Source organism: Pseudomonas sp. GL-R-19, from assembly GCF_019956375.1.
Lineage (GTDB): Bacteria > Pseudomonadota > Gammaproteobacteria > Pseudomonadales > Pseudomonadaceae > Aquipseudomonas.
This window is the reverse complement of record NZ_JAHBDJ010000011.1, coordinates 165,202-221,750: the sequence shown is the minus strand read 5'-3', so window position 1 is coordinate 221,750 and position 56,549 is coordinate 165,202. Positions and strand designations below refer to the sequence as shown.

Sequence of the window (56,549 nt, the reverse complement as noted above, 5' to 3'; positions counted from 1 at the left end):
ATGGTTGCAGGAGCTGCGTGGCGAACACGTGCCGGAAACCGAGGAATACGGTATCGCTTCCAGTGCTTACCGGGCTCGCCGGCCGTTCCATCCGCAGCGTTTCTTCAACTTCATCGACGGTCCTTGGGACAACGGCAAGCTGCTGCGCTCCAAGGGCTTTTTCTGGCTGGCGAGCAAGCACATGGACGCTGGCAGCTGGTCCCAGGCCGGTGGTTTGATGCGCTATGGTTTTGCCGGGCGCTGGTGGCGTTACGTACCGAAAAACCAATGGCCGCAAGACGAAGAAAGTACCGCCGGGATCATGAAAAACTGGACCGCCGACAGCGGGGACTGTCGCCAGGAGCTGGTATTTATCGGCCAGAACATCGACTTCTCGCAGCTCACGGCCGAGCTGGACGCCTGCCTGCTGACTGAAGAGGAAATGGCGCTGGGCGTAGAGGGCTGGAGTTTGCTGTCTGATCCATTCGGCCCTTGGTACGAAGAGGTTGCCTGATCCTCTACTGGCGCCTCAGGGCTTGAGCCAGGTGCCCTGGCTCTGGGCCTCGCAGTACGGCTGCAAATATGCCGCGTCGGTGGCAACGCCGTAATAGTGAATATCCTGGTGGTAGGGCATATTGGCGACTTGGGCGTTGCTGCAGATACCAAATGCGCCGCCGGGGCATTGATCGACATACTGCACTTCGACTTTCTGCCCCGCCAGGTTCGGCTGGCAGAAGCCATCGGCAAAGAGTTTTGGCGGGATGTTGCGGTTCTGCTGGCAAACCTTGACATCAAGCCGCTCGCCCTGGCTGTGAACCACACAAGCCTGGGCCAGCGCCTCGCCTGAAACGAGTGCCAGGAGCAACGACAAGCCAATCAACCGCATCCATCACCTCCTCAGAAATAATCGACCATGCTGCAGAATATCCCCACTCATGTCATTGCCGGTCCGTTGGGCGCCGGCAAGACCAGCCTGATCAAACACCTGCTGGCTCAGCGCCCGGCTGGCGAGCGGTGGGCGGTGTTGATCAATGAGTTTGGCCAGATCGGTCTCGACGCTGCGCTACTGACCCGGGACGCCGATGGTATCGCACTGGGCGAAGTGGCCGGGGGCTGCTTGTGTTGCGTCAACGGGGCGCCGTTTCAGATTGGTCTTGGGCGTTTGTTGCGCAAGGCGCAACCGGATCGCCTGTTTATCGAGCCCTCAGGGCTGGGGCATCCGGCGCAGTTGCTCAGGCAATTGAGCGAAGCGCCATGGCGAGGCGTGCTGGCTGTTCAGCCTTGTGTACTGGTACTGGACGCCCAGTCGCTTGCCGCAGGCAAACCGCTGCCGCAGGCGCAGCAGCAAGCGCTGAGCCATGCGGGATTGTTGCTGCTGAACAAATCTGAAGGTCTCGAAGAAGTAAGTCGCCAGCGAATCGCCGGGCAATTGCCGCCGACCCCTCTGTACTGGACGCAACAGGCGGTTCTACCCTTGAGCGAGTTACCGGGGCTGAATGCCAAGGCACTGGCAGGTGTGGATAACTTCGTCGTGCCCAAGGGATTGGCGCAGCTGCCGGCCGTCTGGAGCGATCCCGCATTGCCCATTTGCTTGAGTCAGGAGCAGGACGGTGGCTGGAGCATCGGATGGCGCTGGCATTCGAGCCAGGTGTTTGATGCCGCGCAGGTTGGCCGCTGGCTTGAAAGCCTTGGCTGGAAGCGGGCGAAGCTGGTTATCCACAGTGCTCAAGGGTGGGTATCGGTGAACGCGGTGGATAACTCGGTGCTGGACTGGCGGCCCAGTGAATGGCGGCAGGATTCGCGTATCGAGCTGATTTTCAGTGAGCCGAAGAATGCAGAGCTATTGCAGAAAGAACTGGCTGCGTGCCGATCCGAATCGGGTTAACGAATCAAGGTCGCCACTTGGTATGTTCCTGACGCCACTGGCTCAGCTCGATCACTTGCGCACGAGGTTTCGCCACGTCGATCACCGGTTCGGTTTCGTCGAACGGAACCGGGTAGGGTGCCAGCTCAATCTGTGCGCTGTGAGCGCCGAACTGGGTGATGGTGCCGTTGTGGCGGGTTTCGCCGGTCACGGTGAATTCGAAGTTATACACACGGGCCAGACGTCGCCGACCACTGGCATCCCTGATGAACGCGATTCTTTTCAAGGCTACGTTGCCGTCGAGCAATTCGATCCCGAGTTTGCCGCAATGCTGCTTGACCCGCTCCAGCGCGCGCTCGCGCAAGCCGTGGTTGTGCCATAGCCATGCGCCGGCAGTGGCGAACAGCATCAGCACGAATATATTTCCAAGGGTCAGCATCACAGGGTGCTCCAACAAGATAGTGTCAGCTTAACTGCGTCGCTGGTCTGTCGTACAGGCTGCGTTTAGTCGCATACTGCGCGGCTAGAATTTCAATCGTTTTACGGAAATCCACCGCATGAAACGTACTCCGCATTTGCTCGCTATCCAGTCCCACGTGGTATTCGGTCACGCCGGCAACAGTGCCGCGGTTTTCCCGATGCAACGGGTCGGGGTGAATGTCTGGCCGCTCAACACCGTGCAGTTCTCCAATCACACCCAGTACGGTCAGTGGGCCGGTGAAGTGCTGGCGCCGCACCAGATCCCCGACCTGGTCGAAGGTATCGCGGCGATTGGCGAGCTGGGCAACTGCGATGCGGTGCTCTCCGGTTACCTCGGCAGTGCGGCCCAGGGGCGGGCGATTTTGACGGGGGTGGCGCGGATCAAGTCGATGAATCCCAAAGCGCTGTACCTGTGTGACCCGGTCATGGGGCATCCGGAGAAGGGCTGCAGTGTTCCGGCGGAAGTCAGTGATTTCCTGTTGGAAGAGGCCGCCGCCGTGGCGGACTTCATGTGCCCGAACCAACTGGAGCTGGACAGCTTCTCGGGGCGCAATCCGCAATCGCTGTTCGATTGCCTGGCCATGGCGCGTGCATTGCTGGTGCGCGGCCCGAAAGCGGTGCTGGTCAAGCATCTGGACTACCCGGGCAAATCGGCAGAGACCTTCGAGATGCTGCTGGTGACGGCCGAAGGAAGCTGGCATTTGCAGCGCCCGTTGCTGGCGTTTCCGCGTCAGCCGGTGGGCGTGGGCGATCTGACGTCCGGGCTGTTCCTGGCGCGTGTGCTGTTGGGGGACAGCCTGGTGGCAGCTTTCGAGTTCACGGCGTCGGCGGTGCATGAAGTGCTGCTGGAAACCCAGGCGTGTGCCAGCTACGAGTTGGAACTGGTTCGGGCTCAGGACCGGATTGCCCATCCGCGGGTGAGGTTCGAGGCGACGTCGATCAGTTTTTAATCAGATTTGAGCAGAAAGATCGCAGCCTGCGGCAGCTCCTACAAGGGAATGTGACCTGGTTGTAGGAGCTGCCGCAGGCTGCGATCTTTAGCTTTAAGCGTCGCCCTTGATCTCCTGATAACGCTTTTCCAGCTCCTGGCGAATCTGCCGGCGCTGTTGGGCCTGCATATAGCGGCGCTTGTCTTCGCTGTTCTGCGGTTGCAGCGGTGGTACCGATGCAGGTTTACGCTGGTCATCCACCGCAACCATGGTGAAGAAGCAACTGTTGGTGTGACGCACCGAGCGCTCGCGGATGTTCTCGGTCACCACTTTGATACCCACCTCCATGGAGGTGTTGCCGGTGTAGTTGACGGAGGCGAGAAAGGTCACCAGTTCGCCGACATGGATCGGCTCACGGAAAATGACCTGGTCCACCGACAGCGTCACCACATAGCGACCGGCATAACGGCTGGCGCAGGCGTAGGCCACTTCGTCGAGGTATTTGAGCAGGGTGCCGCCGTGAACATTGCCAGAGAAGTTGGCCATGTCAGGGGTCATCAATACCGTCATCGACAGCTGGGCGTTTCCGGGTTCCATAGCATTCTCACGGGTCAAGGCCAGGTTTGAGGGATGCACCTCTGCGGGTGCCTCGGCGGTTTTTTCAAACCAACAGTTATCGGGACGCCGGGTGCGGAGTCGCCGTCACGCCGGATCGATCTGTTTCCATATATTGCACCGCCTTTCTGTCAGAAGTCGCGGTGTTACCCTGCAAAAAGCCCTGACTCAAGGGCATTTCCTACGTGCAGTTCCGATTTTTGTTTTTGCTCGATCAGACTTTTCCTGTGTTCGGGGATCGAGCAATGCCGTCCAGGGAGTCTCACGCCATGCATGCCATCAGTTTCATTCAGGATCTGGCAGTGATCATGTTGATCGCAGGTGTGGTAACCGTGCTCTTCCATCGGCTGAAACAACCGGTGGTGCTGGGCTACATCGTCGCCGGTTTCATCATTGGCCCGCACACCCCGCCATTCGGCCTGATCCACGACGAAGAAACCATCAAGACCCTGGCCGAACTCGGAGTGATATTCCTGATGTTCTGCCTGGGCCTGGAGTTCAGCCTGCGCAAGCTGTTCAAGGTCGGGGCCACGGCATTCATCGCGGCATTCCTGGAAATCGTGCTGATGATCTGGATCGGCTACGAAATTGGCCGCTGGTTTGACTGGAACACCATGGATTCACTGTTCCTCGGCGCGATCCTGGCGATTTCCTCGACCACCATCATTGTTAAGGCGCTCAACGACCTGAAGTTGAAAAACGAGCGGTTTGCCCAGTTGATATTCGGGGTGCTGATCGTTGAAGACATCCTGGGCATCGGCATCATCGCGCTACTTTCCAGCATCGCTGTCAGCGGTACGGTCAGCTCCGGCGAAGTGTTTTCTACAGTCGGCAAGCTGTCGCTGTTCATGATCGTTGCGTTGGTCATTGGCATTCTGATGGTGCCGCGGTTGCTGGCCTACGTGGCGAGATTCGACAGCAACGAAATGCTGCTGATTACTGTGCTGGGCCTGTGTTTCGGCTTCTGCCTGCTGGTGGTCAAGCTTGAATACAGCATGGTCCTCGGGGCGTTCCTGATCGGCGCGATCATGGCTGAATCCCGGCAATTGCTGAAAATTGAACGCTTGATTGAACCGGTTCGCGACCTGTTCAGCGCCATTTTCTTTGTGGCGATCGGGCTGATGCTCGACCCGAAGATCCTGCTGCAATACGCCTGGCCGATCGCCGTAATCACCGTAGCCGTGGTGCTCGGCAAGATGTTGTCTTGCGGCCTTGGTGCATTTATCGCCGGCAATGACGGACGCACCTCGCTACGGGTCGGGATGAGCCTTTCACAGATTGGCGAATTCTCTTTCATCATCGCGGCGCTAGGCATGACATTGCAGGTCACCAGTGACTTTCTGTACCCCGTCGCGGTGGCCGTTTCGGTAATCACGACCTTGCTGACGCCATATCTGATTCGCGCGGCCGATCCATTGTCGATCAAGCTCGCCGGTGTCATGCCAGAACGCCTGGGACGAGTGTTGGGGATGTACAGCGAATGGCTGCGCAGCATCCAGCCTCAGGGTGAGAGGGCGTTACTGGCATCCATGATTCGGCGGATCTTGCTGCAGGTAGGAGTCAATCTGGCGCTCGTGATCGCGATCTTCTTCTCGGGGGCGTACTTCGCCGAGCGTATGTCAGCTTACCTGCAAGGCTGGATCAACGATCCGAGCTGGCAAAAGGCGTTGATCTGGGGTGGGGCGCTGCTGTTATCGCTGCCGTTTTTGATTGCTGCGTACCGCAAGCTAAAGGCGCTGTCGATGTTGCTGGCGGAAATGGGCGTTAAGCCGGAAATGGCCGGGCGCCACACGCAGCGGGTGCGCCGGGTGATAGCCGAAGTGATCCCGATCCTGTCGCTGCTGGTGATCTTTTTGCTATTGGCAGCCTTGTCGGCCAGTATTCTGCCGACCAACAAGTTGCTGGTGCTGATCGCTGTGGTCGCGGCCGCCGTAGCGGCGCTGCTGTGGCGCTGGTTCATTCGTGTGCATACGCGGATGCAGGTGGCGTTGCTGGAAACCCTCGACAATCACAAGGAGTCGTCCGGGCATTGACCACCCTGCGGCGTTGACTGGGTCAGCTTTCCAGCCAGACGTCCCGTGCCCAGTGCCACACCGATTCCCAGGTTTCTTCGGCGATCAGCTCTTCTTCGGCTTGCCAAAGCACCACGGTGCCGTCTTCTTCGACGCAATAGTAGTCATCACCGTCCTGGCAAATCGGGATCAGGCTGCGATCGACGCCGGCGTCCCAGGCGTTGGCGGCAACGTCGGGCAGGTAGGTGTGGGATTGCGGGTCGGTCACGGTGACCGGTTCCAGACTGCCGTAGACCACGTCGCTGACAGTCAGCAGAAACTCTCTGAAGACGAACGGAATATCGATGAACAGTTGTTCTTCGATTTCGACCAGCAGGTCTTCGTCGGGCAATTCCAAGGGGACCGGTACCGGTTCGTTGGCTTCACGCAGTTGTTCGATGATTTCTTCCACGTCCGGGATCCTCTTGCTTGTATGGCGCGGTTTATATGGGGCGGTTTATACAGTAGCTTGCTATAGATGCAACCGCGAAATAGAAAACCCCGGCCTGAGCCGGGGTTTTGTTTACAGCAGGTGAAGTTCTGCGTGGTATCAGCCGTTCTGGCGGATACCGGCCACCAGCCAAGGCTGGTTTTCGCCTTGTGCACGTTCCATGTTCCAGCTTTCGCTGAAGACTTCGCCCTGGTCGAAACGCGAGGTTTTCGACACGCCAGTGAAGGTCAGGGTGGCAATGGTCTTGTCGGCGCGATCGTCCACGCCGTCCAGTTGTACATTGAGGTCATCAATGTAGGTGGACTGGAAACCGTCACCCAGGTCAGCACGCTCACGCTTGAGGAACTCCAGCATTTGCGGGGTCACGAACTCGGCGATCTTGTCCATTTCGTTGGCGTCCCAGTGCTGTTGCAGGGACTGGAAGTGATTGCGAGCCGCTTCGACGAAGTTTCTTTCGTTGAACCAGGCTGGAGCATTGATCACTGGGCGAGCGGCAACAGGCGCAGCCGAACCACCGAAGATCGAACCGCCGGCAGGCTTCTGCTCGAACGCTTCACGTTGCATTGGCGCATGACCGGCCGGAGCGTATTGCTCCTGCTGCTTGCGACGACGGGCGGCGATGAAGCGGAAGACCAGGAACGCGATAACCGCCATGATCAGGATGTCGAAGATCTGCATGCCCTGGAAGCCGTCACCCATGAACATGGAGGCCAGCAGGCCACCGGCCGCGATACCGGCCAGAGGGCCGAGCCAGCGCGAGGCGCCACCGGCCTTGGCGGCGGCGCCAGCGGCACCGGCAGCACCCGCGGTCGCCGCGGCGCCGCCCATGCCTGGAGAAGAAGGAGCCATCTGGCTGGTCTGGTGCGTCGGCGCAGCGCCGGCGCTTTTGCCACCACCGAAGCGCTTGGCGGCATTGGCGTCGAGACTCATCGTCAGGCCGATGCACAACGCCATGGCGATGCTAAGAAAACGTTTCATAAAGGGAATTCCCATTTGTGGAAGGCACGCGCGCCATGTTGCACAGCTGAAGTGTTACTGGCTAGCGGCAGAGTGTTTCGGGCTTTTGCCTGACAGGTCGTGTTCAGCTTCAGTCAGTGCAATAGGGCCTTTTGACTTTGATATGTCAGATGAGTGGACAGGGTTTGTAGGACGGTCGCCTAGCGTCGCAGGGCAAGCATGACAACCCCGGCCGTGATCAGGCCGATTCCGCCCCATTGGCGCAGGTCGAGTTTTTCACCCAGCAGGACAACGCCAAGAACAGCCACCAGTACCACGCTGAGTTTGTCCACTGGGGCAACCAGTGACGCCGGACCGACCTTGAGTGCGCGGAAATAGCAGATCCACGATGCACCGGTGGCAAGGCCCGACAACAGCAGGAACAGGTAGCTCTTTGCAGAGATCGATCCCAATGACTGATATTGGCCCGTGGCGTACAAAATCAAGGCCAGGCTGACCAACACCACTATCGTACGTAGCAGGGTGGCGAAGTCGGAATTGACGTTTTCGATGCCAACTTTCGCGAAAATGGCGGTCATTGCCGCGAATGCCGCCGATAACAGGGCCCAGAATGTCCAGGAAGAAAAGAAACCTGAGCCCATTTTTTAGCGCCTTTGGTCAGATCAACCTGTGGGAGCGAGCCTGCTCGCGATGAACGATGATGCGGTATTTCTGAAGTACCGAAGTGTTGCCATCGCGAGCAGGCTCGCTCCCACAGAAAAGCATCCAGTATGTCTTTAAACGGCTTCCAGCTTGGCGTAACCCAACATCAGCCACTTGCTGCCTTCGCTGAAGTTCACCTGCACCCGGGCCTGAGCCCCGGCACCTTCGAAGTTCAGGATCACGCCGTCACCGAAGATGGAGTGACGTACGGTCTGGCCAAGGCTGAAGCCGGTCTGCGGAATCTCGCTGCCGCTGAACAGGTTGCTGCCACTCATCGACTGGTTGCCACCAAACGGACGGCTGACGCTGTTGGACAGCCGCACTTCCTGAATCAGGCCTTTCGGAACCTCGCGTACGAAGCGCGACACTTTGTTGTAGGTCTCGCTGCCATAAAGGCGTCGGGTTTCGGCAAAGGTCATCACCAGATTCTGCATGGCCCGGGTGATGCCGACGTAGGCCAGGCGACGCTCTTCCTCAAGGCGGCCGGGTTCTTCCAGGCTCATCTTGTGCGGGAACAGGCCTTCTTCCATGCCCACCAGGAACACGTAAGGGAATTCCAGGCCCTTGGCGCTGTGCAGGGTCATCAGTTGAATGCTGTCTTCGTGCTCGTCGGCCTGGGTATCGCCAGCCTCCAGCGACGCGTGACCGAGGAACGCTGCCAATGGCGTCAGGTCTTCGTCTTCTTCGCTGTTTTCGAAGTTGCGCGCGGCGCTGACCAGTTCCTCAAGGTTTTCTACCCGGGCCTGGCCTTTCTCGCCTTTTTCCGCTTCGTGATAGGCGATCAGCCCCGACTGCTCGATGACGGTCTGGGTCATCAGGTGCAGCGGCATATCCATGCACTTGGCGGAGAGGTTCTCGATCAGCTCGATAAACGCGCCAAGGGCGCCGGCCGCGCGACCGGTCAGGCCTTTGTTGGCCACCAGTTGGCGCATCGCTTCCCACATCGACACGTCGCTGTGGCGCGCATGGTCGCGGATCGCTTCGACGGTTTTTTCGCCGATACCACGGGCCGGCACGTTGATGACCCGTTCCAGCGCGGCGTCGTTGCCCCGTCCTTCGAGCAACCGCAGGTAAGCCATGGCGTTCTTGATTTCGGCGCGTTCGAAGAAGCGTTGACCGCCATAGATACGGTATGGGATGCGCTCGCGCAGCAAAGCTTCTTCCAGAACCCGCGATTGGGCGTTGGAGCGATACAAAATCGCGATATCGCTGCGAGACAAGCCGGTTTTCAGCGCACTTTCGATGGTTTCGACAACGTAGCGGGCTTCGTCATGTTCGTTGAACGCGGCGTACAAATTGATCGCTTCGCCTTCGCCGCCATCGGTCCAGAGTTCTTTGCCCAGGCGCCCGGTGTTGTTGGCGATCAAGGCGTTGGCAGCCTTCAGGATACCCGCGGTGGAGCGATAGTTTTGCTCCAGGCGAATGGTTTCGGCGTCCGGGAAGTCTTCGGAATACTGGTAGATGTTCTCGATTTTCGCGCCGCGCCAGCCGTAGATCGACTGGTCATCGTCGCCCACCACCATCAGGCTGTCGCCGCCCTTGGCCAGCAGGCGCAACCAGGCGTATTGCACGGCGTTGGTATCCTGGAACTCGTCCACCAGAATGTGCCGGAAGCGCTTCTGATAGTGCGCCAGCAGCCCCGGATGATCGCGCCATAGGTCGAGAGCACGCAGCAGTAGTTCGGAGAAGTCGATAACGCCTGCGCGCAGGCAAGCGGCCTCGTAGGCTTCATAAATGCCGCGCATGGTCGCCAGGAACAGGTCGCCGCTGGCTTGAATGTGTTGCGGACGCAGGCCTTCGTCTTTCTGCCCGTTGATGAACCACTGGGCCTGACGGGCCGGCCAGCGCTGTTCGTCCAGACCTAGCTCGCGGATCACCCGCTTGACCAGCCGTTGCTGGTCGTCGCTGTCGAGAATCTGGAACGTCTGGCTTAAGCCCGCTTCCTGCCAGTGCGCCCGCAACAAGCGGTGCGCCAGGCCGTGGAAGGTGCCGACCCACATGCCGGCCGGGTTGATACCCATCAGCTGCTCGATGCGCTGGCGCATCTCGGCAGCGGCCTTGTTGGTGAAGGTCACCGACAGGATGGAGTGGGGCGAGGCGTTTTCGACCTGGATCAACCAGGCGATACGGTGCACCAGCACTCGGGTTTTACCGGAACCAGCACCGGCCAGGACCAACTGACGACCCACGGGGGCTGCTACAGCCTGGCGTTGGGCATCGTTGAGGGAGTTCAGCAGAAGGGAGAGATCATCGCGCATCAGGGCATTCTAGGGGGCGGCGACACACCGGGCAAACCCCGCTTCGCTTTAGCCGATGAAAGTTAAGTGAAGGACGACCGGTCGGTCATGGGCTGCAGGCGTTGGCGGGGCGTGTCCACAGCGTTTTCAGGGGTGTCGGCGGCTGAAAAAATTTGGCCATTTATTGATCGGCAGCAGTTTGGTCCGGGCCATTGCTTGTGTATGCTCCGAGCAGTTTCGGGCCCATGCTCATCATTATAAGAACAAGAACATTGCCTATGACCCTCAGCTTCGACCTGTCGGGCCCTATCGTGGAGCCCAGGGCCATCCGTAAGCAGTACGCCATGGAAATGGCGGTCGAACGCACGCGCCTGTTGTATCAGGGCTCGCTGCTGCCCACGTTGTTCATGCTGATCAATGGCCTGGTCTGTGCCGGTTTGCTCTGGAGCCCGCAGCGCTATTTCCTGGTCAGCGTATGGCTGGTGTGGTTGTTGTCTTTGGTGGCATTGCGAGTGATTCAGGTCGCAGCCTTCGATTCGGCCATTCCCAACCGTCAGGCCCATCCCATTTGGCGACGGATGTTTTTGCTGGGCTCCGGCCTCACGGGCCTGACCCTGGCGGGTGCCGGCATCGCCCTGGTTCCCGCCGATAACTTCATTCAGCAAGCCTGGGTCTTCGGCCTCATCGGTGCCGCAGCGCTCTCGGCCAGTGTTGCTTATGCGGTCAGTTTGCCGGCATTTCTGTCATTTACCTTGCCCTGCCTGTTGCCGGCCATCGCCTATATGTTTTGGGGGGCTGACGAACAGCAGCAAGGTTGGGGCTGGTTCGGGCTGATCCTGCTCGGTGCATTGAGCGTGGTTGCCTGGCAAGTCAATCGATTGATCGATCGGGGCTTGATGCGACGCTTTCAGAATCAGGCACTGATCGAGCATCTGCAGCAGGCACAAAGCTGCAGTGATCAGCTCAATCAGAAGTTGGCCAAGGAGATTGAACAGCGTCGGCGTGCCGAAACCGAATTGCGAGAAATCCAGATCGACCTGGAAAACCGTGTCGCTCAGCGCAGTCTGGAACTGGACGCCGCCAACCAGGCGCTGAGCAAGAGTGAGGCGCGTCTGGCGCTGGCATTGAAGGCCAGCGAGTTGGGGTTGTGGGACTGGAATCTGCAAACTGACGAAGTCCATCACACGCAGATTCAGGAATTGTTCGGCCTGGAGCCTGAACAGGTCACGGCAATACTGCGTCACCTCAAGCCGCGCCTTCATCCCGAGGATCTTCCTGCGCTGAAAAGGGCGCTGGTCGAGCATTTGAAGGGCCGCACCGAGGACTATCAAATCGAGTATCGCGTGCGGCATGGCGACGGCCACTGGGTCTGGATCGAGGACCGCGGGCGGGCGGTCGAGCGTGCCAAAAACGGCCGGGTGATTCGCATGGTCGGCACTCGCCGCGACATCAGCGTCAGCAAAGGCCTGGAAGAGCAGCTGCAACTGGCGGCGACCGTGTTCGAGGCGGCCAGCGAAGGGATCGTGATTTTCGATCCGAACTACGCCCTGATCGCGATCAATCAAGCCTTCAGTCGGGTGACCGGCTATGACATCGAGGACATGATCGGACGCAATGTCATTGAGCTGCCATGTAGTCGCGATGCGCGTCGGCATTACGCCGCAATACATCAGGCGCTGGAGCAGCAAGGCAACTGGCAGGGCGAATTGGTGGAAACCCGCAAGAACGGCGAGATGTATCCGCAATGGCTGCAACTGAATGCTGTGCGTGATACTCGGGGAAATGTCAGCCATATTGTGGGCTTTTTCGCCGATCTCTCAGCCCGTCGAGAATCCGAAGAGCGAATGCGCTATCTGACCCATTACGACGAACTTACCGGTCTGGCCAATCGTTCGATGTTCCGCGAGCGACTCAGTGAGGCTCATCAACGAGTGAGGCAGGGCGGTTATCGCAGCCTGGCATTGCTGCACATCAATCTCGATCGATTCAAGCAACTCAACGACAGCCTGGGGCATGAAGTCGCCGATCAGTTGCTGCAGAAAATATCCCGGCGGCTGGTGAATGCATTGCCTGAAGCAGACACCATCGCGCGCCTTTCCGGTGATGAGTTTGCCGTGCTGTTCAACTCTTACGGCAACCTTTCGAGCCTGGCCCGGGTGGCGACTCGCCTGGCGAGCAAGCTGCGTTTGCCGGTGACGATTGAGGGGCATGAACTGGTGGTCAGCGTGTCGATGGGCATCAGCTTGTTGCCGGACAGCGCCCGGGAAATTTCTGCATTGGTCAGTCAGTCGAACATGGCCATGCAGCACGCCAAACACCTGGGTGGTAATAATTTCCAGTTTTATACCGACAGTTTGCAAGCCAGCACGCTGGAGCGGTTACAGCTGGAAAACCATTTGCGCAAGGCCGTCGAAGAACAACAGTTGAAGGTCTTTTACCAACCCAAGCTGTGCCTTGCCACGGGCAAGCTCAATGCCGCCGAGGCGTTGGTGCGCTGGGATCATCCGACCATGGGCCGTGTGCCGCCGGGGGACTTCATCGGCCTGGCTGAAGAAACCGGATTGATCGGCCCGATCGGTGAGTTCGTGCTGCGTCAGGCCTGCTGGCAAGCCTGTGAGTGGCAGCGGGAGGGGCTTGAGGCGATTCGGGTGTCGGTCAACTTGTCAGTGCATCAATTGCGCCAGGGCAAATTGGTCAGCCTGGTGCGGCAGGTGCTGGAAGAAACCGGGCTGGCACCGCATCTCCTGGAGCTGGAGCTCACTGAAAGCCAGTTGCTGGACAGCGTCGAGCACATCATCGCCACCTTCCAGCAGTTGCGTGATCTCGGGGTGAAACTGGCCATTGATGATTTTGGCACTGGCTACTCCTCCCTGAGCTACCTCAAGCGTATCCCGGTGGATTACGTGAAGATCGACCAAGCCTTTATCCGCGGGTTGGGAGAGGGCACCGAGGATGCGGCGATCACCCGGGCGATCATTGCCATGGCTCACGGCCTGAAGCTGAAGGTCGTGGCGGAAGGGGTGGAGCGGGAAGAACAGCTTGAGTTCCTGAAAGCCGAGCGCTGCGATGAAGTGCAGGGCTATTTGATCAGCCGGCCCATCGAGTCGCAGGCGCTGGCGATCCTGTTGCGAGAGCAATGTTCGAATTGAATGGGCTGATTCCCGTCGGGTTTTGTGGGGCGACGTAAAGCCTTGCGACCAGGGCATCAGTGCTACATGAAGCGCGGGCACGTGAAATCGAGGGATTCGGTAACGCATTGAGCAGGCAAAAAGCCGATTCATGTAGTATAACTACAAGCGTGCTACATCCCCGGCACCTGCCAATAACAAAGAGTCCAGCCCCTTGAATCTGCTGCAACACATCGCCCAGTCTCGCCACCTGTTACGCAAGTCGGAGCTCAAGGTCGCCGACCACGTGCTGCTTGATCCTGCGGCCGTGATGCACAGCTCCATGGCCGACCTGGCCCACAGCGTGGGCATCAGCGAGCCGACCATCGTGCGCTTCTGCCGCGCCATCGGTTGTTCCGGGTTTCAGGACCTGAAACTCAAGCTGGCCCAGAGCCTGGCGGCAGGTGCGAGTTTCGGCCAGTTTGCGATCCATGAGGATGATTCGGTCGCCGACTACAGCCTGAAAATTTTCGACACCACCCTGCATACGCTGATGGAGGTTCGCGAGAAACTCGATCCGCTGGAGTTGCAGCGGGCAGTGACACTGATGTCCCAGGCCCAGCGTGTCGAGTTCTACGGCTTCGGCGCCTCGGGTGCGGTCGCGGCGGACGCCCAGCACAAGTTCTTCCGCTTGCTGCTCACCGCTGCGGCGTATTCCGACCCGCACATGCAGGCGATGTCGGCCGTAACGCTCAAGCCAACCGACGTGGCGATCTGCATTTCCCAATCCGGGCGCTCCAAGGACCTGTTGATCACCGCCAACCTGGTGCGTGAAAGCGGTGCCTCGTTGATCACCTTGTGCCCGAGCCAGACACCGTTGGCCGAGCTGTCTACGGTCAATCTGGCTATCGATGTGCATGAAGACACCGAAATCTATACGCCGCTGACTTCGCGTATCGCCCACCTGGTGGTGATCGACGTGCTGGCGATGGGCGTAGCCATGGCCCGTGGCCCGAGCCTGGTCAACCACCTCAAGAGCGTCAAGCGCAGCCTGCGCAGCTTGCGGTTGTCGCCCAAGTCGGTGAAAGCGCTGGACGACTGACGTCGTCGTAAGGTCGTTCCGACCTTAATCGCGAGCAGGCTCGCTCCCACCTTTGACCGCGATCTCCTGTGGGAGCGAGCCTGCTCGCGATGGCGTCCTCGAATACGACGCAATTTTCATCAGTCTGTAACCCCCGAGCCGCCAAACCGTCATCCCCCGCGCCTATCTTGAAACTCCCGTACTCGCCTTGGGAGACTCGAAATGGCCATGCCCTACGAAGAACGCAACAGCGCTGTCAGAACCCGTCGCCAGCAAGAAGATCAGCGCCGCATGGAATTCCGTCGCGCCATCGAAGATCGCTGCGAACGCCGTCAGCTTCTGGCCGAAATCGGCGATTTTCCGGAGTTGGAACTCAATTTCTGGCAGGCATCTGCCTCGACTTCCCGTCGAAACGCTCAGCCAGTGCGCTGATTTGAATCCGCTCACTACGGATAAACGCCAGGAAGGCGTGAGCCACCGGTGACAGGCGTTTCGCCTTGGCCTGCACCAGGCACCAACTGCGAAACAGTGGCAGCTCTTCGACCGGTAGCTCGATCAGCCCGCCGGTTGCCAGTTCAAGGCTCAGGGCGTGGCGCGTCAACAGCGCAACGCCCAGGCCTGCCAGTACACATTCGCGCTGAGCTTCGGCAGACGAGACTTCCTGAGTCTGGTTGAAGTGCACGCGCTTCTCTTTGAAGTATTCTTCGCACGCAAGCCGCGTCCCGGAGCCTGGCTCACGCAGCAGCAGTGTGTAGGGCTCGAGATCCTGCAAGCGCAGCGGCCCCATATGACACAGCGGGTGATCCGGTGGCGCCACGGCGACGATCGGGTTGTTCAGGAACGGCAGGAATTCCAGGCCCATGTCCTGCGGCACCATGGACATGATCACCAGGTCGTCGCGGTTGTCCGACAGGCGCCGGATCACCTGGCCGCGATTGACCACCGTCAGTTGCAGGTTCACTTCCGGGTGCTGGCGTTTGAATGCGGCAAACAAGTGCGGCACGAAATATTTGGCGCTGGACTCAATCGCCAGCTTCAATTGCCCCTGCAACGAGCCCTGCATGTCCGACAGCTGCATGTCGAGGTTTTCCAGGCGTCCGAAAATATCCCGGCTGGCCCGCTGTAACGCTTCAGCTGCCTCGGTCATGTAGAGTTTTTTGCCGACGTAATCGAACAAAGGCTGGCCAATCAGCTCTTCAAGTTGACGAATCTGCAGGCTGACGGCAGGTTGTGTGAGCGACATTTCGTCGGCTGCGCGGCTGTAGGAGCGCAAATCACAGACCTCGTTGAAGATCTGCAATTGCCGCAAAGTCATACGCATCAATGACTTACGCATTTTATCGTTGCTCTCGTCGCTGGCTGGTGCATCAACTATAAGTCTTTACTTATGCACGACCCAATTTTTATTCATTTTTGTTAATCCCTTGTGGGCGCTAGTGTGGACCTGCGACCAAATTGAAACATTTGGTCACTCGTCGGCCTGATCTAGCAGGTCGTGGGTACACCGGCTCAAGGGAACCTCCAAGTGATAACAAAGATCCTGATCGCCAACCGTGGTGAGATTGCCGTACGAATCGTACGTGCCTGCGCCGAGATGGGCATTCGTTCGGTCGCGATCTATTCCGACGCCGACCGCCATGCCTTGCATGTGAAGCGTGCGGACGAGGCCCATAGCATTGGTGCCGAGCCACTGGCCGGTTACCTGAACCCGCGCAAGCTGGTGAACCTGGCTGTAGAAACCGGTTGCGATGCACTGCACCCCGGCTATGGCTTCCTTTCGGAAAACGCCGAGCTGGCGGAAATCTGCGCCGAACGCGGGATCAAATTCATCGGCCCATCGGCTGAAGTCATTCGCCGCATGGGCGACAAGACCGAAGCTCGCCGCAGCATGATCAAGGCCGGCGTACCGGTGACCCCGGGCACTGAAGGCAACGTGTCGGGCATCGAAGAAGCCCTGACCGAAGGCGATCGCATCGGTTACCCGGTGATGCTCAAGGCCACGTCCGGTGGTGGCGGTCGCGGCATTCGTCGCTGCAACAGCCGCGAAGAACTCGAACAGGCTTTCCCACGGGTCATTTCCGAAGCCACCAAGGCGTTTGGTTCGGCGGAAGTGTTCCTGGAAAAATGCATCGTCAATCCGAAACACATCGAAGCGCAGATTCTTGGCGACAGCTTCGGCAACGTGGTGCACCTGTTCGAGCGTGACTGCTCGATCCAGCGCCGCAACCAGAAGCTGATCGAGATCGCCCCGAGCCCGCAACTGACCCCGGAACAGCGCGCCTACATCGGCGACCTGTCGGTGCGCGCAGCCAAGGCCGTGGGATACGAGAACGCCGGCACCGTGGAGTTCCTGCTCGCCGAGGGCGAGGTGTACTTCATGGAGATGAACACCCGGGTGCAGGTGGAACACACCATCACCGAAGAAATCACCGGTATCGACATTGTCCGTGAGCAGATTCGCATTGCCTCCGGCCTGCCGCTTTCGGTGAAACAGGAAGACATCCAGCACCGCGGTTTCGCCCTGCAATTCCGGATCAACGCCGAAGATCCGAAGAACAACTTCCTGCCGAGCTTCGGCAAGATCACCCGTTACTATGCTCCCGGCGGCCCTGGCGTGCGCACCGACACGGCGATCTACACCGGCTACACCATCCCGCCGTACTACGACTCGATGTGCCTGAAACTGGTGGTGTGGGCGCTGACCTGGGAAGAGGCGATGGACCGCGGCTTGCGCGCCCTGGACGACATGCGTCTGCAAGGGGTCAAGACCACCGCCGCGTACTACCAGGAAATCCTGCGTAACCCGGAATTCCGTAGCGGCCAGTTCAACACCAGCTTCGTTGAAAGCCACCCTGAACTGACCAACTACTCGATCAAGCGCAAACCCGAAGAGCTGGCCCTGGCCATCGCCGCCGCCATCGCCGCCCACGCAGGCCTGTGAGGAATAGAACAATGAGCAAGAAGATTCATGTAACCGACACCATCCTGCGCGACGCTCACCAATCGCTGCTGGCGACCCGCATGCGCACCGAAGACATGCTGCCGATCTGCGACAAGCTCGACAAAGTCGGCTACTGGTCGCTGGAATGCTGGGGTGGCGCGACGTTCGACGCCTGCGTACGTTTCCTGAAAGAAGACCCGTGGGAGCGTCTGCGCCAACTGCGCGCCGCGCTGCCTAACACTCGCCTGCAAATGCTGCTGCGCGGCCAGAACCTGCTGGGCTACCGCCACTACAGCGACGACGTGGTCAAGGCCTTCGTCGCCAAGGCCGCGGTCAACGGCATCGACGTGTTCCGCATCTTCGACGCCATGAACGATGTGCGTAACCTGCGCGTGGCCATCGAAGCGGTGAAAGCCGCCGGCAAACACGCCCAGGGCACCATCGCCTACACCACCAGCCCGGTGCACACCATCGAGGCCTTCGTGAACCAGGCCAAGCAAATGGAAGCCATGGGTTGCGACTCGGTGGCGATCAAGGACATGGCCGGCCTGCTGACCCCGTACGCCACCGGCGAACTGGTCCGGGCATTGAAAGCCGAGCAGTCGCTGCCAGTGTTCATTCACTCCCACGACACCGCTGGCCTGGCTGCGATGTGCCAGCTCAAGGCGATCGAAAACGGCGCCGACCACATCGACACCGCAATCTCCAGCTTCGCCTGGGGCACCAGCCACCCGGGCACCGAGTCGATGGTCGCAGCCCTTAAAGGCAGTGAGTTCGACACCGGCCTGAATCTGGAACTGCTGCAAGAAATCGGCCTGTACTTCTACGCCGTACGCAAGAAGTACCACCAGTTCGAAAGCGAATTCACCGCCGTCGACACCCGTGTTCAAGTCAACCAGGTACCGGGCGGGATGATTTCCAACCTGGCCAACCAGTTGAAAGAGCAGGGCGCACTCAATCGCATGAGTGAAGTGCTGGCCGAAATCCCGCGGGTTCGTGAAGACCTCGGCTTCCCGCCGCTGGTGACCCCGACTTCGCAGATCGTCGGCACCCAGGCGTTCTTCAACGTACTGGCCGGCGAGCGCTACAAGACCATCACCAACGAAGTGAAGCTGTACCTGCAAGGCGGCTACGGCAAGGCGCCGGGTACCGTGAACGAACAACTGCGTCGCCAGGCCATCGGCAGCGAAGAAGTGATCGACGTTCGCCCGGCCGATCTGCTCAAGCCGGAAATGGCCAAACTGCGTGCCGACATCGGCGCACTGGCCAAGTCTGAAGAAGACGTGCTGACCTTCGCCATGTTCCCGGACATCGGTCGCAAGTTCCTCGAAGAGCGTGCTGCGGGCACCCTGACACCGGAAGTGTTGCTGCCGATTCCTGAAGCCGGTGGCGTCGCCTCTGTTGGTGGGGAAGGCGTGCCAACCGAGTTCGTCATCGACGTTCACGGCGAAACCTACCGCGTCGACATCACCGGTGTTGGCGTCAAGTCTGAAGGCAAGCGTCACTTCTACCTGTCCATCGACGGCATGCCGGAAGAAGTGGTGTTCGAGCCGCTCAACGAATTCGTCGGTGGTGGTGGCAGCAAGCGCAAGCAAGCCTCTGCTCCGGGCCACGTCAGCACCACCATGCCGGGCAACATCGTCGACGTGCTGGTCAAGGAGGGCGACACCGTCAAGGCAGGCCAGGCCGTGTTGATCACCGAAGCGATGAAGATGGAAACCGAAGTCCAGGCGGCCATCGCCGGTAAAGTCACCGCCATTCATGTGGCCAAGGGCGACCGGGTGAACCCGGGCGAGATCCTGATCGAGATCGAAGGCTGAGTTAACAGCCGCGATAACAACGCTTTAAACCTCGGGGGGGCATGTGCTCCCCTTTTTTTTCGCGTTGTTAGCCGAGTCGTTTTTATGGCGTCACCACGCATCAAGTGAACTCATCGGTTATGCAAATACGCCTTCCCGTAGTGACGCTCCATCCTTGCCTGAACCAGCTCCAATCCAATCGACATCACCCAATAAATCACCGCTGCGGTCGTCAGCATCTCGATGTAGCGATAGCTCGAGCGCCCATACGATTGCGCCAGAAACATCACCTCCCAAACCCCCATCACCGAGATCAGCGACGAGTCTTTGAGCATCGAGATGAATTGGTTGGTGGTTGGCGGGATGATGGTGCGCATGGCCTGGGGCAAGGTGACTCGCCAGAAGATCACGGTTTCGCGCATGCCCAGGGCCAGGGATGCTTCGCGCTGGCCGTGGGGGACGCCGAGGATGCCGGCGCGGAAGATTTCGCTCAGGTACGCGCCGTAGTTCAGCGACAGGGCGATGATGCCGGCGGCGATGGCGCCCGGGACGATGCCGAGTTGTGGCAGGCCGAGGTAGATCAGCAGGATCTGGATCAGTAGCGGTGTGCCACGAAAGAACGAGGCATAGAAGCTCGCGATTCCGAAGGCCACGGCGCTTTTCGACAGCCGCGCCAGGGCGGTGATGAAGCCCAGCAGCGAGGAGGTCACGATCGAGCACAGGCACAAGAACAACGTCAGCGCCGCTCCCTGCAAAAAGCCGTTGGGTGCCAGGTGCAGACCGATCAGGTTCGGCAGTTTGTCGAGGATGATCGAGAACTTCAGGTCGAAGCTCAGGAAGAAGCTGGCGAATAACCCGAACATCGCTGCCCAGGTCAGGAACAGCCGCGTGCGGAAACCGAAGATCCGTTGCAACAGCGACTCAGCCACCGGTTGTGGCGGCTGAGGAGGTTTGGGGAAAGAAGTCATTTGCTGATGTCGGCGCCGATCCATTTCTGCGAAAGCTTGCTCAGAGTGCCGTCCTGTTTCAGCTGAGCGAAGACGTCACGCACTTTGGCGTCCCACTGGGCGTCGCCTTTTTCAATGGCCACCGAGTTCGGCTCCGAGTACAGCGGCTCGCCGGCGAGCTTGAAGCGCTTGTCTTCGGTCAGGCGCGGTTGGGCGGTGACAAGGTTGGTGAGGATCGCGTCCAGTCGCACGCCAGCGCCCAGGCCGAGGTCCTGGAACGCCACGTTGTCAGTGTCATACGGGGCGATCTGCACGTCCTCGAACGGGTACTGCAATTGGGTGTCTTCGGCGCCTTCGATCACCAGGTTTTTGTTCAGGTAGCTTTCATAGCTGGAGGCGCTGGTGAGGCCGACTTTCTTGCCGCTCAGGTCCTTGGCGCTGTGGATGCTGTCGTCCTTGGCGTTGACCACGATCACCGCTGGCGAGGCGTAGTACTCGACCGGGAAGTCGAAGACCTCGGCGCGGGCCTTGCTCGGGGTCATGGAGCAGATGCAGATGTCGTAGCGCCCACTCCAGCGGCCGGCAGCGATCACGTCCCAGGACGGGGTTTCGAGGCGCAGTTTGACGCCCAGTTTGTCTGCCACGGCCTTGGCCACGTCGACGTCGAAGCCATCGAGCTGGTTCTGATCATTGAGGAACGAGAAGGGTGGATAGCTTTCCATCAACACGCCCACCAGTTCTTTTTTTTGCTCGACGCGATCCAGCGTGGCGCCGCCAAAGGCTTGGGTGGAGGCAGCCAGAATCGTCAGGCCCAGGGCCAGGAGTGGTTGGAATTTCACAGTCGATTCCTGATAAAAAAGAGGTTGTCATTAACCGGATGGTGCGTATTAAATAGTTATAAGAACGACTCCGATAGTGAGTTATTTTCATAAGCTTATGAGTGAAAGGCATATGGGCGCAGCAAGCACAGTGATTCTGGATGGCGGCATGGGTCGTGAGTTACAGCGCCGAGGCGCGCCGTTCCGGCAGCCTGAGTGGTCGGCGCTGGCCTTGAGCGAAGCGCCGCAAGCGGTAGAGGCGGTGCACTCGGCTTATATCGAAAGCGGTGCGAACGTGATCACCAGCAACAGTTACGCGGTGGTGCCGTTTCACATTGGCGAAGAGCGTTTTGCAGCAGAAGGGCAGGCGCTCGCGGCGTTGGCCGGTGAGCTGGCTCGGCGCGCGGTAGAGGCTTCGGGCAAAGCGGTGCGTGTGGCCGGTTCATTGCCGCCGCTGTTTGGGTCCTATCGCCCGGACCTTTTTGATGCTGGTCGGGCGACTGAATTGTTGGCGCCGCTGGTGAAGGGGCTGGCACCTCATGTCGATCTGTGGCTGGCAGAAACCCAGAGTTCGATCGTTGAAGCGCGAGCGATCCACGCCGGTCTGCCAACGGACGGCAAGCCGTTCTGGCTGTCGTTTACCCTGAAGGATGAGGACACGGACGAAGTGCCGCGCTTGCGTTCGGGCGAGCCGGTGGCTGAAGCCGCCGCCGTGGCGGCTGAGTTGGGCGTCGAAACGTTGCTGTTCAACTGCAGCCAGCCGGAAGTAATCGGTGCTGCGATTGATGCCGCGCGGGAAACCTTCGAGCGTTTAGGGGTGAAGATTCACATCGGCGCTTATGCCAATGCCTTCCCGCCGCAACCGAAAGAGGCCACGGCCAATGACGGTCTGGACCCGTTGCGTGAAGACCTTGATCCGCCGGGTTACTTGCAGTGGGCGGCGGATTGGAAAGAACGCGGCGCCAGTCATTTGGGCGGTTGCTGCGGGATCGGGCCGGAGCATATTGCGGTGCTTGCCCAGAAACTCGCCTAAAAGCATCGCGGGGCAAGCCATGCTCCTACAGGTTTGGTGGCGTCCACAGATCGTGTGTCCGGCCCATATCCCGTAGGAGCAAAGCTTGCTCGCGATAGCGTCCGTCCAGGCGCTACCGAATCAGGTGCGGCACTCCGCCAACGTTTTCACCTGCCCCGAATCCGTCTGGTTCTCATCGGATAGCCACCGCTCAAACCCCGCCCCGATCGCTGGCCATTCCGAGTCCAGAATCGAATACCACGCCGTATCCCGGTTCTGCCCCTTGACCACCATGTGCTGGCGGAACACACCCTCAAAACTGAAGCCCAGTCGTTCGGCTGCGTATTTGGAGCGGGCGTTGGCGTTATTGCACTTCCACTCCAGGCGACGGTAACCCAGGGCAAAGGATTCCTTGGCCAGCAGGTAAACCGCCTCGGTGCTTTTCGGCGAGCGCTGCATCGGCGCGCCGAAGGTGACGTGGCCGATTTCGATGCGGCCCTGGGCCGGGACGATGGACATCAGGCTGAGGATGCCCTGGACCTCGCCGCTGGCGCGGTCGATCACACTGAAGAAATACGGGTCGCTGTTGGCCGCATGGTTGTTCAGCCAGTCGTTGAAGACGCTGCGCTCCGGGAAGGGGCCGTAAGGCAGGTAGTCCCACAGCTTCGGGTCGGCGCCGGGGCCTTGCAGGACTTTGTACAGGCCGTCGCCGTGGCGCGCCGGGTCGAGTTTTTCCAGGCGGATGTAACGCCCTTCGATCAGTTGAGCGGTGGGTGCCGGGACGCCTTTCCAGTCGGCGAGTGAAATCGACATGCTGTTCTCCTAGATGGCTTTGCGAAACTGGATGAAACCGGGGCGTTCGGCGATGCGCTCGTAGAGCTGGATCGCGGTGGCGTTGGTTTCGTGGGTCAGCCAGTGGACCTTGTTGCAGCCGTCGGCCTTGGCCGTGGTGTAGACGAATTCGATCAGTTGCCGGCCGACGCCGGTGCCGCGGGTTTCCGGGGCCACCAGCAAGTCTTGCAGGTAGCAGGCGTTTTCGATGGCCCAGTTCGAACGATGGTAGATGAAATGCACCATGCCCACCGCTTTGCCATCAGCCCAGGCGAGGGCGGCGTGGGTTGGCTCGTTCGTATCGAGCATGCGCTGCCAGGTGCTTTGAGTGACGGCCTCCGGCAATTCGGTGTTGTAGAAGCGCAAGTAGGCTTGCCACAGCGGCAACCAGGCCGCGTAATCACCGGCGGTGACCTGGCGAATGTCGATCTGACTCATGGTGATTTCCTTAGCGCATCAATTGGGCGAGGGTTTGGTCGTTGACGTCGGGGCTGGCGGCCAGGCCTTCGCGCACGCCGGCGATGTCGGCGGGGCTGCGGTTCTGGCTGAGCTTGCGCTTGCCTTCCAGGCGGTCGATGGGAATGGCGAAACCGACGATGGCCTTGAGCATGCCGTCGATGTAATCGGCGGGGGCATCGGCCACTGACCACGGTTGGGCGCGGCCAGCTTCATGACGATCGGTGAGGGTGCTGACGATGTCGAGCAGCCGCCCTCCATCGCTGAAGGTTTCGGCTCGGCCATAGGCGTGTACGGCGACGTAGTTCCAGGTTGGCACGACTTTGCCGTGTTCGGCCTTGCTCGGGTAGAAGCCAGGGCTGACGTAGGCGTCGGCACCGGCAAAAATCAGCAGGGCTTCGGCGCCGTCGCGCAGGTCTTTCCACTGTGGATTGGCTTTGGCCAGATGCCCGTACAACGTACCGTTCGAACCTTGTTCGCAATGCAGCAGCAGCGGTACATGGCTGGCTTGCAGGCCGCTTTCACCGTGGGTCACCAATATGGCGAGACGGGTGGCGAGGATCAGTTCATGCAGTTGGGACAACTCGTCGATGGCAAAAGCACGTGGCGTGTACATGGAGATATTTTCCTTGGCGAATGTCTGCATCCTAGGCAGGCTATTGGTCTGTTGTAAGAGCCATTAATGACCAATTTCATAGGTCCATTGTGATGACTAGCGAACCACTGTCCTTGACCTTCAACCCGGCAGGTATCGAGCTTGATCGTCGCCAGGGGCTGAGTCGGCAGCTCTATCAGGCATTACGGATGCGGGTGCTCGACGGGCGACTGGCCAGCGGCACGCGTCTGCCGGCCAGTCGGGATCTGGCTGCCGCGCTGGCGATTTCCCGCAACAGCGTCGTGCGCGCCTACGATCAGCTTTACGCTGAAGGGTTTATTGAGGGGCGGGTAGGCGACGGGACTTACGTCGCGCAATTACCCCAGGCAACCTTGCCGGCAAAAAAACTATCCACAAAAGTATCCACAGGGTTTTCAACAGGCTTACCCACAGCTTTATCCACAAGTTGGTTTGATTTACCTGTGGATTCATCCAGCAAAGTTACCCACAGGGACGCCTTGTCCCGCGTTGAAAAGAACCATTTACCCATGCCGCCCAGTGGTCCGCCCAGGGCTTTTCGGGTCGGTGTTCCGGCGTTCGATCTGTTTCCGTTCGAGGTCTGGGCCAAGCTGAATGCGGCTTTCTGGCGCAAACCGGATTTGCAGCAACTGTGCTACGGCGACCCGGCAGGCGATGCGCGCTTGCGGGGGATGATCGCGGCGTATCTACGCAGCTCGCGGGGCATGCAGTGCACGGCTGAACAAATTGTGATCACCAGTGGCGCACAGCAGGGAATCAGCCTTTGTGCACAGCTGCTGGTGGAGCCCGGTGACGGGGTGGCGATTGAAAATCCGGGATATCGGGCGGCCGGTCATGCATTCGCCGTTGCAGGTGCCCGGCTGCATGGGGTGGCGGTGGATAGTGAGGGTATCGACTGCGGTGAATTGGCACAGCTGGGCGATTGCCGTCTGACCTACGTCACCCCGTCCCATCAGTACCCCACCGGGGTGGTGATGAGCCTGGCTCGTCGTCTGGAGTTGCTGGCCTGGGCCGAACGCACGCAGGGCTGGATCGTCGAGGATGATTACGACGGCGAGTACCGCTACAGCGGTGCGCCACTGGCACCTTTGGCAGCACTGGATCGGCATGGCCGGGTGCTCTACGTCGGCACGTTCGGCAAAGTGGCGTTTCCGGCGTTGCGCCTGGGTTACCTGGTGTTGCCGACGGGGCTGGTACAGGCATTTGCCCAGCGTCGGGCGGTGGACGTACGGCATTCCGAGGTCAGTACCCAGGCCGTAATGGCCGAGTTCATGGCGGCCGGGCATTTCCAGCGGCATATCCGCCGCATGCGGCGTGCGGCGCTGAGCCGGCGTAATGCGTTGCTCAGCGGCTGGCCGGGGGGCATTCCCGGTGTCGGCCAGTTGCCCACGGTCGCCGCCGGGTTGCACATGACAGTGCCGGTCGACAGCATTGAGCGAGAACAGGCATTGATTGAATTGGCACGTAGCGTCGATGTCGAGATCAATGGCTTGAGTGGCTATTGGCTGCCCGAGTCCACGATCCCGATGGATCAGCGTGCCGGGTTGGTTCTGGGGTTTGCAGCAGTGCCGGAAAAGGCTATCGAAGCTGCGTTGGAGCGGCTACGGACGGTCTGGCGTTGTCTTTGAAACGAGCGCGTCGGGTCGCTGATGTGCCGCAGGCAAAAACAGACCTGCGCGAGCGCAGGTCCTGGTGACGGCGGGAGCGAAGCGGGTATCAGGTGCCGGACTTGATCTTGGTCCAGGCCCGGGTCCGCGCACGTTCGGCATCGCGGGGCAGCGGTTGCAGGGTGTAGAGCGTGCTCATCGCCGTGTCGGTCGGGTACAGGTTCGGGTTATTGCGGATCGCCGGGTCGACCATTTCCGTGGCGTCCTTGTTCGGGTTCGGGTAGCCGACGAAGTCACTGACCGGCGCGATCACCTGGGGTTGCAGCAGGTAGTTGACGAAGGTGTAAGCGTCGTCGGGGTTTTTCGCACCCTTCGGAATCGCCAGCATGTCGAACCAGATCGGCGCGCCTTCCTTCGGCAAACGCATGTCGACGACCACCCCGTTCCTGGCTTCTTTGGCGCGGTTGGCGGCTTGCGAGAAGCTGCCGGAATATCCGACCGCAACGCAGATGTCACCGTTGGCGATATCGGCCATGTACTTGGACGAGTGGAAGTAGGTGATGTACGGGCGGATCTTCATCAGCAGCGCTTCAGCCTTGTCATAGTCCGCAGGCTTCTTGCTGTTGGGGTCCAGACCGAGGTGTTGCAGGGCCAGCGGCAGGATCTCCGACGGCGAGTCGAGCAGGGCGACACCGCACTGCTTGAGCTTGCTGATGTTCTCTTCCTTGAAGATCAGGTCCCAGCTGTCCACCGGTGCATTGTCGCCGAGCACGGCCTTGATCTTGTCCGGGTTGAAGCCGATCAGGATGGTGCCGTACATGTACGGCACGGCGAACTTGTTGCCCGGGTCGTTGGCCCCGATCAGCTTCATCAGCTTGGGATCGAGGTGGTTCCAGTTCGGCAACTTGCTGCGATCCAGCGGCTGGAACACGCCGGCTTCGATCTGCTTGGCGAGGAACACGTTGGACGGCACCACCACGTCATAGCCTGAGTTGCCGGTCAGCAGCTTGGCCTCCAGCGCTTCGTTGGTGTCGAAGATGTCGTAGACCAGTTTGGTCTGGGTGTTCTGCGCCTTGAAGTCTTCCAGGGCCTTGGGCGTGATGTAGTCGAACCAGTTGTAGACGCGCAATGTTCGCTCTTCGGCGTGGGCGGCAACGCTGAGTACCGAGGCACACAGCGTCGGCACGATAAAACGCTTAAGACTTTTCATTCTTCTACTTCCTCAACAAGCGCTTTCAAAACCTTCGAGAACGTTCACGGCGTTGATGCCGATTTCTTCGACGGCATAACCACCTTCCATCACGAACAGCGTCGGTACGCCGAGGTTGGCGATGCGCTTGCCCATGGCCAGGTAATCCGGGCTGTCGAGCTTGAATTGCGAGATCGGATCGTCCTTGAAGGTATCGACGCCCAGGGATACGACGACGATGTCGGCGCCGTAGCTTTCGATCTCCTTGCAGGCCTGTTCCAGCGCAGCGCTCCAGGTGTCCCAGCCTGAACCGGCGGGCAACGGGTAGTTGAAGTTGAAACCTTCACCGGCGCCTTCGCCCAGTTCATCGTCATAACCGAGGAAGAACGGAAATTCGGCTTCCGGATGACCGTGAATCGATGTGAACAGCACGTCGCTGCGCTTGTAGAAAATCGACTGGGTGCCGTTGCCATGGTGGTAATCGACGTCGAGGATCGCGACCTTCTTGTGGCCCTGATCGAGGAAGGCCTGGGCGGCGATGGCGGCGTTGTTGAGGTAGCAATAACCACCCATCAAGTCGCCGGCGGCGTGGTGGCCCGGCGGACGGCACAGGGCGAAAGCAGAGCGGGCGCCGCGCTGGATTTCCGCTTGGGCGGTGAGCGCGACTTGCGCTGCGCTGTACGCCGCTTGCCAGGTGCCGGCGGTGATCGGGGCGCCGCCGTCGAAGCTGTAATAGCCGAGCTGGCCGTGCAGGCTGGTCGGTTTGACCTGGCGTAACGTGCGGGCCGGCCAGGTGTAGGGCAGCAGGTCACCGTCAGTGTTGAATTCGGTCCAGCGTGCCCAGGCGCCCTTGAAGAAATCCAGATAGTCGCGGCTGTGGATGCGCGCGATGGGCTCCAGGCCGAAATCCGTCGGTGCCTGGACGGGGCCCAGGTTCTGGTTTTTCACCCGTTGCAGCACGTGGTCGGCACGGGAAGGCATTTCGAAGCAGGGCTTGAGTTGGCCATCGATCAATTCACAACGGCCGTGGTGCAGGTGGTGATCATCCGAGTAGATCGTCAGCATTTCTTGTTCTCCGCAGGCTGATTCGGTTGAACACAGTCTTGCGGTGCAGGCGGTTTAGGAGAACGGCAGGAAAGGCCAAAAGGGGATTAATGTGGCCAAAACATTTGACCGAAATTCGCCCCTGTTCAGTGTATGGGATACACACCCTGTAGGAGCTGGCTTGCCAGTGAAGGCGGTATTTCAGCCGATAGAGATGCGTCGGATGTGCTGGCCTCTTCGCTGGCAAGCCAGCTCCTACAAAGGCCTGTGTTGTGGCCGGAACTGACTCGGCGCCACACCGCTCCAGCGCACAAACGCATGCCGAAAACTCGCAGTTTCGCTGAAGCCCAGGGCCTCGGCGATCTGATAGATCGGCAACTGATCCTCGCACAGCATTTGCTTGGCCTGCTCGAAGCGCAGTTCGTCGAGCAGTTCCTGATAGCTGCAACCCATGTCCTTGAGATGCCGGCGCAAGGTCCGCGCCGAACAGTTCATTTGCTCGGCCAGCCCCTCCAACCCCGGCGCCGCATTCAATTGCGCGCTGAGCAATTGGCGGATGCGTCCCAGCCAGGCCTGGCGTCCGGTGAACTCGATGTTCTGTTTGCGGCAGCGTTCGGCCATGGCCTGGTGGGTGATGATATCGGCCAGCGGCAGTGGCTGGTCGAGCCAGCGTTTGTCGAAGGCAAAAGCATTGTTGCGGGCGCCGAAGTGCACCGGGCAATTGAAGTGTTCGGCGTAGGTCGCTTCGTAGTCGGGGGCGGCGTGTTCAAAGCGGGCGCCGAGCAAGGGCAGGGGATGGCCGAGCAGGTCGTCGCAGGTGACTTTCAGCGACACCAGGCAGAATTCGGCGTTGAACACCGCCATGGCCGGGCTCTCGCGGTAATCGGCGGCGGCGAACCAGATGCGCTCGCCATCGTCTTCAAGGCTCAACTCGAAAAGTGTTCCCAGCAGCGCCGGATAGCGCATCGCCAGACGCAAAGCGTCACCGAAGGTGGCACTGGTGAGCAGGGCGTAACCGAGCATGCCGTAGCAGGAAACGTGCATCCGCCGGCCCAGTTCCAGGCCGATGTCACGTTTGAGGGCAACGGCGTTGGCACAGACCTGCATTTCCTGATTGGTGGTGATGCACGTGTCGGCACGGTTCAGATCCGCCGCACTTATGCCGCTGCCGGCCAGCAGCGCTTCGCTGGACAAGCCTTGTGCCTTGAAGGCATCGAGTACCAGGGAGACTGCGTTGAGCGTGGTGAGGTGGGAGTGGAGCATGAGGACTTCCAGCCTTGGGATGGCTGGAACGCAGCAAGTTGTATGCCGGGTGAGGATCTTAATGTGGGAGCGAGCAAGCCCGCTCCCACAGGGTTATGTGTTGATTCAGCTCAGCTCGCCGCACAAGTCGAGTTCGACAAGTCGACGAACTTCTTCTGTCTCAAGCCCCGCCCCCAACAACCCATGCAACTTGCCGAACGCCGCTTCACGGGTCATGCCGCCACCGGACAACACGCCCACACCGCGCAAGCGACTGCCGGCTTCATAGACGTCCAGTACAACACCGCCTTCATGGCACTGCGTCACCGCGACCACGACCACGCCGTTGTCCCGCGCGCGCCCAAGGCTGGCGAGAAACCCGGGGTTGTCGCTCGGGCCGGTGCCGCTGCCGTAGCACTCCAGCACCAGGCCTTGAATGCCACTGTCGAGCAAACCATCCAGCACCTCGGCGCTGATGCCGGGGAACAGCGGCAGTACCGCGACGTTCGCCAATTGTTTGGGCTGGTTGTAATTCAGCTGTGTTGGTAAAGAAGGCACCTTCACGCCACCGCCCTGACGCTCCAGGCGCTTGAACGGATGCCGGCCAAAACTGCGTACCTTCGCGCAACGGGTTGGGTCAAGCAGTTCGCCATGGAAATACAGATGCACGCCCGGCGCGATGCCCTGGCCCAGTGCAACCAGCGCGCCGCCGAGGTTTTCCCAGGCGTCGCTGTCGGTGACGCCGGCCGGCAGCATCGAGCCGGTGAAGCACACGCGGGCATGCAGGCCGAGCAACTGGAAACTCATGGCGGCGGCGCTGTAGGCCAGAGTGTCGGTGCCATGCAGGATCAGCACGCTGTCGCAGCCCTGAACATCCACCGCGTCGACCACCGCTTCGCGCAGTTGTTGCCAATACGCCGGGGTCATGTTGGCGCTGTCGATCAGCGGCGACATTTCGCGAAAGCGCCATTGCGGCACCACCAGCTCAGGCTGGCTGTGCAGATACTCACGCATCCGCGCTTCGAAACCGGACGCCGGGGCCAGGCCGTGGGCGCTGGCCTGCATGCCGATGGTGCCGCCGGTATAGAGCACCATCACGTGCTGGGCGGCAGGGTAGGTCGAGGAATTCATGGGAATCTCCGAAATCGATGACTTCCTTGTGGGAGCGAGCCTGCTCGCGATAGCGGTGTGTCAGTCGACATCAATATTGAATGTCAGTCCGCATTCGCGAGCAGGCTCGCTCCCACATGGGATTTCCGCACTTTAACCGATCAGTGTTGCGCTGCGGTCGCGGCCTTTAGCGTCGCTTCAGCCTGAGCGGCTGGCGGATTGGCCGGCCACGCCTGGCGGTCCAGGTCCAGGTCCGGGAACTTGGCCGAGTCGAACACCGGCGTCTTGATGCCAGCGGCGCGCTGATCATCGTAGTCACGCAGGATGCGCATGCCGACCTTGAACAGCAGGAACAGCGCGATCAGGTTGACGAACGCGAGCATAGTCATGGTGATGTCGGCGAAGGCAAATACGGTGCCGAGGTTTTCGATGGCGCCCCAGAAAATCAGCACCAGTACCAGCGCGCGATAGCCAATCAGCGCCTTGCGGTTTTCACCGATCAAAAAGCGCAGGTTGCTCTCGCCAAGGTAGTAGTTGTAGAGGATCGAGGTGAACACGAACAACGCCAGGGCCACGGAGATGAACATCCGGCCCCAGTCACCGACCACGGCGGCCAACGAGTTCTGGGTCAGGGCAATGCCGTCGCCTTCGAAGCCCGGGGTGTAGAAGCCGGAAAGCAGGATCAGCAGTGCGGTGCAGGTACAGATCACGAAGGTATCGAGGAACACGCTGAACGCCTGGACCACACCTTGTGCCACCGGGTGCTCGACCGCCGCAACTGCCGCCACGTTCGGCGCACTGCCCAGGCCGGCTTCGTTGGCGAACACGCCACGCTTCACGCCCATGACAATGGCGCTGCCAATCAGGCCACCGAAGGCCTGGTCCAGACCGAAGGCGCTCTTGATGATGGTCATCAGCATGCCCGGCACATGGTCGAACTGCAGCACGATCACGTAGAGGGTCACGCCGATGTACACCAGGGTTTTCACCGGTACCAACAGGTCGGCGACCTTGGCGATGCGCTTGATCCCGCCGATGAACACCAGGCCCAGCAGCACGGCAAGGCCGATGCCGGTGTAGGTGGTGTCGAGGCCGAACGCGTTGTTCAACGAGTGCGTCACAGCGTGGGCTTGCAGGCCGTTGAAGGCGAAGCCGAACGTCACCAGCAGCAAGAACGCCATCAGCATGCCCAGCCAGCGTTTTTGCAGACCGTGCTGGATGTAATAGGACGGACCGCCACGGAACTGGCCTTCGGAATCGCAGCGTTTGTAGAGCTGGCCGAGGGAACATTCGAAGAAGCTGCTGGACATGCCGACCAGCGCGGTCACCCACATCCAGAACACGGCACCGGGGCCACCGAGGGTCACGGCAATGCCGACGCCGGCGATGTTGCCCGCACCGACGCGGCCGGCGAGGCTGAGCATCAGGGCCTGGAACGAACTGAGTTGCCCGGCGCTGCTTTTGAGGCTGTCGCGGAACACCGCGAACATGTGGAAGAAATGACGCAGTTGAACGAAACGCGAGCGGATCGTGAAGTAGCTACCGAGCCCGACAATGAGCACGATCAGTACTTTCCCTGAGAGGAAGTCGTTAATGACTTCGAGCATGGATTATTCCTCGCTGTTTTTTGTGTAGGCAAATGCTGGCCGGGTAAACACATCGAGTTACACCCGCTGGCGCACGGCACAACAGGCGGGTCAACGTTCGTCCCGGTTTCATATCGCGGGTTTGTTATTAGTTCGGGTTTCGCATGGGTTGAGGCCTCGCTACCGACGACCGCTCACACGAAGAGGGGCGGCACTATACCGATGACGGTGCCGTCCGTCTGCATGGTTGTGGTACGTGTCGTATCGCGAAACCTTTGAAACACCTGACGTTACCGGCGTCGGGCTCCTGTAGGAGCGAGCTCGCTCGCGAAAAACTCAAGGGCGCCGTTGGCCATCAGGTTTACGCGTTATCGTTAAACATCTTTCGCGAGCAAGCTCGCTCCTACAAAACAGTTAAAAAAAAGGGCCTGGAGATTGATCTCCAGGCCCTCAAAAGGTGAGAGGTGTCTAGTCCCTCGACCTGGTGAGCGGTGCTACAAATAACGCGTCGGGTTATGCCTTCAGAGGCACCAGTCGCGGAGCAATCATGTTTTCCGGGCGCAGGATGTCGGCGAGCATGGCTTCGTCGAGCAGACCTTCTTCACGCACCAGTTCCAGCACGCCGCGGCCGCTTTCAAGGGCGAGGGCGGCGATGCGGGTGGCATTTTTGTAGCCGATGTACGGGTTCAGCGCAGTGACCAGGCCGATCGAGTGCTCGACCAGTTCACGGCAGCGTGCTTCGTTGGCGGTGATGCCGACGATGCAGTGCTCGCGCAGCATGTCCATGGCGCGTTGCAGCAGGCGGATCGAGTCGAAGATCTTGAAGGCGATCAGCGGCTCCATCACGTTCAGTTGCAACTGGCCGCCTTCGGCCGCGATGGTCAGCGCCAGGTCGTTACCGATGATCTGGAACGCCACCTGGTTGACCGCTTCCGGAATAACCGGGTTGACCTTGCCTGGCATGATCGAACTGCCTGGCTGACGTGCCGGCAGGTTGATCTCGTTGATGCCGGTACGTGGGCCGCTGGACAGCAGGCGCAGGTCGTTGCAAATCTTCGACAGCTTGACCGCGGTACGCTTGAGCATGCCGGAGAACAGCACGAAGGCGCCCATGTCGGAAGTGGCTTCGATCAGGTCGGCGGCCGGTACCAGCGGTTGACCGCTGATCACTGCCAGGCGCTGAACAGCCAGAGCCTGATAACGCGGGTCGGCGTTGATACCGGTACCGATCGCGGTGCCGCCCAGGTTCACTTCAGTCAGCAGTTCCGGGGCCAGCGTCTTCAGACGGGCCAGGTCTTCGCCCATAGTGGTGGCGAACGCACGGAATTCCTGACCCAGGGTCATCGGCACGGCGTCTTGCAGTTGGGTACGACCCATCTTCAGGACGTGGTTGAATTCTTCACCCTTGGCTGCGAATGCCTGAATCAGGCTGTCGAGGCTGGCGAGCAGGGCGTCGTGACCCAGCAACAGACCCAGACGGATCGCCGTTGGATACGCGTCGTTGGTCGACTGCGCCATGTTCACGTCGTCGTTCGGGTGCAGGTACTGGTATTCGCCTTTCTGGTGACCCATGGCCTCCAGTGCGATGTTGGCGATGACTTCGTTGGCATTCATGTTGGTCGAAGTGCCAGCGCCGCCTTGAATCATGTCCACCACGAACTCTTCGTGGAAGTCGCCGCGGATCAAACGTGCACAGGCTTCGCTGATGGCAGCGTGCTTGGCTTCGCTCAGGTGACCCAGTTCACGGTTGGCGTCAGCGGCGGCCTGTTTGACCATGGCCAGGCCGACAACCAGTTTCGGGTAGTGCGAAATCGGAACGCCCGAGAGGCGGAAGTTATTCACCGCTCGCAGGGTCTGGATACCGTAATACGCTTGAGCGGGTACTTCGAGAGCGCCAAGCAGGTCGTTTTCTGTGCGGAATGATGCAGCGGAGGACATGATAGAAATCATCTCAATATGGACCCGGTCTGTGCCGGAACGCTGTGAATGCTAGGCTTGTGCAGAATTTTGGGCCAATGCTGTTAAACACTAGCCTATGCACATTCGGCATAATGCCCGTGTGACGCCGTGTTGTCGGCAGGCGTATGACCTAAATTGGTGCATCTCCGGGAGGGCGTGATGAATCTGGAAAGCAAATGGCTGGAGGACTTTAGTGCCCTGGCCGCCACCCGCAGTTTCTCTCAGGCAGCCGAGCGGCGTTTCGTGACGCAACCGGCATTCAGTCGGCGAATCCGTAGCCTTGAGGCCGCGCTCGGTCTGACTCTGGTCAACCGTTCCCGAACGCCGGTGGAACTGACGGCAGCAGGGCAATTGTTTCTGGTTACCGCGCGCACCGTGGTCGAGCAACTGGGCGAAGTGCTGCGCCATCTGCATCACCTGGAAGGTGGGCAGGGCGAAGTGATGCAGGTCGCGGCGGCGCATTCCCTGGCGCTTGGTTTCTTTCCGCGCTGGATCGCGCAATTGCGCAACGAAGGCTTGAACATCGCCACGCGGCTGGTGGCAACCAACGTCGGCGACGCCGTGCATGCGTTGCGCGAAGGCGGTTGCGATCTGATGCTGGCGTTCTACGACCCGGACGCCGCGATGCAGATGGACCCGGAAATCTTCCCCTCGCTGCACCTTGGCCACACCGAGATGCTGCCGGTGTGTGCCGCCGACGCCAATGGCAAACCACTGTTCGATCTGGAAGGCGAAGGCAGCGTGCCGTTGCTGGCGTACAGCGCCGGGGCCTTTCTCGGGCGTTCGGTGAACTTGCTGCTGCGTCAACGAGCGCTGCGCTTCACCACGATCTACGAAACCGCCATGGCCGACAGCCTGAAAAGCATGGCCCTGGAGGGCCTGGGCATCGCCTGGGTGCCGCAACTGAGTGTGCGCGCCGAACTGGCGCGCGGTGAACTGGTGGTCTGCGGCGGGCCGCAGTGGCATGTGCCGCTGGAGATTCGTCTGTACCGCTGTGCGCTGGTGCGCAAGGCCAACGTGCGATTGTTGTGGCGCAAGTTGGAGGGTGGGGCGGCCGGCTCGGCTTCATGAGACTGTTTGTGGTAACTACCGCACGGCAGACTGAACTTATGAAAAGCGATTTAGATATTCGCGAATATTTTTCCTGTTCTTGTCGCTGAAGCGGTAAACGTTTCCACGAGCAAGAGAAAACTCATCGACAAGCATGATTGTGTCGTGCCACCAGCCGTCATAGACAACTTCACTGTCTTCGTGGGTCGCGCCAAACATATGGCCTATTTCATGTGCGGGCGTTCGGTAAGAGCCGATCGACGCGATTGCGCAATGACCTTCGATCATGGCAAATCCGCCTGTCCACCCGAGAACGCCGCCGAGCTGTTCGTTGATGTTGTCTCGGGTCAGCAAGAGAAACTTGGTGAGATTCGCTTCATCACGGTCCCTGTATAAAATTTTTGAATACAAGTCGTGTAACAGATCTCTCCAGCCTTGCAATGCGGCCGCATTATTCTCATTCCTGTAGTTATATCCGGCCAGATTTGGAGCTTCGTCATGGTGGTACATTAAAATCAGGACTTCACGTCCCGAGATGAGTTCGAGTTCGGTTTTAAGCCACGCAAAATAATCGGCGTATAATTTGTTTTTTTGATAACCCTGTAGGTCGCTGTGAATGATGACCATTATGGTGATGGTTTTTTTCATATCTGTTGAACTCCCTATTTAATTTAAAGTTTCCTACCGTTTGAGGCTAAATTTTTCACAGATTTTTAACCACTTATAGTTTGTTTTTTAATATTTATAATCTCAATAATCCGGCAACTAATGATGATAAAAGTCGCGAAATTCATTGAAGTAATAAATCAAGCACTTCGTGACATGCCGGAATCTAATGCTTGACTTGATAGTCAAGAAGCATGGATTTCTCGATGGCATGACAGATGGTCGCAACAGGGGCTGTTTATCTGCCTCATTGAGGTATACTGCGCGGCCTTCGGCCGGTTACGACCGGCCATAATTCGTACAATCAAGCCACGCATTCTGCGTGGCTTGTTGTTTTTTGATGCGCCTGCGGGCGCCCAGAGAGAAGAGGCACGACGATGAGTGCACTGGTTGGCGTGATCATGGGCTCCAAGTCCGATTGGTCCACCCTTAGCCACACCGCCGATATGCTGGAAAAGCTCGGCATCCCCTACGAGGTGAAAGTGGTTTCTGCCCACCGCACCCCGGACCTGCTGTTTCAGTACGCCGAAGAGGCCGAAGCACGGGGCATCGAGGTGATCATCGCCGGTGCCGGTGGCGCGGCTCACTTGCCAGGCATGTGTGCGGCCAAGACCCACTTGCCGGTGTTGGGCGTACCCGTGCAGTCCGCCATGCTTTCGGGCGTTGATTCGCTGCTCTCCATTGTGCAGATGCCAGCAGGCATTCCGGTTGCCACTCTGGCCATCGGCAAGGCGGGTGCGATCAACGCAGCGCTGTTGTCGGCGAGTATCCTGGGCGCCAAGCACCCGCAGTTCCACGCGGTGCTGAAAACTTTCCGTGCTGAGCAGACAGACAGCGTCCTGGACAATCCAGACCCACGCATCGCCTGAGGTTGTTGACGATGAAGATCGGTGTAATCGGTGGCGGCCAACTGGGTCGCATGTTGGCGCTGGCGGGCACTCCGCTGGGCATGAACTTCGCTTTTCTGGACCCTGCGCCGGATGCCTGCGCAGCCGCGTTGGGCGAACACCTGCGAGCCGATTACGGCGATCAGGATCACCTGCGTCAGCTGGCCGATGAAGTCGATCTGGTGACCTTCGAGTTCGAAAGCGTTCCGGCCGAGACCGTGGCTTTCCTTTCGCAATTCGTCCCGGTCTACCCGAGCGCCGAAGCCCTGCGCATCGCCCGCGATCGCTGGTTCGAGAAGAGCATGTTCAAGGATCTGGGGATTCCTACCCCGGCGTTCGCCGACATCCAGTCCCAGGCCGACCTGGACGCCGCCGTGGCTTCCATCGGTCTGCCGGCGGTGCTGAAAACCCGTACTTTGGGTTACGACGGCAAGGGCCAGAAAGTCCTGCGCACCCCTGAAGATGTGGTTGGCACCTTCGCCGAACTGGGCAGCGTGGCCTGTCTGCTGGAAGGCTTCGTGCCGTTCACCGGTGAAGTCTCGCTGATCGCCGTGCGCGCCCGTGACGGTGAAACCCGCTTCTATCCGCTGGTGCACAACACCCATGACAGCGGCATCCTCAAGCTGTCCGTGGCCAGCACCGATCACCCGTTGCAAGCCCTGGCCGAAGACTACTCCAGCCGTGTGCTCAAGCAACTGGATTACGTCGGCGTGATGGCGTTCGAGTTCTTCGAAGTCGACGGTGGCCTCAAGGCCAACGAAATCGCTCCGCGCGTGCACAACTCCGGGCACTGGACCACCGAGGGCGCTGAGTGCAGCCAGTTCGAAAACCACCTGCGGGCCGTCGCCGGTCTGCCGTTGGGTTCGACGGCCAAGGTCGGCGAAAGCGCGATGCTCAACTTCATCGGCAAAGTGCCGGACACCGAGAAGGTCTTGGCTATCGCCGATTGCCATCTGCATCACTATGGCAAGGCCTTCAAGGTCGGCCGCAAGGTCGGTCACGCCAACCTGCGTTGTGCGGATCGCGAAACGCTGACTGCGCAGATCCTCAAGGTCGAAGCGCTGATCGCCGAATAGTTTCATGTGGCAGCGGCGGAACCATTCAGGGACCGCCGTTCTCTCATGGCAGGATGCTGAAGTCTGACTAGGCTTTGGCTGGGTGTCCTGTATCAATCAGAGGGAAATGCCATGGGAATTATCGGAACCATCTTTATCGGCTTGATCGTCGGCCTGCTGGCGCGGTTTCTGAAACCGGGTGATGACAGCATGGGTTGGATCATGACCATCCTGCTCGGTATTGGCGGTTCGCTGGCGGCGACTTATGGCGGCCAGGCTCTGGGCATTTATCAGGCTGGCCAAGGTGCAGGCTTTATCGGTGCGTTGGTTGGCGCGGTCATCCTGCTGGTGATCTACGGCCTGGTCAAAAAGAACTGAACCAAGCGACAAAGTCCTCTCGGCGGCACAAGCCGGGAGGGCTAGAATGCTCGGCGTTTCCTGTTCTTCCCTTTGGCGAGCACCTTCATGCGCGGTCTTTTGTTGACTCTTGTTTTACTGGGTTCGGGCCTTGCCCATGCCGGCGAACTGCCGGAAACCGACTGGCTTGAATTGATGCCCAAGTCGGACCAGAAGGCCCTCGAGGCCATGCCTGAAATCGACCACAACTCCCCTGAAGCCATTGGCACTTTCACCGACAAAGGTGGGATGAAGCAGGCCAAAGGCTTGCCGGCGGTGATGTACTCGACCAAGACCGTTGCGTCGATGAACGACAAGAACATCCGCATCGGTGGTTATCCGGTGCCGCTGGAGTCCGATGCCAAGGGCCGCAGTACGCTGTTCTTCCTGGTGCCGTACCCGGGCGCGTGCATCCATGTGCCACCTCCGCCGCCCAACCAGCTGGTGCTGGTGCGCTATCCAAAGGGCCTGAAGCTGAACGATATCTACACGCCGCTGTGGGTCACCGGCACGCTGAAAGTCGAGAAGGTCAGCAATGACCTGGCCGATGCGGCGTATGCGCTGGATGCGCAGAAGGTGCGGGTGGTGGAAGAGTCGGATCTGTAACAACTGCACCAAACCCCTGTAGGAGCGAGCTTGCTCGCGATGGAGGCTAACGATAACGCGTGTTATCTGGATACGCGTTGTCCTCACGTTTTTCGCGAGCAAGCTCGCTCCTACAGGGGGTTATGGCGCTGATTAGAGCGGCTGGCTACCGACGCTCACGCCAAGCGTATGGCTGGCACCCGGCGCCAGGTTCACCACATCGCCCATCACGTTCGCCGTCTCGATGCACAGCATGCGCTGCCAGCCGTCGTCGGCCATGTCACTGAACGCGGCGGCGCGGTCGATCCACGGGTTCCAGATCACCGCGGTGCGCGAGCCGGTGCTGGTCAGTTCGATGCGGCGCTCCCAGGCCGGATCGACGATGCTCAACTGCGGCGGGACGTCCAGGTAGATGCGATCGGTCTCACCTGTAAAACGCAGATCACCGGTCTGGGTGACGGTTTTCCAGTTGTCCAGGGTTTCGATGTAGTTGAGGCCGTCCAGGCCTTCGACATGCACGTCGCGCACATCACTGACGGCAAAGTAGCTGTGTAACGCCTGGCTGATGCTGACGGTTTCGGAACCCCGGTTGTGGCTGGTCAGATGGATGTGCAATTGCTCGTCGAGGCGAATGCTCAGCGTCAAATCCACCTGGTGCGGCCAGCCGGGAAAGCCGCCTTCGGGGTAGGGCAGGAGGAATTCGACCTTCAGGCTTTCGCCTTCGGCTTCGATGCCGCCCAGTTCCCAATCCATCGCGCGCACGAAGCCGTGAGCCGACGGTGCTTCATTGCTGGTGCGCATCGCCTGCACGTTTTGCGGGTTGCGCGCAAAGTTGCCGAACCACGGCCAGCACACCGGCACGCCGGCACGGATGCTTTTGCCTGTCTTGAACACAGCTTCGTCGTTGAGCCAGATCAGCGGCGGCTGGCCGGCCAATTGATAGCTGAGGATGTGCGCGCCTTGCTGGGCCACCAGTAATTCGGCCTGACCGTGGCGGATGCGCCAGCAGTTCAGTTCATCCAGTTTTACAGCTTCAACATTGGGCGTGCTCATGGGACAGCTCTCGATCAGTAACGTGGACGACTATCGACCGCAAAACGGCTACCAGGTTTAGAAGCTCTTTCAGCGAGCCCGAGGCGGAACCGAACGGGTGCGACCGCTGCCATCGATGGCAACGAATACAAACACCGCTTCGGTTACTTTACGCCACTCGCTGGACAGCGGATCGTCGCTCCAGACCTCGACCATCATCTTGATCGAGCTGCGGCCGATTTCCAGGGCCTGGGTATAAAAGGAGAGCTGCGCGCCCACCGCCACCGGAACCAGAAAGGCCATGCGGTCGATCGCGACGGTGGCAACGCGTCCGCCAGCGACCTTGCTGGCCATAGCGGTGCCCGCCAAATCCATCTGCGCCACCAGCCAGCCGCCGAAAATATCGCCGAAGCCGTTGGTTTCGCGAGGAAGCGCAGTGATTTGCAGGGCCAGGTCGCCTTGCGGGATCGGATCTTCTTGTTCGAGCTCTATCATTCCGGGGGTGCCTCTGACCCGTGACTCTTCGTTGGTATTGCTGGTGGTAGCCGTCTTCGGGAAAAACGATTCAGCACCGAACATACTACGTTCGTCACGTTTTCCATAAGGCGCCTAAAGGGAAACTCTGCGAAATCGCCTATGAACCTGACAGGCGTTTTCGCACAGCAACCCCTGAAAAACCGGAGCAAGACTGCGAGTATATCGGTCGGTAGACTCCGCGACGACCGTCCGGTTCTCATTTTGACCGTCAAAAAATGCACCTCTATGTGCTTTTTCGAACAATTTGCTATCGTGCCGGACCTGCCCAAACCTCCGCCAGCGTCGTTGAGGTTGCAGATCCGACTATAAGAGAAGCCCTTGCCATGACAACAGCGCCCTCGAGCATCGCGCAGCCAGACCAACCCGCCCGCCCGCTGACCCGCAACGACTACAAGACTCTATCGCTGTCTGCCCTGGGCGGCGCGCTGGAGTTCTACGACTTCATCATCTTCGTGTTCTTCGCCACTGTGGTGGGCAAGCTGTTCTTCCCGGCGGACATGCCCGAGTGGCTACGCCTGATGCAGACCTTCGGCATCTTCGCCGCTGGGTACCTGGCACGGCCACTGGGTGGCATCGTGATGGCGCACTTCGGCGACCTGCTGGGTCGCAAGAAAATGTTCACGCTGAGCATTTTCATGATGGCCGTCCCGACCTTGATCATGGGTTTGCTGCCGACTTATGCGCAGATCGGCATGTGGGCACCGATCCTGTTGCTGTTGATGCGGGTGATCCAGGGCGCGGCCATTGGCGGTGAAGTGCCGGGGGCGTGGGTCTTCGTTTCCGAACACGTTCCGCAACGGCATGTCGGCTACGCCTGCGGCACCCTGACCAGCGGTCTGACGGCCGGCATTTTGCTCGGCTCGCTGGTCGCCACGGCGATCAACAGCATCTACACCGCGGTGGAAGTAGCGGATTACGCCTGGCGGATTCCGTTCCTGCTTGGCGGTGTGTTTGGTTTGTTCTCGGTGTACCTGCGTCGCTGGTTGCACGAAACCCCAGTGTTTGCCGAGCTGCAACTGCGCAAGGCCCTGGCCGAAGAGGTGCCGCTGCGGGCGGTGCTGCGTGACCATCGTGGTGCGATCGCCATTTCAATGTTGCTGACCTGGCTGCTGTCTGCCGCCATCGTGGTGCTGATCCTGATGACCCCGACTGTGTTGCAGACGGTCTATCACGTCTCGCCAACCACGTCCCTGCAGGCGAACAGCGTGGCGATCGTATTCCTGAGCGTTGGCTGCATCATTGCCGGCGCACTGGCCGATCGCTTCGGTGCGGGACGAGTCTTCGTGATCGGCTGTACCGCGTTGCTGGCCAGCTCCTGGACCTTCTACCACAGCCTGGCTGACCATCCCGACTGGCTGTTCCCGATGTATGCCCTGACCGGTCTGCTGGTCGGCACCATCGGTGCGGTGCCGTATGTGATGGTCAAGGCCTTCCCGCCAGTGGTGCGTTTCAGCGGTCTGTCGTTCTCGTACAACGTCGCCTACGCGATTTTCGGTGGTCTGACGCCGATGATCGTCAGCCTGTTGCTCAAGGAAAGTGCGATGGGGCCTGCTTACTATGTGGCGGTGCTGTGTGGGGTGGGGATATTGGTGGGTGCCTGGTTGTGGAAGAAGGGTCGGTAATTATCGGCTGCGATCTTGGCGGTCTGCGCAATTCCAACATCTACGGTTACAACTGAAAGGTCAGTCTCCTGATCGGGATAATGGCCTTTCATCCAATTGTCATATTTCAGCCATAGAGTGTTCACACGGCCTGCTGATACTTGGCCCCGAATAACACACCCTATCTGCTAGGAGTAAGGCATGAAACTGAAGCGTTTGATGGCGGCAATGACTTTTGTCGCTGCTGGCGTTGCGACTGCCAACGCGGTTGCCGCTGTTGACCCTGCTATCCCGAGCTACACCAAGACCACTGGTGTGTCGGGCAACCTGTCCAGCGTTGGTTCCGACACCCTGGCCAACCTCATGACCCTCTGGGCCGAGAACTACAAAAAAGAATACCCGAACGTAAACATCCAGATTCAGGCCGCTGGTTCCGCCACTGCGCCACCTGCGCTGACTGAAGGCACCTCCAACCTGGGCCCGATGAGCCGCAAGATGAAGGACACCGAACTGGCTGCCTTCGAGCAGAAGTACGGCTACAAGCCAACCGCCATCCCGGTTGCCGTGGACGCCCTGGCTGTATTCGTACACAAGGACAACCCGATCCAGCACCTGACCATGGAACAAGTTGACGCGATCTTCTCGTCCACTCGTCTGTGCGGCGCTAAAGCCGACGTGAAAACCTGGGGCGATCTGGGCGTGACCGGCGACCTGGCCAACAAGCCGGTTCAACTGTTCGGTCGTAACTCGGTATCGGGCACCTACGGCTACTTCAAGGAAGAAGCCCTGTGCAAAGGCGACTACAAGCCTAACGTGAACGAACAACCAGGTTCGGCTTCGGTCGTGCAGTCGATCAGCTCCTCGCTGAACGGCATCGGTTACTCGGGCATCGGCTACAAGACCGCTAGTGTGAAAACTGTAGCTCTGGCCAAGAAAGGCACCACCGAGTTCATCGAAGACACCGAAGAAAACGCCCTGAACGGCAAGTACCCGCTGTCCCGCTTCCTGTACGTGTACGTCAACAAAGCCCCGAACAAGCCTCTGGCCCCGCTGGAAGCCGAGTTCGTGAAACTGGTCCTGTCGAAACAGGGCCAGGAAGTTGTAGTGAAAGACGGTTACATCCCACTGCCGGCCAAAGTAGCTGCCAAAGCTCTGGCTGATCTGGGTCTGGCGGAAGGCGGCGCTGAAGTCGCAAAAAAGTAACAAATTGAGTCTAGAGTGAATCCCTCTGGACTCAAATGGGGGCGGCAGGAGCCGCCCCCATACACCTCTAATTCTCTATCCGCTGCTGGTTACTGCTAGCGGCGGATTTGTTGCGTCACTGCATTGTCATCTTTCTGTCATACAGGATCGCTAGGGTGTGCGCATGAATGATCTGGCCAATTCCAACATGACTACTAACCCCCCCAAGCGAATTGACTTCAATACGCCTGAGCTGCAACGCAAGCGCCGTATTCGTGCGCTCAAAGATCGTCTGACCCGTTGGTACGTCCTCGTGGGCGGCCTCGCTGTGCTGGGCGCGATCACCTTGATCTTCTTCTTCCTTGCCTACGTCGTCGCGCCCCTGTTCCAGGGTGCCAGCCTGACCGCCAAGGACGCCATCACGCCAGCCTGGATGCAAGACGCCGGCAAGCCGCTGATGATCTCCCTGGAAGAACAGAACCAGGTTGCGATGCGGGTTTCCGACAAGGGCCAGGCATTGTTCTTCGACATCGACAGTGGCGCTGAATTGAAGCGCGTCGATCTGTTGATCCCGGCCGGCACCACCGTGACCTCCATCGGAGAAGATCAGCCAGGTCACCCGCTGGTGGCCGTGGGCCTGTCCAACGGCCAGGCGCTGGTGTTCCGTCACACCTATAAAGTCAGCTACCCGGAAGGCAAGAAAACCATCACCCCGGCCGTCGAGTACCCGTATGGCGAAGCGCCAATCGCGGTCAACGAAGCCGGCGGTGCGCTGGAGCACGTCAGCCTCAACGCCAACGACTCGACCCTGATGCTGGTTGGCGCCACCGGTTCGCAACTCAATGTTCTGTCGCTGACCAGCGAAGAGAACATGATGACCGGCGAAGTCACCAACGAGCAAAAGCGTATCGATCTGCCGCAAATGACCGAGCCGGTGAAGAACATCTTCGTCGACCCGCGTCAGCAGTGGTTGTACGTGGTCAACGGGCGCGCCCAGGCCGACGTGTTCAGCTTGCGCGACAAGAGCCTCAATGGTCGCTACAAACTGCTTGAAGACGGTGAAGCGCAAGTCACTGCCAGCACCCAGCTGGTGGGCGGTATCTCGCTGATCATCGGTGACTCCAAAGGTGGCCTGGCCCAGTGGTTCATGGCCCGCGACCCCGATGGCGAGCAACGCCTGAAGCAGATCCGCACCTTCCAGATGGGCACCACGCCGATCGTTGAAATCACTGCCGAAGAACGCCGCAAGGGCTTCATTGCCCTCGACGCTTCCGGCAAACTCGGCGTGTTCCACAGCACTGCTCACCGCACCTTGCTGGTGGAGCCAGTCGCTGAAGGCCAAGGCGTTTTCGGTCTGTCGCCTCGCGCCAACCGCGTGATCGTGGAAGCCGGCGGCAAGTTGCACCCGCTGCTGCTCGACAACCCGCACCCGGAAGTATCGTGGAGCGCACTGTGGAGCAAGGTTTGGTACGAGAACTACGACGAGCCTAAGTACGTCTGGCAATCGACCGCTGCCAACACTGACTTCGAACCCAAACTGAGCCTGTCGCCGCTGACCTTCGGTACCCTGAAAGCCGCGTTCTACGCCATGCTGCTGGCCGCTCCACTGGCCGTTGCCGCTGCGATCTACACCGCGTACTTCATGGCCCCGGGCATGCGCCGCAAGGTCAAGCCGGTGATCGAGCTGATGGAAGCGATGCCGACGGTGATCCTCGGTTTCTTCGCCGGTCTGTTCCTCGCACCCTATGTGGAAGGGCACTTGCCGGGCATCTTCAGCCTGCTGATGCTGCTGCCGATCGGCATTCTGGTCGCCGGTTTCACCTTCAGCCGCCTGCCTGAGTCGATTCGCCTGAAAGTCCCGGATGGCTGGGAAAGTGCGCTGCTGATTCCGGTGATCCTGTTTGTGGGCTGGTTGTCGCTGTACATGAGCCCGTTCATGGAGAACTGGTTCTTCGGTGGCGACATGCGCATGTGGATCTCCCATGACCTGGGTATCACCTACGACCAGCGCAACGCCCTGGTAGTCGGTTTGGCCATGGGCTTCGCGGTCATCCCGAACATCTACTCCATCGCCGAAGACGCCGTGTTCAGCGTGCCTCGCGGCCTGACCCTGGGCTCCCTGGCCCTCGGTGCCACGCCGTGGCAGACCATGACCCGCGTGGTGATCCTCACCGCCAGCCCGGGCATCTTCTCGGCACTGATGATCGGCATGGGCCGGGCGGTCGGTGAAACCATGATCGTGTTGATGGCCACCGGTAACACCCCGGTCATGGAAATGAACCTGTTCGAAGGCCTGCGCACCCTGGCGGCCAACGTTGCAGTGGAAATGCCCGAATCGGAAGTCGGTGGCAGTCACTACCGCGTGCTGTTCCTCTCGGCGCTGGTGCTGCTGTTGTTCACCTTCGTCATGAACACCCTCGCGGAACTGATTCGTCAGCGTCTGCGCAAGAAATACTCGTCGCTTTAAGAAAGGTAGAAGTCTGTGAAACAGAACTCCCTGAAAGGATGGTTCAAGAGCGGCGCCCCCGGCGTCTGGATCAGCGGTGGCGCGGTGTCCATCGCGGTCATCATGACCATTGGCCTGCTGGCAGTGATTGCCGTGCGCGGTCTGGGTCACTTCTGGCCGGCGGATCTGGTGCATGCCAGTTACGACGTACCGGGCCAGGCCAATCACCTGGTGATCGGCGAAATCGTACAGAAGGAAGAAGTGCCACGTGCCCGTCTGAAGAGCGCCGGCCTGCCGGTGCCTGACGAAGGCCCTGAGTTCATGACCCGCGAGCTGATCAAGGTCGGCAACCGTGACCTGAACGGCAACGACTTCACCTGGATCGTGGGCGAGTGGCTGACCAACCAGACGACGCCGCCGGAGCTGATGGCCATCGAGCGTCGTGAGTGGGGCAACTTCTACGGTTACCTGGTCAACGTCAAACAGGATGGCAAAGTCGTCGCTGAAGGCGAAGCGGCATGGCCTGAGTTGCAGGCCCGTGTCGACCGCGTGAACAAGCTGGCTGCACAGCTCAAGAACCTGGAGAAAACCGACATCGGCGCGATCAACGCCGGTCTCGAGCGCATCCGCTTGCACGGTCGCAAGCTTGAGCTGGACGGCAAACTCGACGCCACCGCACAAGCGGACATGGAATCCGAACGCGCCGAACTCAATGCTCGCTATCAGGATGTCGAAGCGCGCCTGAGCGACCTGCACGCGCAGTTCAACCGCGACAGCCTGACCGCCCGCGATGCGAACGGTAAGGAAATCGAAATCGGCATCGGCAAAGTGGTTCACGCCTATCAGCCGAACGCCATGAGCACGACCACCAAGATCGGTTTCTACTTCAGCAAGGTCTGGGAGTTCCTGAGCGACGACCCGCGTGAAGCGAACACCGAAGGCGGGATCTTTCCGGCCATCTTCGGCACCGTGATGATGACCCTGATCATGGCGATGATCGTGACCCCGTTCGGCGTATTGGCGGCGGTGTACCTGCGTGAATACGCCAAGCAGAACGCACTGACCCGGATTATCCGCATCGCGGTGAACAACCTGGCGGGCGTTCCGGCTATCGTTTACGGCGTGTTCGGCCTGGGCTTCTTCGTCTACGTGCTGGGTGGCTCGCTCGACCGTCTGTTCTTCCCGGAAGCCTTGCCGGCGCCGACCTTCGGCACACCGGGCCTGCTCTGGGCCTCGCTGACCCTGGCGCTGCTGGCAGTGCCGGTGGTGATCGTGGCCACGGAAGAAGGCCTGGCGCGGATTCCTCGCACCGTACGTGAAGGCTCGTTGGCCCTCGGTGCGACCAAGGCGGAAACCTTGTGGAAGATCGTGCTGCCGATGGCCAGCCCGGCCATGATGACCGGCATGATCCTCGCCGTGGCCCGCGCCGCGGGTGAAGTGGCGCCGCTGATGCTGGTGGGTGTGGTGAAACTGGCGCCGTCGCTGCCGGTGGACGGTAACTACCCGTACCTGCACCTGGACCAGAAGATCATGCACCTGGGCTTCCACATCTATGACGTCGGCTTCCAGAGCCCGAACGTCGAAGCCGCACGACCGCTGGTGTACGCCACGGCGCTGCTGCTGGTGCTGGTGATCGCCACGCTGAACCTGTCGGCGGTGTACATCCGTAACCACCTGCGCGAGAAGTACAAGGCGCTGGATAGCTGATAACCCTGTAGGAGCGAACTTGCTCGCGAGGAAGGTACATCCGACACATTTTTTGTGTCTGAACGACCATCGCGAGCAAGCTCGCTCCTACAGAAAGAATTGTGTAACCGCAGGCCAAGGCCAGCGGAAAACGAACCGAATTTGTTAGCACAGGGAGCCTCCCATGCAGCACGAAGCACATACCCACGGCATCAACATGTCGGCGCTGGGTCGCGACAAGCAGAGCCTGAACCTCGAGCAGGAAACCGTGGCTATCGAAGTGCCGGGCCTGAGCCTGTTCTACGGCGAAAAACAAGCGCTGTACGACGTCAGCATGAACATCCCGAAACAGCGCGTGACCGCCTTCATCGGCCCGTCCGGCTGTGGCAAGTCGACGCTGCTGCGGACCTTCAACCGCATGAACGACCTGGTTGACGGCTGCCGCGTTGAAGGCGAGATCAACCTGTACGGCAACAACATCTACCGCAAGGGCGAAGACGTGGCTGAGCTGCGTCGTCGCGTCGGCATGGTGTTCCAGAAGCCGAACCCGTTCCCGAAAACCATCTACGAAAATGTGGTTTACGGCCTGCGCATCCAGGGCATCAACAAGAAGCGCGTCCTCGATGAAGCCGTCGAGTGGGCGTTGAAAGGCGCGGCATTGTGGGACGAAGTCAAAGACCGTCTGCACGAGTCGGCACTGGGTCTGTCCGGTGGCCAGCAGCAACGTCTGGTGATCGCCCGCACCATCGCCGTGGAGCCGGAAGTGCTGCTGCTCGACGAACCGTGCTCGGCACTCGACCCGATCTCCACGCTGAAAGTCGAAGAGCTGATCTACGAACTGAAATCCAAGTTCACCATCGTCATCGTGACTCACAACATGCAACAGGCGGCGCGGGTGTCCGACTACACCGCGTTCATGTACATGGGCAAGCTGGTGGAATTCGGTGACACCGATACCCTGTTCACCAATCCGGCGAAGAAGCAGACCGAAGACTACATCACCGGTCGCTACGGCTAGCAGTAGCCACAAGCCGCACGCTTCAAGCGGCAAGTCAGAGCGGTTCGGGTACGACACACATCAGCTTGCAGCTTGTAGCTTGCAGCTCACAGCTTTTGCGGAGCAGACAACATGATTTCTAAGGAAGGCCTTACACACCACATCTCCCAGCAGTTCAACGCCGAACTGGAGGAAGTGCGCAGCCACCTCCTGGCCATGGGCGGACTGGTGGAGAAACAGGTCAACGACGCGGTGACCGCGCTGATCGAGGCCGACTCCGGCCTGGCCCAGCAGGTGCGCGAGATCGACGACCAGATCAACCAGATGGAACGCAACATCGACGAAGAATGCCTGCGCATTCTGGCCCGTCGTCAGCCGGCAGCGTCCGACCTGCGCTTGATCATCAGCATTTCCAAATCGGTGATCGACCTGGAGCGCATCGGTGACGAAGCGACCAAGATCGCCCGTCGCGCCATCCAGCTATGCGAAGAAGGCGAAGCGCCGCGCGGTTACGTCGAGGTGCGCCACATCGGTGACCAGGTGCGCAACATGGTCCGCGATGCACTGGACGCCTTTGCCCGTTTCGACGCCGAGCTGGCGTTGTCGGTGGCGCAGTACGACAAGATCATCGACCGCGAATACAAGACCGCCCTGCGTGAGCTGGCGACCTACATGATGGAAGATCCGCGTTCTATCTCGCGGGTTCTGAGCATTATCTGGGTGCTGCGTTCGCTGGAGCGTATCGGCGATCACGCACGCAATATCTCGGAGCTGGTGATCTACCTGGTGCGCGGCACTGACGTGCGGCACCTGGGTCTCAAGCGCATGAAGGAAGAAGTTGAAGGAACCAGTGGCGAAACCGCTAATGTTCCGGGCAAAACTGACGATAAGTAAGGTTGCCCAAGTAAAGCGCCCGGCCTTTTGGCCGGGCGTTTTTGTTTGCGGCTGACGAAATCGAAAAGCAGCACCCGCGAACGAAAAGTCCGGCGTGACTGAAGGTTTTTGGCAATGTGCCATCAGCAAGGCAGTATGCTGGCCGGGATTTTTTAAAGGGGTGGTGGATGAGTAAGGTCAGTGTGTTGGTCGTGGACGACGCGTCGTTCATTCGTGACCTGGTGAAGAAGTGCCTGCGCAATTATTTCCCGGGCATGCGGATCGAAGACGCGATCAATGGCAGAAAGGCCCAGGCCATGCTGGCCAAGGAAGCATTCGACCTGGTCCTGTGCGACTGGGAGATGCCGGAAATGTCCGGCCTGGAACTGCTGACCTGGTGTCGTGAGCAAGACAACCTCAAAACCATGCCCTTCGTGATGGTGACCAGCCGTGGCGACAAGGAGAACGTTGTCCAGGCGATCCAGGCCGGGGTATCCGGTTACGTCAGCAAGCCGTTCACCAACGAGCAACTGCTCACCAAGGTCAAGCAGGCGCTGCACAAGGTCGGCAAACTCGACGCCTTGATCAACGTAGCCGCGACCAAAACAAGCTCGGCATTCGGTAACGACTCCCTCGCTGCCTTGACCGGTGGCAAGGCACCCGTCGCCACGCCAACAGCCGCACCTGCACCGTCCAAAGGCCTGCTCAACAACCCGCCGGTCAAGACGCCTGCGGCTTCTTCGGCACCTGCCAGCGGCCGTGGTCAGGGCCAGTTACGTTTGCCGAACGGCATCCAGCAATGCGTGATCAAGGCCCTGAGCCTCAAGGAAGCGCTGCTGGTGGTCAAGCGCAGTGAGACCCTGCCGCAGATCCTCGACAGCGCCGTGCTGGACCTGGAGCAGGGCGACAATGCCGAAGTCGCCCGCCTCAACGGCTATCTGCACGCCGTCGTCGCCCACGAACCGAAGCCCGACAGCGACTGGCTGCAATTGACCTTCCGCTTTGTCGATCAGGATGCGCAGAAGCTCGATTACATTTCGCGCCTGATTGCGCGGGGTACGGCGCAGAAGCATTTCATTCCTGGCGCGTGATCTTCGTCGCTTGTGAAAGATCGCAGCCTGCGGCAGCTCCTACAGGTTTATGTGTCCACCTGTAGGAGCTGCCGCAGGCTGCGATCTTTTGATCTTGTCTCTTTGAAACATCTGCCGGCTACTCGGGTCCATAGCAGCTGCTAGGCTCAATCCCAGGCCTCACTCGACAGAATCCTTGCTCATGTTCACGCGCCTGCTGTTTTTATGTGGCCTGTTCATGGTCGCCACCTCGGCCATGGCCATGACCATCTACAAGTCCAAAGACGCTTATGGCGTGGTTTCCTACAGCGACCGCCCCAGCAAAGGCGCCCACGTGTTCGTTTTTCGCGATGGCATGGTCGAGCACCTTGAGCGCCAGGTGCGCCTCATCATCACGAAGAAGAACGGCGTGCACAGCGTGTACGTGCGCAATGATCTGTATGCGCCGGTAGAGGTCGAATTGAGTTTTGCCGGGGTAAAGAACGCCAGCGGTGTGCCGGGCGGGACGATTCGGCGCGTGATACCGCTACGCAGCAGCGTTCGCCTGGCGCAGCTCACGGCGACTAAAGCCGGGAGGCCCCTCGCATACGTTCCGAAGTTTAAATACTCCCTGGGCGACCCCTCAGGGCCTACGGTGGGCTATCGGTACCCGTTGCCATGGCGTGGCGGGCCATTCCGGATCAGCCAGGGCGCCAATGGCCCTTACAGCCACTTCGGGCCCAAGAGCCGATATGCCATAGACATCGCAATGCCTGAGGGCACGCCGATCATTGCCGCGCGAGGCGGAGTGGTGGTGAAAACCGAAAATCGCCAGAGCGGGCGCGGCACTGATGCATCCGGCAATTTCGTGCGGGTGCTGCACGATGACGGGACCATGGGCGTTTACCTGCACCTGAAGAAAGGCTCGGTCTGCGTTCGGGAAGGTCAGCGGGTACAGGTGGGCAGTGCCTTGGCGCTGTCGGGCAACACCGGCAATAGCACCGGGCCGCATTTGCACTTCGTGGTGCAGCGCAATACCGGGCTGGGGCTGGTATCGATTCCATACCAGTTCAATCAGCCGGTCGGCGCGCTGCCCAACTTTGCGTTGGGCAAGCAGTGAAGCCTTGAAGCTTTGGGATCAATGCGGTTTGACGAATCGCATCAATCGAGCATCAACACCTTGGCCAGAACGATCTTCGGCCCTTTCATCTTCTTGATGATGATCCGCAGGCCTTCGACTTCCAGCACTTCTTCCTCTTCCGGAACGCGCTTGAGGCTTTCGTAGACCAGCCCGGCAAGGGTTTCGGCTTCGACGTGGTCGAGGTCGATGCCCAGCAGTCGTTCAACCTTGAACAGCGGCGTATCGCCCCGCACCAGCAGCTTGCCCGGCTGATACGCGAGGATCCCGCGTTCGGCCTTGCGGTGTTCGTCCTGGATGTCGCCGACCAGCACTTCCAGCACGTCTTCCATGGTCAGGTAGCCGATGATGTTGCCGTCGGCCTCTTCGACCACAGCGAAGTGCGAGCCGCCCTTGCGGAACTGCTCCAGCAGCTGCGACAGCGGCATGTGCCGCGACACGCGCTCCAGCGGGCGGGTCAGTTCGGCCAGGTTGAACGACTCGGGAATGTGGTCCAGCGCCGCCAGTTCCAGCAGCAGATCCTTGATGTGCAGCAGGCCGACGAACTCCTGGCGCTCGCTGTCGTACACCGGGTAGCGGCTGAATTTGTGGCGACGGAACAACGCCAGGATTTCCTTGAGCGGTGCATTGAACTCGAGGGTGACCAGGTCTTCGCGGGAGTTGGCCCAGTCGACCACTTCCAGCTCACCCATTTCCACTGCTGACGCCAGAACGCGCATGCCTTGGTCGCTCGGATCCTGACCACGGCTGGAGTGCAGGATCAGTTTCAGTTCTTCGCGGCTGTAATGGTGTTCGTGGTGCGGGCCGGGCTCACCTTGGCCAGCGATGCGCAGGATCTGGTTGGCGCTGGCGTTGAGCAGGTAGATGGCCGGGTACATGGTCCAGTAGAACAGGTACAGCGGCACGGCGGTCCACAGCGACAGCAATTCGGGTTTGCGGATCGCCCAGGATTTCGGGGCCAGCTCGCCGACCACGATGTGCAGGTAGGAAATGATGAAGAAGGCGGAGAAGAACGAAACCGCCTTGACCACTTCAGCGGAATCTACGCCCACGGCACTCAGTACAGGCGCCAGAAGGTGCGCAAACGCAGGTTCACCGACCCAGCCCAGGCCCAGGGAGGCGAGGGTGATACCCAATTGGCAGGCCGACAGGTAAGCATCGAGCTGACTGTGCACGGTGCGCAGGATGTGCCCGCGCCAGCCGTTTTTGTCAGCGATGGCCTCGACCCGGGTCGAGCGCAGCTTGACCATGGCAAATTCCGCCGCAACGAAAAATCCGTTGAGCAAAACCAGGATCAGAGCAAAAAGAATCATGCCGAAGTCGGCGAAAATTGTAGCGAGGGTCAAGCCAGGGGAAGGGTCCATGATGGAGTTTTGCGGGTTCCGTGTATTCGAATGGGAAGTAAAAGCCGCGCCTGAAAGGCAGACGCAAGTCAGCCAATGTAGCGGCTGACCGGCCAGTTGCCTAGTGGTGCGTGCTGACCGGTATCAGTCAGCGGTGCTGATAACCCGGGATTTGGTGACCTGGGCCGGAGCAAAGTGGCAGGTAAAGGTGCTGCCGTGGCCCGGTACGCTGCTGATTTCCATCCGCGCCCGATGTCGTAACAAGACGTGCTTGACGATCGCCAGCCCCAGGCCGGTGCCCCCGGTGTTGGAGTTGCGGCTGGAGTCGACGCGATAGAAGCGTTCGGTCAAGCGCGGCAGGTGTTTGGCATCGATGCCGATCCCGGAATCCTGCACGCTCAGGTGCGCCCCCTGGTCATCGCCCCACCAGCGAATGCGGATATTGCCTTCGGCCGGGGTGTATTTCACCGCGTTGAACACCAGATTGGAAAATGCGCTGCGCAACTCCGCTTCGCTGCCCTTGAGCAGTATCGTCGGGTCGGCTTCCAGGGTGATTGTCTGGTTTTTCTGGCCGGACAACTGCTGCGCATCGCTCTTGATCGATTGCAGCAAGCCGTCGATCGGCACCGGCTGGTTGTCCGACGGATAATCGGTGGCTTCCAGCTTGGCCAGCAACAACAGGTCGTTGAGCAGGGTCTGCATGCGGCCGCCTTGTTGCTGCATCTGCTGCAAGGCACGGCTCCAGCGCGGGTTCACCTCGTCGACGTTATCGAGCAAGGTCTCCAGGTAGCCGCAGATCACCGTCAATGGTGTACGCAGTTCATGGGAAACGTTGGCGATGAAGTCTTTGCGCATTTGCTCAAGCTGATGGATACGCGTCACATCGCGCACCAGCATCAAGTGTTCGTTGTTACCGTAGCGGGTGATGTACAGCTGGATGCGCACGCGGTCGTTGGTGGGCGAAGGAATTTCCAGCGGCTCGGCGTAGCTGTCTTGCTCGAAGTATTCCTTGAAGCGCGGATGGCGCACCAGGTTGGTCACCGGCTGGCCGCTATCCTGCGGGGTCTTGAGGCCCAGCAGGGTTTCGGCGGCGCGGTTCCACCATTCCAGGTTGCCATCGCTGTCGAGCATGATCACCGCATCTTTCAGCGCGGCGGTGGATTCCTGAACCCGGTCGATCACTGCTTGCAGGCGCCCGCGTACCCGTTGGTCGCGGCGTTGCAGGTGGTAGATGCTGTCGAACACCTCGCCCCACAGACCGTAGCCGTCGGGTGGCGCTTCATCGGGTTTGTGCAGGCGCAGCCACTCGTGCAGACGCAGCAATTGCTTGAGGGTCCAGGCCAGGTAAAGGCCCAGGCCTGCGGCGAGGCTCCAGCCGTATAAGCCTGTGATCAGGCCGATCACCAGGCAGGCGGTGACCAGCAGCAGCATGTGGCGAATCAGGGTGCCATGCCAGTTTTGGTTCACGAAAAAAATACGTCCTTGAAAGTGGAACCGCTGCGTTCATCAGGCCTTGGTCGAGAACCGGTAGCCAGTGCCGCGCACGGTTTGTACCAGATTTTCGTAAGCATCGCCGAGGGCTTTGCGCAGGCGTCGAATGTGCACGTCAACCGTACGCTCTTCGACGTAGACGTTGCCACCCCAGACCTGATCCAGAAGTTGGCCACGCGTGTAGGCGCGCTCCTGGTGGGTCATGAAAAATTGCAGCAGGCGGTATTCGGTCGGGCCCATCTCGGCAGGACGGCCGTCGATGGTCACGCGGTGGCTGATCGGGTCCAGCAGCAGGCCGCCGACTTCGATTGGCGCCTCGCCATCGGTCGGTCCGGCGCGACGCAGCACGGCCTTCAGGCGCGCGACCAGCTCACGTGGGGAAAACGGCTTGGTGATGTAGTCATCGGCGCCGACTTCCAGGCCCTGGATCTTGTTGTCCTCTTCACCCTTGGCGGTGAGCATGATGATCGGGATGTCCCCGGTCAGTTCATCACGCTTGAGGCGACGGGCCAGTTCGATGCCGGACGTGCCTGGCAGCATCCAGTCGAGCAGGATCAGGTCCGGTTTGCGGTCGACGATAATGGCGTGGGCCTGCTGGGAGTTTTCAGCCTCCAGGCAGTCATAGCCGGCCATTTCCAATGCAACGGCGATCATTTCGCGAATAGGCGCTTCGTCGTCGACGATCAGAATGCTCCTGCCAACCATGCCCTTATTCCTCTTGTCATTTAACTGTCTTGCGCCGCATTAGATAACGGAATTATTGCAGTCGTGTGACAGTATTTTAGTCGGTCGGCGATTGGCTGGATCCTGGGCTAAGCTTTAAGTCCGAATCCTGACATCCACAAAAGGAAGGTTTCAAATGAATCTACACTCGCAATCCCTCAAGGCCCTGCTGCTGGCCGCTGCCCTGGCATTGCCTTCGATGGCCTTCGCCGCCGGACCGGGCATGATGAAAGACGGCATGATGACCGACCAGAAAGGGATGACCCTGTACACCTTCGACAAGGACATGGGCGGCAAGTCGATGTGCAACGGCGACTGCGCCAAATACTGGCCGCCAATGATGGCGCCGGCGGGTGCCAAGGCCGAAGGTAAATGGACAGTCATCAAGCGTGACGATGGCAAGATGCAATGGGCCTATGACGGCAAGCCGCTGTACTACTACGAAGACGACAAAAAACCCGGAGACATGACGGGTGACAAGAAAAAAGACGTCTGGCACGTCGTTCGCGAGCATATGTAATACCGCAAAAAGATCGCAGCCTTCGGTAGGAGCTGCCGCAGGCTGCGATCTTTTCAAAGGTCAACGCAGCGCATAGTCCAGCACAATCCCGACGAAAATCGCCAAACCTGCCCAGTGATTGTGCAAAAACGCCTTGAAACAGCGCATCCGGTCCTTGCTTCGGGTATACCAGAATTCCCACGCAAAACAGCCCGCCGCCGCCAGCAAGCCGAGATGGAACCAGCCACCGAGCTCGAACTTCGACCCTGCCAGCAACAAGCAGCCCAGCGCCAAGCCTTGCAAGGTCAGGATGATCGCCCGGTCCGCGTCGCCGAATAGAATCGCCGTGGACTTCACGCCGATCTTCAGGTCGTCATCGCGGTCAGTCATCGCGTAATAGGTGTCGTAACCCACGGTCCACATCAGGTTGGCGATCCACAGCAGCCACGCGACAGCCGGCAATTCACCGGTTTCGGCGGTAAAGGCCATCGGCATGCCCCAGGAAAACGCCGCGCCCAGCACCACTTGCGGGTAATAGGTGTAGCGCTTCATGAACGGGTAACTGAATGCCAGCGCCAGGCCGCCCAGTGACAGCCAAACGGTCGCGGCATTGGTGCACAGCACCAGCAGGAAACTCACGCCCATCAGCAACGCGAAGAACACCAGCGCCTCTTTGGAGCTGATCTTGCCGCTCACCAGCGGCCGCTGTTCGGTACGCTTCACATGGCCATCGACCTTGCGGTCCGCCCAGTCGTTGATCACGCAGCCGCCGGCGCGGGTCAACACCACGCCGAGGACGAAAATAACGATATTGGCCAGGGACGGCGAACCCTTGCCGGCAATCCACAGCGCCCATAGTGTTGGCCACAGCAGCAGGTAAATGCCGATCGGCTTGTCCATGCGCGTCAGCTGAATGAAGTCCCAGGCCCGAGGGTTCAAGCGGTTCAAGGACTTGAGCAGGCTTTGGTACATCAACGGTTCTCCGATTGGGCGCAGGTGGCGTCCCACAGGGAAGGCAGGAAAATTTCGGCCACCAGAACACTCAAGGCGCCGCGGTCGAAACGCGAACGGCGGCCCCACAGCCCTGGCGATTGCACCTCGGCGGGCAGCCACGCTTGCGGATAATGGCAAACCTCGATGGCCCGGCGCTGAAAGGCCTGATCGCAAAACAGCAATTCGCCCAGCGAGCGGCTGCCCAATTCGTCCATGTGCAAGCCGTCGCCTTGCAATGCACTGCGTGACGCCACGCTGCGCGCAAACACCCACGCCTGGCCGTGACCGCGCAAATACACCTCACGTACCCAGCCCTCACTGCCTTCGGCCAGGTCCAGCGCTGCGCATTCGTCGGCACGCAGGGGTTGCCAGCCTTCGAACATCGGCGAGACGCTGAAGGCATCATTCGACAGATGAATCAGACGTCTGGTCAGCGAGCCTTCGTCGAACAGCCAATCGAGGGTGGAGGCATCGGGGAGGGGCGCCAGTTCGCTGCGCGAGAGCCAGAGAGGAGCTGGAGAGGGGGATTCTGTGTGATGCACAATGAGTCATTGTTGGCAGCAAATGAGGCGGCGAGCTTAACATGTCAGCCGCCGATATCGATTGAAATGGCCTGCCGTTGCGCCGAACAGGCTTGCATCTGACGGCTCCGATCAGTACAAAACGCGCTGAGTTGGACGGCAGTGCTACAA

The 56,549-nt window shown here is 59.8% G+C and carries 52 protein-coding genes (1 of these 52 running past the window's edge); 25 read left to right on the top strand and 27 right to left on the bottom strand.

Going from position 1 to position 56,549, the window contains the following annotated elements:
- Window positions 1-493: the end of a zinc metallochaperone GTPase ZigA gene (gene zigA / locus KGA83_RS07455; protein WP_108218830.1), read on the top strand. It extends 713 nt beyond the left edge of the window; only the last 493 of its 1,206 coding nucleotides appear in the window; the start codon falls outside the window, past its left edge; the stop codon is at window positions 491-493.
- Between the two features lie 15 nt (window positions 494-508).
- Here zigA and KGA83_RS07450 read toward each other — a convergent pair whose 3' ends face one another.
- Window positions 509-865 (bottom strand): NADH:ubiquinone oxidoreductase, encoded by a 357-nt coding sequence (locus KGA83_RS07450; protein WP_108218831.1) that lies wholly within the window; start codon window positions 863-865, stop codon window positions 509-511.
- Window positions 866-892: 27 nt separating this feature from the next.
- Between KGA83_RS07450 and KGA83_RS07445 the strand changes: the two genes are divergently transcribed.
- Window positions 893-1,864, top strand: a complete 972-nt coding sequence (locus KGA83_RS07445; protein WP_108218832.1) for a CobW family GTP-binding protein — start codon at window positions 893-895, stop codon at window positions 1,862-1,864.
- 4 nt (window positions 1,865-1,868) lie between these two features.
- Here the strand turns inward: KGA83_RS07445 and KGA83_RS07440 are convergent, their stop codons facing one another.
- Window positions 1,869-2,282: a DUF3301 domain-containing protein gene (locus KGA83_RS07440; RefSeq protein ID WP_108218833.1), complete on the bottom strand. Its 414-nt coding sequence runs from the start codon at window positions 2,280-2,282 to the stop codon at window positions 1,869-1,871.
- Between the two features lie 118 nt (window positions 2,283-2,400).
- Between KGA83_RS07440 and pdxY the strand changes: the two genes are divergently transcribed.
- Window positions 2,401-3,273, top strand: coding sequence for a pyridoxal kinase PdxY (gene pdxY / locus KGA83_RS07435; protein WP_108218834.1), 873 nt, complete (start codon window positions 2,401-2,403; stop codon window positions 3,271-3,273).
- A gap of 93 nt (window positions 3,274-3,366) precedes the next feature.
- Here the strand turns inward: pdxY and KGA83_RS07430 are convergent, their stop codons facing one another.
- Entirely contained in the window at window positions 3,367-3,849 is a 483-nt protein-coding gene (locus KGA83_RS07430) for an acyl-CoA thioesterase (protein ID WP_007934430.1), read from the bottom strand.
- Between the two features lie 287 nt (window positions 3,850-4,136).
- Here KGA83_RS07430 and KGA83_RS07425 point away from each other — a divergent pair, with 287 nt between their 5' ends.
- On the top strand, window positions 4,137-5,900 hold the full coding sequence (locus tag KGA83_RS07425) for a cation:proton antiporter (protein WP_223529296.1): 1,764 nt from the start codon (window positions 4,137-4,139) through the stop codon (window positions 5,898-5,900).
- 22 nt (window positions 5,901-5,922) lie between these two features.
- Here KGA83_RS07425 and KGA83_RS07420 read toward each other — a convergent pair whose 3' ends face one another.
- The 4 genes from KGA83_RS07420 to uvrD form a co-directional block, all read right to left on the bottom strand.
- Window positions 5,923-6,330 carry an SMI1/KNR4 family protein gene (locus tag KGA83_RS07420; RefSeq protein WP_003187120.1) on the bottom strand — a complete coding sequence of 136 codons (408 nt, stop codon included), beginning with the start codon at window positions 6,328-6,330 and terminating at the stop codon, window positions 5,923-5,925.
- A 138-nt stretch (window positions 6,331-6,468) separates the two neighbouring features.
- Window positions 6,469-7,347 carry a Tim44 domain-containing protein gene (locus KGA83_RS07415; RefSeq protein WP_108218836.1) on the bottom strand — a complete coding sequence of 293 codons (879 nt, stop codon included), beginning with the start codon at window positions 7,345-7,347 and terminating at the stop codon, window positions 6,469-6,471.
- Between the two features lie 179 nt (window positions 7,348-7,526).
- The gene (locus tag KGA83_RS07410) at window positions 7,527-7,967 is read right to left on the bottom strand and encodes an EamA family transporter (protein WP_007971691.1); all 441 of its coding nucleotides are present in this window, start codon (window positions 7,965-7,967) and stop codon (window positions 7,527-7,529) included.
- Window positions 7,968-8,102: 135 nt separating this feature from the next.
- A complete protein-coding gene (uvrD, locus tag KGA83_RS07405) occupies window positions 8,103-10,286 on the bottom strand; it encodes a DNA helicase II (RefSeq protein ID WP_108218838.1) in 2,184 nt (727 codons plus the stop codon).
- Window positions 10,287-10,543: 257 nt separating this feature from the next.
- Between uvrD and KGA83_RS07400 the strand changes: the two genes are divergently transcribed.
- From KGA83_RS07400 to KGA83_RS07390, 3 genes are all read left to right on the top strand, one after another.
- Complete coding sequence (locus tag KGA83_RS07400) at window positions 10,544-13,414, top strand: EAL domain-containing protein (protein ID WP_108218839.1); 2,871 nt, start codon at window positions 10,544-10,546, stop codon at window positions 13,412-13,414.
- Between the two features lie 193 nt (window positions 13,415-13,607).
- A complete protein-coding gene (hexR, locus tag KGA83_RS07395) occupies window positions 13,608-14,474 on the top strand; it encodes a transcriptional regulator HexR (RefSeq protein WP_007954250.1) in 867 nt (288 codons plus the stop codon).
- Between the two features lie 201 nt (window positions 14,475-14,675).
- A complete protein-coding gene (locus KGA83_RS07390) occupies window positions 14,676-14,885 on the top strand; it encodes a PA3496 family putative envelope integrity protein (protein WP_108218840.1) in 210 nt (69 codons plus the stop codon).
- Here the strand turns inward: KGA83_RS07390 and KGA83_RS07385 are convergent.
- Window positions 14,827-15,789, bottom strand: a complete 963-nt coding sequence (locus KGA83_RS07385) for a LysR family transcriptional regulator (protein ID WP_108218841.1) — start codon at window positions 15,787-15,789, stop codon at window positions 14,827-14,829. The genes KGA83_RS07390 and KGA83_RS07385 overlap by 59 nt on opposite strands.
- Before the next feature lie 189 nt (window positions 15,790-15,978).
- Between KGA83_RS07385 and KGA83_RS07380 the strand changes: the two genes are divergently transcribed.
- Together KGA83_RS07380 and oadA are read left to right on the top strand one after the other, a co-directional pair.
- Window positions 15,979-17,394: an acetyl-CoA carboxylase biotin carboxylase subunit gene (locus KGA83_RS07380; protein ID WP_046038868.1), complete on the top strand. Its 1,416-nt coding sequence runs from the start codon at window positions 15,979-15,981 to the stop codon at window positions 17,392-17,394.
- A gap of 11 nt (window positions 17,395-17,405) precedes the next feature.
- On the top strand, window positions 17,406-19,214 hold the full coding sequence (gene oadA, locus KGA83_RS07375) for a sodium-extruding oxaloacetate decarboxylase subunit alpha (RefSeq protein ID WP_108218842.1): 1,809 nt from the start codon (window positions 17,406-17,408) through the stop codon (window positions 19,212-19,214).
- A 110-nt stretch (window positions 19,215-19,324) separates the two neighbouring features.
- On the opposite strand, the gene KGA83_RS07370 is transcribed toward oadA, so the two are convergent.
- Entirely contained in the window at window positions 19,325-20,161 is an 837-nt protein-coding gene (locus KGA83_RS07370; RefSeq protein WP_223529294.1) for an amino acid ABC transporter permease, read from the bottom strand.
- On the bottom strand, window positions 20,158-20,979 hold the full coding sequence (locus tag KGA83_RS07365; protein WP_108218844.1) for an ABC transporter substrate-binding protein: 822 nt from the start codon (window positions 20,977-20,979) through the stop codon (window positions 20,158-20,160). The genes KGA83_RS07370 and KGA83_RS07365 overlap by 4 nt, the downstream gene beginning before the upstream one ends.
- A 112-nt stretch (window positions 20,980-21,091) precedes the next feature.
- Between KGA83_RS07365 and KGA83_RS07360 the strand changes: the two genes are divergently transcribed.
- Window positions 21,092-21,991, top strand: coding sequence for a homocysteine S-methyltransferase family protein (locus tag KGA83_RS07360; RefSeq protein ID WP_108218845.1), 900 nt, complete (start codon window positions 21,092-21,094; stop codon window positions 21,989-21,991).
- Between the two features lie 120 nt (window positions 21,992-22,111).
- On the opposite strand, the gene KGA83_RS07355 is transcribed toward KGA83_RS07360, so the two are convergent.
- The 3 genes from KGA83_RS07355 to KGA83_RS07345 are packed head-to-tail and all read right to left on the bottom strand — an operon-like array spanning window position 22,112 to window position 23,873.
- Entirely contained in the window at window positions 22,112-22,783 is a 672-nt protein-coding gene (locus KGA83_RS07355) for a GNAT family N-acetyltransferase (protein ID WP_108218846.1), read from the bottom strand.
- 9 nt (window positions 22,784-22,792) lie between these two features.
- Window positions 22,793-23,239 (bottom strand): GNAT family N-acetyltransferase, encoded by a 447-nt coding sequence (locus KGA83_RS07350; protein ID WP_108218847.1) that lies wholly within the window; start codon window positions 23,237-23,239, stop codon window positions 22,793-22,795.
- Between the two features lie 10 nt (window positions 23,240-23,249).
- Window positions 23,250-23,873 carry an FMN-binding negative transcriptional regulator gene (locus tag KGA83_RS07345; RefSeq protein WP_223529291.1) on the bottom strand — a complete coding sequence of 208 codons (624 nt, stop codon included), beginning with the start codon at window positions 23,871-23,873 and terminating at the stop codon, window positions 23,250-23,252.
- A gap of 92 nt (window positions 23,874-23,965) precedes the next feature.
- On the opposite strand from KGA83_RS07345, the gene KGA83_RS07340 reads away from it, so the two are divergent.
- Window positions 23,966-25,519 carry a PLP-dependent aminotransferase family protein gene (locus KGA83_RS07340; protein ID WP_223529289.1) on the top strand — a complete coding sequence of 518 codons (1,554 nt, stop codon included), beginning with the start codon at window positions 23,966-23,968 and terminating at the stop codon, window positions 25,517-25,519.
- Window positions 25,520-25,607: 88 nt separating this feature from the next.
- Here the strand turns inward: KGA83_RS07340 and KGA83_RS07335 are convergent, their stop codons facing one another.
- From KGA83_RS07335 to KGA83_RS07310, 6 genes are all read right to left on the bottom strand, one after another.
- On the bottom strand, window positions 25,608-26,708 hold the full coding sequence (locus KGA83_RS07335; RefSeq protein WP_223529287.1) for a polyamine ABC transporter substrate-binding protein: 1,101 nt from the start codon (window positions 26,706-26,708) through the stop codon (window positions 25,608-25,610).
- A gap of 12 nt (window positions 26,709-26,720) precedes the next feature.
- Entirely contained in the window at window positions 26,721-27,752 is a 1,032-nt protein-coding gene (locus tag KGA83_RS07330; RefSeq protein WP_108218851.1) for a histone deacetylase family protein, read from the bottom strand.
- Window positions 27,753-27,986: 234 nt separating this feature from the next.
- Window positions 27,987-28,994 (bottom strand): AraC family transcriptional regulator, encoded by a 1,008-nt coding sequence (locus tag KGA83_RS07325; RefSeq protein WP_223529285.1) that lies wholly within the window; start codon window positions 28,992-28,994, stop codon window positions 27,987-27,989.
- Window positions 28,995-29,099: 105 nt separating this feature from the next.
- Window positions 29,100-30,104 (bottom strand): asparaginase, encoded by a 1,005-nt coding sequence (locus tag KGA83_RS07320; RefSeq protein WP_223529283.1) that lies wholly within the window; start codon window positions 30,102-30,104, stop codon window positions 29,100-29,102.
- A gap of 140 nt (window positions 30,105-30,244) precedes the next feature.
- Entirely contained in the window at window positions 30,245-31,690 is a 1,446-nt protein-coding gene (locus KGA83_RS07315) for an alanine/glycine:cation symporter family protein (protein ID WP_108218854.1), read from the bottom strand.
- Window positions 31,691-32,182: 492 nt separating this feature from the next.
- Window positions 32,183-33,607 carry an aspartate ammonia-lyase gene (locus KGA83_RS07310; RefSeq protein WP_108218855.1) on the bottom strand — a complete coding sequence of 475 codons (1,425 nt, stop codon included), beginning with the start codon at window positions 33,605-33,607 and terminating at the stop codon, window positions 32,183-32,185.
- 180 nt (window positions 33,608-33,787) lie between these two features.
- Between KGA83_RS07310 and KGA83_RS07305 the strand changes: the two genes are divergently transcribed.
- Window positions 33,788-34,699 (top strand): LysR substrate-binding domain-containing protein, encoded by a 912-nt coding sequence (locus tag KGA83_RS07305; RefSeq protein ID WP_108218856.1) that lies wholly within the window; start codon window positions 33,788-33,790, stop codon window positions 34,697-34,699.
- A 36-nt stretch (window positions 34,700-34,735) separates the two neighbouring features.
- On the opposite strand, the gene KGA83_RS07300 is transcribed toward KGA83_RS07305, so the two are convergent.
- On the bottom strand, window positions 34,736-35,326 hold the full coding sequence (locus KGA83_RS07300) for a reprolysin-like metallopeptidase (RefSeq protein WP_223529281.1): 591 nt from the start codon (window positions 35,324-35,326) through the stop codon (window positions 34,736-34,738).
- A gap of 395 nt (window positions 35,327-35,721) precedes the next feature.
- On the opposite strand from KGA83_RS07300, the gene purE reads away from it, so the two are divergent.
- The 4 genes from purE to KGA83_RS07280 all read left to right on the top strand — a co-directional run bounded on the left by purE (window position 35,722) and on the right by KGA83_RS07280 (window position 38,288).
- Entirely contained in the window at window positions 35,722-36,213 is a 492-nt protein-coding gene (gene purE / locus KGA83_RS07295) for a 5-(carboxyamino)imidazole ribonucleotide mutase (protein WP_046038893.1), read from the top strand.
- An 11-nt stretch (window positions 36,214-36,224) separates the two neighbouring features.
- Window positions 36,225-37,307 carry a 5-(carboxyamino)imidazole ribonucleotide synthase gene (locus tag KGA83_RS07290; protein ID WP_108218858.1) on the top strand — a complete coding sequence of 361 codons (1,083 nt, stop codon included), beginning with the start codon at window positions 36,225-36,227 and terminating at the stop codon, window positions 37,305-37,307.
- Window positions 37,308-37,418: 111 nt separating this feature from the next.
- Complete coding sequence (locus KGA83_RS07285; protein ID WP_008018299.1) at window positions 37,419-37,664, top strand: GlsB/YeaQ/YmgE family stress response membrane protein; 246 nt, start codon at window positions 37,419-37,421, stop codon at window positions 37,662-37,664.
- A gap of 87 nt (window positions 37,665-37,751) precedes the next feature.
- A complete protein-coding gene (locus KGA83_RS07280; protein ID WP_223529279.1) occupies window positions 37,752-38,288 on the top strand; it encodes a DUF3299 domain-containing protein in 537 nt (178 codons plus the stop codon).
- A gap of 132 nt (window positions 38,289-38,420) precedes the next feature.
- Here KGA83_RS07280 and KGA83_RS07275 read toward each other — a convergent pair whose 3' ends face one another.
- A complete protein-coding gene (locus tag KGA83_RS07275) occupies window positions 38,421-39,320 on the bottom strand; it encodes a D-hexose-6-phosphate mutarotase (RefSeq protein ID WP_223529277.1) in 900 nt (299 codons plus the stop codon).
- A gap of 69 nt (window positions 39,321-39,389) precedes the next feature.
- On the bottom strand, window positions 39,390-39,794 hold the full coding sequence (locus tag KGA83_RS07270; protein ID WP_007942704.1) for an acyl-CoA thioesterase: 405 nt from the start codon (window positions 39,792-39,794) through the stop codon (window positions 39,390-39,392).
- 365 nt (window positions 39,795-40,159) lie between these two features.
- Between KGA83_RS07270 and KGA83_RS07265 the strand changes: the two genes are divergently transcribed.
- The 8 genes from KGA83_RS07265 to KGA83_RS07230 all read left to right on the top strand — a co-directional run bounded on the left by KGA83_RS07265 (window position 40,160) and on the right by KGA83_RS07230 (window position 50,790).
- Complete coding sequence (locus tag KGA83_RS07265; protein WP_223529275.1) at window positions 40,160-41,458, top strand: MFS transporter; 1,299 nt, start codon at window positions 40,160-40,162, stop codon at window positions 41,456-41,458.
- A gap of 180 nt (window positions 41,459-41,638) precedes the next feature.
- Entirely contained in the window at window positions 41,639-42,640 is a 1,002-nt protein-coding gene (locus tag KGA83_RS07260; protein ID WP_108218861.1) for a phosphate ABC transporter substrate-binding protein PstS, read from the top strand.
- 412 nt (window positions 42,641-43,052) lie between these two features.
- A complete protein-coding gene (locus KGA83_RS07255; RefSeq protein WP_177413294.1) occupies window positions 43,053-45,086 on the top strand; it encodes an ABC transporter permease subunit in 2,034 nt (677 codons plus the stop codon).
- A 15-nt stretch (window positions 45,087-45,101) separates the two neighbouring features.
- A complete protein-coding gene (gene pstA, locus KGA83_RS07250; protein ID WP_108218863.1) occupies window positions 45,102-46,772 on the top strand; it encodes a phosphate ABC transporter permease PstA in 1,671 nt (556 codons plus the stop codon).
- Between the two features lie 163 nt (window positions 46,773-46,935).
- A complete protein-coding gene (pstB, locus tag KGA83_RS07245; protein ID WP_007971742.1) occupies window positions 46,936-47,769 on the top strand; it encodes a phosphate ABC transporter ATP-binding protein PstB in 834 nt (277 codons plus the stop codon).
- Window positions 47,770-47,880: 111 nt separating this feature from the next.
- On the top strand, window positions 47,881-48,642 hold the full coding sequence (phoU, locus tag KGA83_RS07240; protein ID WP_007992846.1) for a phosphate signaling complex protein PhoU: 762 nt from the start codon (window positions 47,881-47,883) through the stop codon (window positions 48,640-48,642).
- Window positions 48,643-48,809: 167 nt separating this feature from the next.
- A complete protein-coding gene (locus KGA83_RS07235; protein WP_223529272.1) occupies window positions 48,810-49,712 on the top strand; it encodes a response regulator in 903 nt (300 codons plus the stop codon).
- A gap of 181 nt (window positions 49,713-49,893) precedes the next feature.
- Entirely contained in the window at window positions 49,894-50,790 is an 897-nt protein-coding gene (locus KGA83_RS07230) for a peptidoglycan DD-metalloendopeptidase family protein (protein ID WP_223529269.1), read from the top strand.
- Between the two features lie 41 nt (window positions 50,791-50,831).
- On the opposite strand, the gene KGA83_RS07225 is transcribed toward KGA83_RS07230, so the two are convergent.
- From KGA83_RS07225 to phoB, 3 genes are all read right to left on the bottom strand, one after another.
- A complete protein-coding gene (locus KGA83_RS07225; RefSeq protein WP_108218866.1) occupies window positions 50,832-52,172 on the bottom strand; it encodes a hemolysin family protein in 1,341 nt (446 codons plus the stop codon).
- A 123-nt stretch (window positions 52,173-52,295) separates the two neighbouring features.
- Entirely contained in the window at window positions 52,296-53,582 is a 1,287-nt protein-coding gene (phoR, locus tag KGA83_RS07220; RefSeq protein WP_256594985.1) for a phosphate regulon sensor histidine kinase PhoR, read from the bottom strand.
- Window positions 53,583-53,657: 75 nt separating this feature from the next.
- Entirely contained in the window at window positions 53,658-54,347 is a 690-nt protein-coding gene (gene phoB / locus KGA83_RS07215) for a phosphate regulon transcriptional regulator PhoB (RefSeq protein ID WP_003229608.1), read from the bottom strand.
- A gap of 154 nt (window positions 54,348-54,501) precedes the next feature.
- Here phoB and KGA83_RS07210 point away from each other — a divergent pair, with 154 nt between their 5' ends.
- The gene (locus tag KGA83_RS07210; protein ID WP_108218868.1) at window positions 54,502-54,885 is read left to right on the top strand and encodes a hypothetical protein; all 384 of its coding nucleotides are present in this window, start codon (window positions 54,502-54,504) and stop codon (window positions 54,883-54,885) included.
- A 60-nt stretch (window positions 54,886-54,945) separates the two neighbouring features.
- On the opposite strand, the gene ubiA is transcribed toward KGA83_RS07210, so the two are convergent.
- Both ubiA and KGA83_RS07200 read right to left on the bottom strand, forming a co-directional pair.
- A complete protein-coding gene (ubiA, locus tag KGA83_RS07205) occupies window positions 54,946-55,836 on the bottom strand; it encodes a 4-hydroxybenzoate octaprenyltransferase (RefSeq protein ID WP_108218869.1) in 891 nt (296 codons plus the stop codon).
- Window positions 55,836-56,399, bottom strand: coding sequence for a chorismate--pyruvate lyase family protein (locus tag KGA83_RS07200; RefSeq protein WP_108218870.1), 564 nt, complete (start codon window positions 56,397-56,399; stop codon window positions 55,836-55,838). The genes ubiA and KGA83_RS07200 overlap by 1 nt, the downstream gene beginning before the upstream one ends.
- Window positions 56,400-56,549 lie beyond the last annotated feature (150 nt).

Bases quoted from the DNA above. Each gene is read 5' to 3' on its own strand.
- KGA83_RS07255 (WP_177413294.1), top strand. From the start codon at position 43,053: ATGCAAGACGCCGGCAAGCCGCTGATGATCTCCCTGGAAGAACAGAAC.
- KGA83_RS07265 (WP_223529275.1), top strand. From the start codon at position 40,160: ATGACAACAGCGCCCTCGAGCATCGCGCAGCCAGACCAACCCGCCCGC.
- KGA83_RS07305 (WP_108218856.1), top strand. From the start codon at position 33,788: ATGAATCTGGAAAGCAAATGGCTGGAGGACTTTAGTGCCCTGGCCGCC.
- KGA83_RS07400 (WP_108218839.1), top strand. From the start codon at position 10,544: ATGACCCTCAGCTTCGACCTGTCGGGCCCTATCGTGGAGCCCAGGGCC.
- pstB (WP_007971742.1), top strand. From the start codon at position 46,936: ATGCAGCACGAAGCACATACCCACGGCATCAACATGTCGGCGCTGGGT.
- KGA83_RS07370 (WP_223529294.1), bottom strand. From the start codon at position 20,161: ATGACTTCTTTCCCCAAACCTCCTCAGCCGCCACAACCGGTGGCTGAG.
- KGA83_RS07320 (WP_223529283.1), bottom strand. From the start codon at position 30,104: ATGAATTCCTCGACCTACCCTGCCGCCCAGCACGTGATGGTGCTCTAT.
- KGA83_RS07325 (WP_223529285.1), bottom strand. From the start codon at position 28,994: ATGCTCCACTCCCACCTCACCACGCTCAACGCAGTCTCCCTGGTACTC.
- KGA83_RS07385 (WP_108218841.1), bottom strand. From the start codon at position 15,789: ATGCGTAAGTCATTGATGCGTATGACTTTGCGGCAATTGCAGATCTTC.
- KGA83_RS07225 (WP_108218866.1), bottom strand. From the start codon at position 52,172: ATGGACCCTTCCCCTGGCTTGACCCTCGCTACAATTTTCGCCGACTTC.
- oadA (WP_108218842.1), top strand. From the start codon at position 17,406: ATGAGCAAGAAGATTCATGTAACCGACACCATCCTGCGCGACGCTCAC.
- KGA83_RS07285 (WP_008018299.1), top strand. From the start codon at position 37,419: ATGGGAATTATCGGAACCATCTTTATCGGCTTGATCGTCGGCCTGCTG.
- KGA83_RS07335 (WP_223529287.1), bottom strand. From the start codon at position 26,708: ATGAAAAGTCTTAAGCGTTTTATCGTGCCGACGCTGTGTGCCTCGGTA.
- uvrD (WP_108218838.1), bottom strand. From the start codon at position 10,286: ATGCGCGATGATCTCTCCCTTCTGCTGAACTCCCTCAACGATGCCCAA.
- KGA83_RS07345 (WP_223529291.1), bottom strand. From the start codon at position 23,873: ATGTACACGCCACGTGCTTTTGCCATCGACGAGTTGTCCCAACTGCAT.
- KGA83_RS07355 (WP_108218846.1), bottom strand. From the start codon at position 22,783: ATGTCGATTTCACTCGCCGACTGGAAAGGCGTCCCGGCACCCACCGCT.
- KGA83_RS07270 (WP_007942704.1), bottom strand. From the start codon at position 39,794: ATGATAGAGCTCGAACAAGAAGATCCGATCCCGCAAGGCGACCTGGCC.
- KGA83_RS07340 (WP_223529289.1), top strand. From the start codon at position 23,966: ATGACTAGCGAACCACTGTCCTTGACCTTCAACCCGGCAGGTATCGAG.
- KGA83_RS07310 (WP_108218855.1), bottom strand. From the start codon at position 33,607: ATGTCCTCCGCTGCATCATTCCGCACAGAAAACGACCTGCTTGGCGCT.
- KGA83_RS07415 (WP_108218836.1), bottom strand. From the start codon at position 7,347: ATGAAACGTTTTCTTAGCATCGCCATGGCGTTGTGCATCGGCCTGACG.
- KGA83_RS07290 (WP_108218858.1), top strand. From the start codon at position 36,225: ATGAAGATCGGTGTAATCGGTGGCGGCCAACTGGGTCGCATGTTGGCG.
- KGA83_RS07300 (WP_223529281.1), bottom strand. From the start codon at position 35,326: ATGAAAAAAACCATCACCATAATGGTCATCATTCACAGCGACCTACAG.
- phoB (WP_003229608.1), bottom strand. From the start codon at position 54,347: ATGGTTGGCAGGAGCATTCTGATCGTCGACGACGAAGCGCCTATTCGC.
- phoU (WP_007992846.1), top strand. From the start codon at position 47,881: ATGATTTCTAAGGAAGGCCTTACACACCACATCTCCCAGCAGTTCAAC.
- KGA83_RS07350 (WP_108218847.1), bottom strand. From the start codon at position 23,239: ATGAGTCAGATCGACATTCGCCAGGTCACCGCCGGTGATTACGCGGCC.
- KGA83_RS07445 (WP_108218832.1), top strand. From the start codon at position 893: ATGCTGCAGAATATCCCCACTCATGTCATTGCCGGTCCGTTGGGCGCC.
- KGA83_RS07260 (WP_108218861.1), top strand. From the start codon at position 41,639: ATGAAACTGAAGCGTTTGATGGCGGCAATGACTTTTGTCGCTGCTGGC.
- KGA83_RS07390 (WP_108218840.1), top strand. From the start codon at position 14,676: ATGGCCATGCCCTACGAAGAACGCAACAGCGCTGTCAGAACCCGTCGC.
- KGA83_RS07430 (WP_007934430.1), bottom strand. From the start codon at position 3,849: ATGGAACCCGGAAACGCCCAGCTGTCGATGACGGTATTGATGACCCCT.
- KGA83_RS07275 (WP_223529277.1), bottom strand. From the start codon at position 39,320: ATGAGCACGCCCAATGTTGAAGCTGTAAAACTGGATGAACTGAACTGC.
- ubiA (WP_108218869.1), bottom strand. From the start codon at position 55,836: ATGTACCAAAGCCTGCTCAAGTCCTTGAACCGCTTGAACCCTCGGGCC.
- KGA83_RS07330 (WP_108218851.1), bottom strand. From the start codon at position 27,752: ATGCTGACGATCTACTCGGATGATCACCACCTGCACCACGGCCGTTGT.
- KGA83_RS07425 (WP_223529296.1), top strand. From the start codon at position 4,137: ATGCATGCCATCAGTTTCATTCAGGATCTGGCAGTGATCATGTTGATC.
- KGA83_RS07360 (WP_108218845.1), top strand. From the start codon at position 21,092: ATGGGCGCAGCAAGCACAGTGATTCTGGATGGCGGCATGGGTCGTGAG.
- phoR (WP_256594985.1), bottom strand. From the start codon at position 53,582: ATGCTGCTGCTGGTCACCGCCTGCCTGGTGATCGGCCTGATCACAGGC.
- KGA83_RS07280 (WP_223529279.1), top strand. From the start codon at position 37,752: ATGCGCGGTCTTTTGTTGACTCTTGTTTTACTGGGTTCGGGCCTTGCC.
- KGA83_RS07315 (WP_108218854.1), bottom strand. From the start codon at position 31,690: ATGCTCGAAGTCATTAACGACTTCCTCTCAGGGAAAGTACTGATCGTG.
- KGA83_RS07235 (WP_223529272.1), top strand. From the start codon at position 48,810: ATGAGTAAGGTCAGTGTGTTGGTCGTGGACGACGCGTCGTTCATTCGT.
- purE (WP_046038893.1), top strand. From the start codon at position 35,722: ATGAGTGCACTGGTTGGCGTGATCATGGGCTCCAAGTCCGATTGGTCC.
- KGA83_RS07450 (WP_108218831.1), bottom strand. From the start codon at position 865: ATGCGGTTGATTGGCTTGTCGTTGCTCCTGGCACTCGTTTCAGGCGAG.
- pdxY (WP_108218834.1), top strand. From the start codon at position 2,401: ATGAAACGTACTCCGCATTTGCTCGCTATCCAGTCCCACGTGGTATTC.
- KGA83_RS07230 (WP_223529269.1), top strand. From the start codon at position 49,894: ATGTTCACGCGCCTGCTGTTTTTATGTGGCCTGTTCATGGTCGCCACC.
- KGA83_RS07410 (WP_007971691.1), bottom strand. From the start codon at position 7,967: ATGGGCTCAGGTTTCTTTTCTTCCTGGACATTCTGGGCCCTGTTATCG.
- KGA83_RS07210 (WP_108218868.1), top strand. From the start codon at position 54,502: ATGAATCTACACTCGCAATCCCTCAAGGCCCTGCTGCTGGCCGCTGCC.
- KGA83_RS07440 (WP_108218833.1), bottom strand. From the start codon at position 2,282: ATGCTGACCCTTGGAAATATATTCGTGCTGATGCTGTTCGCCACTGCC.